Origin of the sequence: Stappia indica, from assembly GCF_020177335.1 — a bacterium.
GTDB lineage: Bacteria > Pseudomonadota > Alphaproteobacteria > Rhizobiales > Stappiaceae > Stappia > Stappia indica_B.
The window spans coordinates 1-57,671 of record NZ_JAIVMG010000001.1 but is presented as its reverse complement, the minus strand read 5'-3'; the positions used below and the strand labels follow the sequence as shown (position 1 = coordinate 57,671).

Here is a 57,671-nt window from a genome sequence, read left to right as displayed (position 1 = left end):
GAAGCCGGTCTTTTCCGCCAGCTTGGCATTGACAAACACATGCGCCCGGTAAAGCCCATAGGGCACGATGTGCTTGCGCCCCATGGTGCGGTTTTCCGTGCGCTCCTCGCCATCGCCCTTGTCCCGGTCCTCCTTTTCCTTGGCGGTGGTGGCCGCCATGCGGGTGATGGAGATTTCCAGCGGCAGGATCGCCTCCTGTGAGCGGGCGAAGGCAACCTGCACCGGGCCACGCACCTGCCCGGCGTTGATCCCGGTGCTCATGACCGCGCCAAAGGCGCGCACGTCGAAGAAATTATCGCACATGAAGCCGGTGATCTTGCGCGCCTCGTCCTCCCCTTGCGGGTTCAGCTTGGCGGCCTTGGCCAGCTTGTCATCCTCACCGCGCACCGCCGTGTAGGCCTCCCGGTGCTTCTCGTTGAGGACCGAGCCTTCCTGCACATAGATCCGCCAGCCGGGCTCCTCGCCCCTGGCCAGTTCGGTGTAGTTGCGGATCTTGCGCTTCAGGCAGACATCGGACACGAGGCCCATGTTGGTTTCCGGGTCCATGCGCGGCAGGTTGCCCGCATCCGGGTCGCCATTGGGGTTGCCATTGACCACATCGAACAGAAAAACAATGTCATAGCGATTGGAAAGTACGGTCATTGGGTGTCCTCTCCGGCCTCATGCCCGGTCTCAGATGAAGTGTGTTTGCGGAAAAAATCATTGCGCTGGTGGTAATAGCCGAGCGCGAACAGCCCCTGTTGCCGGTCCGGCAGATGCGCCGGAAACGGATCGCCCCCCGGCTCCATCAGGTCCATGATGCCGCCGAGCTGCTTTTCCAGGGCGATCCTCTGACCCGGCCGCTGCTTGCCGATCTTCGACAGATGCGGCGCCGCGCCGGCATCCAGATGGCGAAACACCTTGCGCGGCTGGGCCGAGGCAGAGCCGTAGAACTTGTCCTTGATGGTCGCGTTGAGATTGCGGCCAAGCGCCGCCGTCTGGATATGCTCATAAACGGCGAACAACCGCCCCAGCAGATAGCCGGTTTCCTGAAATTCGGTATCGAGCGCCACGGGCACCTCTCCTTTGAAGGTCTTGCCAAAATTTCGGATCAGAACGGATTTGAGAATGGCCACCCGCAGCGCGTTGACATCGCCGTCGGCCCGCAGCCGCATGATCAGGCTGGCCAGCAGCGTCAGCGGATAGGGGGTGTCCGACAGGATCGCCCGCATCCACTCGCCGGCAAGGTTGGGCTGGATGTTCTCGCTCTTGCGCAAGGTGGCGGTCTCGATCAGCATCCGCCACATGGACGGCGCCTCGTCCTTCGGCGGCGGCTCGATCCGCATCCGCTGAAGGTGCCGCAGATAGCGCTCGGCGATCACGCCGAAATCGTCTTCCAGATAGAACCGCACCGACAGCCGCGATGCATTGGGCGCCAGCCCGAGCACGTAGAACCGGACCCCTTGCAGGTCCCCCAGCACCTCGCCGAGCGGCCGGCCCTCGCGGATCAGCGCCAGGATGTCGCCCACCTTGCGCGCCTCGGCCTTCTCGTCGACCCCCATAAAGCTGGCGAACACATCCTCCGCCTCGTCGGCCTCCGAGCCCTCGGCCCAGAACACGGTCGAGGCATCGCCGATCTGGATGCGGTGGGTGCTGCCGGTTTCCAGAAAGTGGTTGAGCGCGGCAGTATAGGCAAAGGCCGCCGCTTCCGACACCGGCGCATTGGCGCCCTGCTCATGGCCATAGGACGTGAAGGCATCCAGATTGAAGGAGACGATCGAACCGCCGGACGACTGGCCGCCCCACACCCCCTTGATCGCCGGATGCAGCCGCGCCACCGCGCCCCGCTCGCCGGTGACGAGGCAGGCCGCCTCGCCGCCCTCCGCCGCGCTCGACAGGTCCGTCCAGAGCGCCCGCGCGGCGGGCCGGTCATGCAGATGGACACCGTCCAGGCGCTCGCTTTCCAGCGCGAAGACGACGTTCTGGTCCACCATCTCCTCCGGCCAGCCAAGCTCGGCGAAGCGTTCCGGCCGCCACCAGGCGAGGAACCGGAGCAGCGCCGTCAGCCCCTCGTCCTGCGTCCCGGCCAGCCACTCCTCATGCCTGGCGATGAAGGCCGCATGCTCCTTCGCCGTGCGCTTGCCCTCGCCCGCCGTCACCCCCAGCACATAGGCGGTCTTGTCCCACAGGAAGTTGGGGGCGATGCCGGAGGTCCGCTTGGTCGGCTGCGGCACGGCGATCAGCCGGGGCCGGGTCTTGCGGCCCTCCTGCTCGCGCAAATCCACCGGCGGACCGGCGGGCTGGCCGTCGGGCAAGAGGGAGATCAGATAGGCGATCTTCTGCTGGCTGTAGCCCTGGACCGGCACCTCGCCCGCCTCGGCCAGCCGGTCATAGGCGCGCGCCAGCGCCGCCAGCGGGCTCATCGCCGGATCTCCGGCGCCCCGGGCCGGGGCACCCGCACAACGCCTTGATCAAGCTCCGCCCGGAAGAACAGCGGCGCCCCGCCCCCGCCATGGTCGATGTCCCACAGCATGAAACCGAGATCGCGGCTTTCGTCGATGGCCTCGGGCACCGATGCGCCCGGTTCGACCAGCTCGAACCGTGCCGGAAACTCCCGGGTGCCAAGGCAGGGGTGATGGAAGCACTGCCCCTTGCGGGCGCGGCGGTTGAAGATATCGAGATGCTTGCCCTCGCTGTCCTCCGCGCCCGCCCGCTCGGTCAGGGTGAAATGCGCGCTGATCACATAGTCCACATCGCGCAACACGGTCGCCGCGCGCTGCTGCCGGTTGTCATCGGCCACCAGCACCAGATCGCCGACCCGGCCGGATTTCATCGCAGAGCGGACCTTGGCGGCGGGCGCCTTGGCGCCCACCTCGTTGCGCCGGATCGACTGGAAGCGAATGGGCTCCAGCACCCGGATTTCGTCGATGACCCAGCGGATCGCCGGCTTCCAGTGAATGGCTTCCAGAATACCCCGCGCCGCCGATGGCGTCATGACATCATAGGAAACCCGCTCCACCTTCATCTCCGGGCGGGTAAAACAGGCGAAATCGCCCGAAACACGCAACTGGATGCCGTAGGGCATACCCCCTCCACTTGTTTCCTGCCGGATCTGCAAGACCGGCTCCGATCACAGTCCTTTACGAACGCTCCACGCTCCATCAGCCGCAATGCCGCCCGGGGCCTATTCCCTTCAGCTTGCGGCCCTTTTCAGGGTCACAAGATCCCGTTCTCGACCCCCAGCTCCCCTGCCTGCTCCCAGGCAAGCCCGGTTTCCATGGTGTAGAGGTGGTCGCTCTTCAGCACCGCGAACTGATCGTCGAAGCCCTCGACAAAGCGGACGTGACCATTGTCCAACAGCTCCTGCCGCTGCTGCGGCGGCACCTGCACCACATGAGGTTGCAGCTTGCGGGCAGCGGCAGCCGGAGACAGCCCGTTCGCCAGCGCCGCAAGCACAGACTGGGCCGCCTTGTCGTGCCCAATGATCACCGCCGCCATGCCGCTTTCGATCATGCGGAACTTCTCCGCCGCCGAGCGGTAGGAAAAGTCGAGGCTGCCCCGGCTCACACGGAACGCCTCGGTGAGGATTTCTTCCCTGTCGAGGCCTGGCCCCTTCTGCCAGTAGACCTCCTCGAAATAGTTCTGGATCGCCGCTGGATCGTCGAGCGCCTTGCCGCTGGCGAGCACCCGCCCGGTGGCGGCGGCAAAGCCGGCAATCTCGCGCGGCGGCTTCATCTCAGCCGGGCGGAACACCGTCACCACGCTGTCGTCCACCGGCCGCCGCCCTTCCCGGTTGCAGCGTCCGGCCGCCTGCATGATCTGATCGAGCCCCGCCTCGGCCCGCCACACCCGGGGAAAATCGAGATCGACACCGGCCTCCACCAGCGACGTGGCGATCACCCGGCAGGGCTGGGGCCGCTCGGGATCGAGCCGGCAGCGAATATCCGCCAGGATCCGCCGCCGGTCCGCCGCCGTCTGCCGGGTGGTCAGATGCACCACGCCCTCAAGCCCGGCGGCCACGGCCTCCCGATAAAGCACCAGCGCATGGGCGCGGCTGTTGACGATCACCAGCCCCTGAGAGACCTCGCCGAGCGCGCCGACCAGATCCGCATCCCCCATGGTCTCCGGCGCCAGGTCGAACCGCACCCGCTTCAGCCTGGCATGCAGGTCCGCCGGATCGGGCGCCAGTTCGCGCGCCGGATCGAGCGCCAGCCCGCCGGCAAAGCGCGGCGCGGCCAGCGCCGGCTGGGTCGCGGTGCACAAGACGATGGTCGCGCCGTAGTTGCGCGCCAACTCATCGAGCGCGGCGACACACGGGCGCAGCACATGCAGCGGAATGGTCTGCGCCTCATCGAGAATGATGACGCTCCGCGCCAGATTGTGCAGCTTGCGGCAGCGCGAGGTGCGCGCGGCAAAAAGGCTTTCGAACAGCTGCACATTGGTGGTCAGAACGAGGGGCGCCGCCCAGTTTTCCATTGCCAGCCGCAGCTTGCTCCGCCCCCAGCGCTGCTCATCGCGGGACGGCACCTCCTCCTCGATCGCCGAATGGTGCTCCAGGATCACCTCATCGCCCAGCACCTCGCGGAACACCGCCGCCGTCTGGTCGATCACCGAGGTGAAGGGAATGGCGTAGACGATCCGCTCCAACCCGTGCCGGCGGGCGTGATCGAGCGCGAAGCCGAGCGAAGCCAGCGTCTTGCCGCCGCCGGTCGGCACGTTGAGCGTGAACAGGCCCGGCGAAAGCTCTGCCTGCGCCCGCGCATGGGCGAGGATATCGGCCCTGAGCCGATTGACCGGCGAGGCCGGCGCGCCAGCCTGCTTGGCCGCCATGAACCCGTCGAACCGGGCGATCAGGCCACCGAGTTCATCCTCCAGCCGGGGCCAGGACCGGTCGACCTCAACGCCTTCGACGGAAGCGTAGAACGCTTCGGTATCGAGGAAATCCGCATCGACCAGGCAGGAAAACAGCATCCGCCCGAGGAAGGCGAGTTGAAACCATTGCCGTTCCTTGTCCCGGCTCCAGTCAAAGCCCGCCGGCACCAGCGGCCCGTCGCCGGGGGATATCTCCCGGCGCCAGACCTCGTCCAACGGCTCGGTCCGCTTGTCCAGCCGGCTGCGCAAGCCGCCATTCGCCCCGAGCCAGTCGGCCAACCCGGCGTGATGCCCGGCGATGACGAAGGACAGGAGATCGGCCATCACCCGGTCCATCTTCTGAAACGGCAATCCCCGCACGCACTGTGCCCCGGCGGTGGAGTGATCGACGCTGACGCCCTGCCCTTGCAGGTAGGCCTGGAACGGGGCGGAGTATTTGCCAAGGTCATGCAACAGCCCGGCCAGCTCGGCCGCGCGCCCAGCCCCGAAGGATGCGGCGAAGGCTCGTGCCAGAGCGGCGACGGCGGTCAGATGATCGGAGAGCGGCTGCCAGTTTCGCCGGTCGGGATCCGGCGTGGAATGGGCGAATTGCACGCGCTGAAAAACCTCAAGAAAAGCACAAAAAGACGAAAAAGAGTGCCGGAGTTGCACGGGAGATTGTCGATATTCGCAAGCCTAGCGCGAGTCTTCACAAACGCGCAAGCACCCGCATCCCGCCCGCCGAAAAGCGCGGGGCAGGTCAGTCGATCCAGACCATTTCCGGATTGGCGCTGGCGCAATAATCGGCGGTGCAGCGCTTGGCCTGCCGCACGATCTGGCGGATGAACTCCTGGCGCAGGCTCGCCTGGTAGGACGCAATGATCGGCATCGGCGGAAAGCGCTTGGTCACCCGGATCGGGTGCAACAGGCCCATCTGCAATTCACGTGCGATGGTCACCGTCGGCACCGCGCCGACACCGAAGCCATCGATCAGAAGGTTGATGATGGCGAACAGCGAATTGCAGCTCGTCAGCTTCGATGCCAGTGCCTGCTCATCGTGAAAATAGGGCGCAACCATTTGATATGGCGGCGAATTCTTCGGGAAGGAGATGATCGGCAGATCCGCCAGCGCAGCCACCGAATAGACCCGCTCCGGGTCGATCAGCTTGGGCGAGCCGGCCCAACTCATCTGGAAGACGCAGGCCGTATAGCTGCGAAATCCCTCATCGAGCACCGGGTGCAGGCAGAAAACCAGGTCGAACTCGCCCTTGCGCATGCCCGCCACCAGCGGCTTGGTGCCATCGACGGTCAGTTCGATCTTCAGCCCCGGAAACTCCCGGTGCAGCGCCTCGATCAGCTGCGGCATCCAGGTGGAGGAAACGGAGTCGATCGCCCCGATCCGCAAGGGTTCATGGCTGTTGTGATCGGCGCCGGACAAGGAATCCTTGAGCGAATCCATCCCCTCCAGCACGGTTTCGAAATGCTGGAGCACGCTCTCCCCGTCGGAAGTCAGAGCAAAGCGCCCCTCGCCCCGGATCACCAGCTTGCAGCCCAACTCGCGCTCGATCGAGGCCAGCCGGCTGGAAATCGCCGGCTGGGTCGTGTTGAGCTCCTCCGCCGTCCGCCCGAAATGGCGGTTCCGGGCGAGCGCGACATAGGTTTTCATGTCCAGCAGGCGCATCAGGAGATCCATGGCAGTTGCCCGCATTCCCTAGCAGATCGCACCGGCTGCCCCCAGGCTTTTCGTGATGTACCGGCCCGAAAACCGCGCCGGCGGGCCGCCCTCAGGAGGCGATCATCACATGGCGGGCCTGGGTGTATTCCAGCAGCGATTGCATTGACAGATCAGAGCCGTAGCCGGAGTTCTTCATGCCGCCATGCGGCATCTCGGTGGCAAAGACGCCATGGGTGTTGACCCAGGTGACGCCGTATTCCAGCGCATTGGCCACCCGCATCGCCGCCGAGGCATCGCGCGACCAGACCGAGGAGGCGAGCCCGTATTCGGACGCATTGGCGAAGGCGGTCGCCTCCTCCGGCGTGTCGAACGGGGTCAGGGTCACCACCGGCCCGAAGATCTCCTTCTGCACGATCTCGCTTTGCAGATCGGCCCGCACCAGCGTCGGCTGGTAGAAGAACCCGGCTCCATCAGGCTGGGCACCGCCCGCGACGATCTCCGCCCCATCGGCACGCGCCCGGTCGACGAACCCGGCGACCCGGGCCTGCTGGCTGGCGCTGATCAGCGGACCGAACTCAACGTCATCACGCTCCGGCTCGCCATAGACGAGACTTTCGACCATATCGCCGAGCCGGCGGGTCAGGGTCTCGGCGATGCTGCGTTCGGCAAACACCCGGCACGCGGCCGTGCAGTCCTGCCCGGCGTTGTAGAAGCTGGCCTCGCGCAGGGTTTCCACCACCGCATCGAGATCGGCATCCTTCAGCACGATCACCGGCGCCTTGCCGCCCAGCTCCAGATGGGTGCGCTTGATGTGCTCGCCCGCCGCCGCCTTGAGAATGGCCCGGCCGGTGCGCACATCGCCGGTGAGCGAAATCATCCGCACCAGCGGATGGGAGATCAGCGGCTGGCCCACATCCGGCCCGTTGCCGCAGACCACGTTGACCACACCGCGCGGCAACACCGTGTCGAGGATCTTGGCGAAGGCCAGAAGGCTGAGCGGCGTGTTCTCCGAAGGCTTGATCACCACGGTGTTGCCAGCCGCCAGCGCCGGCGCCAGCTTCCAGGCGGCCATCAGCAGCGGATAGTTCCACGGCGCGATCGAGGCGATCACCCCGAGTGGATCGCGGCGCAGCATCGAGGTCATGCGGTCGGAACGATAGCCGTTGGCCGCGACGCCGGGAATGTTGCGCACGGCGGTCGCGAAATAGCGGAAGACGTCGGCGACATTGGCGAGCTCGCCGGCGACGACGAACCGCAAGGGCTTGCCCGCATTGAGCGATTCCACCCGCGCCAGCGCATCGGCATTGGCCTCGACCGCGTCGGCGATGGCCCACAGCATCCGGCTGCGCTCCTTCGGCGTCGTCCGCCGCCACTCGGCAAAGGCCTCATGGGCGGTGCGCACCGCCAGATCCACCTGCTCGGCGCTGGCCGACGGCACCTCGGCCAGCACGGTGCCGCGTGCCGGATCGTGCGCCGGTTCGGACGGGCCTTCGCCCGCGACAAAGGCTCCGCCGATGAACAGACGGGTTTCAAACTCGCTCATAATCCGTGTCTCCGTACAATGTCAGCAACCTGCCCGCCCGGATCAGCCGGGCGGCGACAGGCGAAAGTCAGGACTGCGGCAGCGCCCGGATCCGGGCCGGATCGACCTTGAGACCAACACGGCTACCGTCTTCGAAGACCGTCTCCGTGCCGGCGAGCACGCGGATCTCGGTCCCGGCGACATGCACCACATACCGGTTGCGCGCGCCCAGATAGATGCGCGTGCCGATCTCGCCGACGATCTGCCCCTCGCCTTCCGGACACAGGATGACGTCCTCCTGACGCAGGGCCAGCGTGGCCGCGCCGCGCCGGCTCTCCTCAGTGGAAAGGGCCAGCGACTGGCCATCTTCCAGCCGCGCGGACAAGGTGCCACCGGTCTCCGAAATCACCGCCGGCAGCAGATTGGCCGCGCCGAGGAAGTTGGAGACATAGCCGCTCGCCGGGTTGGTGTAGATCTCACTGGGCGCGCCCTGTTGCTCCACGTTGCCGCCATTGAGCAGCACGATACGGTCGGACAGGCTCAGCGCCTCTTCCTGATCGTGGGTGACGAAGATCGTGGTCAGGCCGAGCCGTTTGTGGATCTCGATCAGCTCCACCTGCATGTCCTCGCGCAGCCGCGCATCGAGGTTGGACAGCGGCTCATCGAGAAGCAGCACGCTCGGCCGGGAGACGATGGCCCGCGCCAGCGCCACACGCTGCTGCTGACCGCCGGAAAGCTGGGTCGGCTTGCGGTCGGCGAGGTGGCCAAGCTGCACCGTCTCCAGCGCCTCGCGCACCTTCTCGGCCTGTTCCTCGCGGCTGCCGATGCGGCGCATGCGCAAGGGGAAGCGGACGTTCTCGGACACTGACAGATGGGGCAGCAGTGCATAAGACTGGAACATCATCGCGATGTCGCGCTTTTCGGGCGGCAGCGCGGTGACGTCGCGCCCGGCCAGTTCCACCGTGCCGCTGGTCACGCCTTCGAGGCCGGCGACGATGCGCAGCAAGGTGGTCTTGCCGCACCCCGAAGCACCGAGCAGGCTGATGAACTCGCCGGACGGAATGTCGAGGGTAATGCCATGCAGCACCTCGACCTTGCCGAAAGCCTTCTTGATCTGTGTGAGACGGACATCAGCCATGGGTTAGGAACTCGCGAATTTCTGAACGCCGAGCAGGCGATCGATGATCAGGATCAGGGCGATGGTCAGACCAATCATGATGGTCGAGACGGCGGCCACCGACGGGTCGGGACTGAACTCAAGCTGGCCATAGATCTGGACCGGCAAGGTCGTCAGCCCGGGCTTGCGCAGGAAGAGAGCCAGCACCGCCTCATCGAAGGAGATGTTGAAGGCGAAGAACGCCCCGGCCACCAGCCCCGGCCGGCACTGGGGCACCACCACCAGCCACAGCCGCTGCAGCCGGTTGGCGCCCATGGTCTGCGCCGCTTCCTCAAGGAACGGATTGGATTCGGACAGAACCGCCAGCGTGGTGCGCACCACATAGGGAATGGTGATGACCGTATGGCTGAGCCAGAGAGTGACGATGGAGACCGGCCCGAACACCGCGCTCCACAGCATCAGCATGCCGATGGCATAGATGATGGTCGGCAGCACCAGCGGCGACAGAAAGAAGGTCGCCAGCGCTCCGGAGAACGGCAGCTTGCGCCGATGGATCGCGATCGCCGCCGCGCCGCCGACCAGTGTCGCGGTGAGCGTGACCAGGATCGCCACCCGCAAGCTGATCCAGGCGGCGCTGACGTAGCTGTCCGAGGACAGGACCTGCTCGTACCAGCGCAGCGACAGGCTCGACGGCGGAAAGGCGATGAACTGGCTTTCGGAGAGCGAGACGCCCACCACCACCACCAGCGGGGCCAGGAGGAAGATCGCGGTCAGCACCACGAAGATCACCACGGCGATGCGCAGCGGGGTCGAGATGGCCTTAACCATTGGAGCGTCCTCCGGCCAGACGTGCATAGGGCACGAGAATGAGCAGGATGCCGGCGAACAGGATGACGGCCTGCGCCGCGGCGAAGGGCCAGTCCAGCGTCTGGGTCACCGACCGGTAGATCGAGGCGGCCAGAACCTGGATGCGCGAGCCACCGAGCAGGTTGGGCGTCACGAAGGAGCTGGCGGACAGGGTGAAGACCAAGAGCGACCCGGCGACGATCCCTGGCACGGCCAGCGGAAGCACCACGGTGCGCAGGGTCTGCATGAAGGAACAGCCCATGGTCCGCGCGGCCTCCTCAAGGCGCCGGTCGATGCGGGTGACCACACCCAGGATCGACAGGGTCATGAACGGCAGCAGCACCTGCACCATGCCGATGACGATGGCCAGCTCGGTCTGCATGATGGAGAAATTGCGCTCGGCAAGGCCAAGGTCACGCAGCACCTGCGGCACCAGCCCGGAGCGGCTGAGAAGCACCATCCAGCCGAAGGTGCGCACCACCACGCTGGTCATCAGCGGAAGAATGACGAGAACGATCAGCCAGAGCCGCAGACGCGGGCCGACCCGCGCCATGATATAGGCAAGCGGGAAACCAACGGCCGCGCAGATCACGGTGATGATCAGCGACAGGCGCACGGTCCGCCAGAGCACGTTGAGATAGTAGGGATCACCCAGAAAGCGAGTGAAATGGTCCAGCGTCGGCCCATTCTCCCCGGACACCGACAGCACCAGCATCTGGGTGATCGGCACGAAAAAGGCCAGGGCGAGCAACAATAGGCCTGGTAAGACCAGCAGCGTATTTTCCGCGCGATCGCTCATCGGGGTCCCGTACTCCTTGCTCGGTCTCATTTAAAAAAACCACCGCGCGGCCCGAGCGGCCGCGCGGTGGCAGGTTGGGTATCGATCAGCGCGCGATGGTGCGGTTCCAGGCGTCGACCCACTCGGAGCGCTTGGCCTCGATGACGGTCGGGTCGAAGCGGATCAGACCGGACACGGCCTCCTCGCCATAGGCGACGTCGGCGGCGACCTCACCGTCCAGCACCACCTTGGCGTTGGTCGGCGAATAACGCAGCTGCTCGGCGAAGCAGGCCTGGGCCTTGGCCGAGATCGACATGTCGATGAACTTCAGCGCCAGTTCCTGATTGTCGCGGCCCGCGACCAGGTTGGTGGTGATGAAGCTCGCCGGCGTGCCTTCCTTGCCCTGGACGAATGCCGCCGGCAGACCGGCCTTGCGCAGAGTGTAGGCGTAGTCGGAGGCGTACGGCGCGACCCATGCGTCGTTCTGGGCGAACTCCTGCTGGATCTCCGGCGAGGTCGACACCACGATGGCACCGTTGTCCAGAAGCTCGGTGACCGCGTCGAGGCCCGGCTGGATGTTCTCCAGGCTACCGCCCTTCACCTTGTTGAGCATCAGGAAGCCGAGCATGCCGTAGCCGTTGGAGATGTCGGTCAGCACGATGTGATCGGCATAGGCCTTGTCCAGCAGATCGGACCAGGAGGCCGGCTCCTTCGGCACCGTGACGCTGTTGTAGACGAGGCCGATCGCGGCGATCGAGTAGGCCGGACCTTCACCGCCGGCAAGGTTTGCCTTGGCGAAGTCGTAAAGATCGGCCGCATTCGACAGGCTGGCCGGGTCGATGGGCGACAGCAGCCCTTCCCGCGCGCCAACGATTTCCTGGCCGCCGGAGAAGTGGATGACGTCGAACTGAGGCGCTTCGGCCTGGGCCCGCAACTGGGCGAAGGCGTCCGCCGAATAGGCGGTGACAACCTGAACCTTGGCGCCGGTGGCCTCCTCGAACGGGGTGATCACGCAGGCACGATGCGCGGTTTCATACGCGCCGCCGAAGGAATTGATGGTGATGGTCTCACCCGCCGCGAAGGCAGTGGTGGCCATCAGGGTTGCCAGGCCGGAAACGGCAATCGTCGAAATTACCTTCATCACAGTGCTCCTCTCCTTGATTATCGCAGGTCACAAAGGGCGCGGCCGGAGACCGGCCGCACCCTGAAAATCATCCGAGGCGACCAAGCTCAATGGTCTTGACGCCTTCCTTGCGGATCAACCGGCACTGCTCGGCGATGGCGTCGAGGCCTTCGGTCATCCGGGCGAAATAGGTGCAGGGGATCCAGCCGGTCGGACCGAAGGTACGCCCGCCCACGCCGTAGAACATGCCGATCTCCCAGAACTCGTCCGGATCGATCTTGAAGAAGTTCTTCGGCTGGTAGAACCACAGCATGTCGCCGGGCTCGGGCAGCACGGTCTGGTTTTCCGGCGGCAGGGTGGTCGGGTCGAAATTGCGCGCGCTCTCCGGCAGCCCCATCATGATTTCCGGACCGGAGAAAATCGCATGACTGGCGGGAACCTGGATCGGCGTTTCCAGCGCGCCCCACAGGGCCTTGCAGGTCTCAGGAGCGTTTTCCCAATAAAGGGAAATGATGCCCTGGACGCCGGATTCGATAAATTTCAGATAGAGCTTCTTGTCTGTCATGGTACCTTCACCGCTGTAAGATACAGGCATTTCAAGGCATCCGCGGCATTCTGTCCAATTCGAATGCCGAATTCTGCCGATAGATTTTTTTTATAGAGAAGCGTCCGTACGTAGGGTCATCGCCTTGCGTGCCTGCGTACCGACATATCGCCAGAATGCAAGGTCATGATGCCGCCCTTCCGGCTGCCATTCCGGGTGCCACTGCACCGCCAGCACCGGAGCCTCTCCTTGCGTCGAAGACAGCGCCTCGATGACCCCATCCTCGGCGCGGGCCTCGACCTTCAAGCCCTTTCCGACCGCATCAACGCGCTGAAAGTGCACGCTGTTGATGGGGATCGACCCCCTACCGACCAGATCGGCCAGAACACCGCCGGTCTCCGCCGTTGCCCGGTGGCCATAGGTGAACATTTCCTGCAGGTCCGCCTCCGCCGGCGCGTGGTGCGAAACCGCCACGCCATCGAGGGCGCGTTCGTCCGCCAGCGTACCGCCAAAGGCGACATTGAGTTCCTGCAGACCACGGCAGATGCCGAACAGCGGCTTCTTCGCCGCGATGGCGCCGGCGATCAGATGCAGGGCGGTTTCATCCCGGGGTGGATCGAACGGTGGCGCACCAGCCGCACCACCCCCATAGCGGGAGGGTTCGATGTTGGAGTTGGATCCGGTCAGGAGCACCGCATCGACCCGGGCGAGCAGCGCCGCCGCTTCCGCCGGGCTGGCGGTCGGCGGAACGATGATCGGCAGCGCATCGGCATAGCGCGACACCGCATCGAGATAGCGCTGCTTGACGATGCTCGCGGGCTCGCCTTCCACCTCGCGACTGCAGGCGATCACGGCAATTACGGGCTTGTTCGACATCAGCACTTGGGGCCTCCGGTCAGGACGTCGTTGCAATCGGGCAGCACAAGGAGAAGGGGATCGTGAACGCGCCACCGTCGATCCGACAGCGAATCGCGCCGGTTCGCGTTTTCGGGAAGCCACCGCCGCTCCCGGTCAGATCCTGCCCCTTGCGCGGTGACACGATCTAGCAGTTTCTGCCGGTGCGGAAAGCAGAGATTGTTTCCCCCTCCCCGGTGCACTAGGGTTTCCACCCCATTTCGGACCGACGCCACCATGCCCCTGCCCAATCTCCCCCCGCTCCACCTGATCCGCGCGCTACATGCGGTCGGACGAACCGGCAGCATCCGGCGCGGGGCGACCGCACTCGGGCTCTCGCACACCGTGGTCAGCCGGCACCTGCGCAACCTCGAAGCCTGGGTCGGGACCAAGCTGCTGACGCGCGGCCCCCTCGGCGCAAGCCTGACCCCGCAAGGCCGAGCACTGTTCGAGGCCACCGACCATGCCTTCGCGGCGCTGGAAGCATCGCTGGAAAAGCTGATGCCGCAACGGGATGCGGCCAGCCTGCGCATCTGGGCGATGCCCGGCTTTGCCGGTCGCTGGCTCGGTCCGCGCCTTGCGGAGATCGAGCGACTGTTGCCGAATCTGGAGGTGGCAATCCGGGCCACGGAGACCCTGCCCGATTTCAGCGCCCACGAAGCGGATCTGTTCATCGGCTTCGCGCCCGATGCGGTGATCCCGCAAAGCGCGCAAGTGCTGGTAACACCGCGCATGTTTCCCGTTGCCAGCCCGGGATGGATCGCCCGCAATGGCGTGCCCGCCTCCCTGGCGGCGCTGGCCGAACAATCGCTGATTCACGAGCGTGACCATGGCCAATGGCGCCGATGGCTGGCTGCTGCCGGAGTGGAACCGCACGGCCCGCTCTCCGGCCCCAGATTGTGGACGGCAAGCCTCGGTCTCGATGCCGCCGCCGCCGATCAGGGCATCGCCCTGGCCACCCAGCTCAGCGTCGCCCGGGAGATTGCCGATGGCAATCTGGTGGAGGTTCTGAACACCGACATCACCATCGGCAGCTACTACCTGCTGGCCGCGCCGGAACGAAAGAACAAGTCGCCGGTGGTCGCCTTCCGCGCCTGGCTGCAGGACCAGCTCGCCGCCTCCGACGTTACCAATTAGCCTTCAGGCGGTTCGAATCCCGCAAGCCATTTCACCAGCAGCCTGTCGAGCGCCCGCCGCTCCTCGGCCGTGAGCGGCGCCATCATCCGGTGCTGATTGGCCACATGGTCGCTCACCGCGGCATCGATCAGCGCAAACCCGGCCTCGGTCAGGGCGACGACGAAGCCGCGCCCATCCTCAGGATTGCGGTCGCGCCGCACCAGACCGGCCTTTTCCAGCCGGTCGATCCGGTTGGTCATCGTGCCTGAGGTGACCATGGTCCAGTCAACCAGATCGGAGGGGCTGAGCGCGTAAGGAGGCCCCGCCCGGCGCAGCGTCGCCAGCACGTCGAAGCTCGCCGCATTGAGCCCATGGGCCGCGAACACCCGGTCCATGCCCTTGCCCAGCTGCACCTGCAGCCGCTTCACGCGGCCGATGGTGCCCATATCCGCCACATCGAGATCGGGGCGCTCGGCCCGCCACTGATCGAGAATTCTGTCTACCTGATCCATGGCGACACCATCTGAAGATTTTATCTTGACGTCAAGCTTTCTCGGTTTATCTTGACGTCAAGATATATGAGGAACGCCATGTCCCGCACCGCCGATCTCATCACCACCGCCGCTGCCCCGACGATCTGGGGCAGCACCTACATCGTCACCACCACCCTGCTGCCCGACGGTTTTCCGCTGACGGTCAGCCTGTTGCGCGCCCTGCCCGCCGGCCTGCTGTTGCTGCTTCTGGTCCGGCAATTGCCGCCCATCGACTGGCTCGGGCGCCTTCTGATCCTCGGCGCGGCGAATTTCGCCGTGTTCTGGTCTCTGCTCTTTGTCGCCGCCTACCGGCTGCCCGGCGGGGTCGCCGCCACGCTGGGGGCAACCCAGCCACTGCTGGTCCTGCTGCTGGCGCGCGCCGCCCTCGGCCAGTCGATCCGGCCGGCCGGCGTTCTCGCCGCGCTTTCAGGGATTGCAGGCGTTGGCCTGTTGATCCTGACGCCTGCCAGCGAGCTCGACGCGCTCGGCATCGCCGCAGCCCTCGGCGGCGCGCTCTCCATGGCGGCGGGCACCGTGCTGACCCGCAAATGGCAACCGCCGGTCTCGCCGCTCACCTTCACCGCCTGGCAGCTGACGGCGGGCGGGCTGCTGCTCCTGCCGGTCGCTCTGCTGGCCGAACCGGGCTTTCCCCTGCCGACGGCAACCAACATGGCCGGGTTTCTCTGGCTTGGCCTGATCGGCGCGGCGCTGACCTATTTCTTCTGGTTTCGCGGCATTGCCCGGCTTGGCCCGGCCAGCGCCACCGCCTTCGGTTTTCTCAGCCCCTTGAGCGCCATCCTGCTCGGCTGGCTGCTGCTGGACCAGAGCCTTTCCACCACCCAGGCACTCGGCGCGGTGATCGTCCTCGCCAGCGTCTGGTTCGGCCAACAGGCCGGACGCCTGCCTCACTCTCCCGCTCTCGCAGAAGGAAAAACAGCATGAAACTCATCATCTTTGGAGCCACCGGCGACGTTGGACGTCAAACGGTGCGCGAAGCGCTCGACCGGGGCCACACGGTCACCGCCGTTGCCAGATCCGCCAAGACCCTGGAGGCCTTGCCCGGCCCCCTCACCCGCGTGACGGCCGATCTTCTGGCGGACGACGGCGCCGCCGCTACCCTTGTCAGCGGACAAGATGCGGTGATCGGCGCCCTGCGCCCGCCGGCCGGACACGAACCGGATCTGGTCCGGCTGACCGAAGCGCTGCTTGTGGCGGGCGAGAAGACCGGCGTGCCACTCTTCATCACCGGCGGCGCGGCAACGCTGAAGCTTGCCGACGGCAGCGGCCACACGGTGCTGAGCGCACCGGATTTCCTGCCCGAGAGCGTGCGCCCCATCGCCGAGGCCTGCGCCGCCCAAGATGCGCTGCTGGATCGCGTCAAGACGGCCAACTGGACCTGCCTGCGCCCGCCGGCGATGCTGCTGCACGGGCCGCGCACGGGAAACTATGCCCTCGGCAGCGACACGCTGGTCACCGACGCGCAAGGCCAGTCGCAGATTTCCTATGCGGATTTCGCGGTGGCGATGCTCGATCTGGTCGAGGGGCCGGCGCGCCCGCATCGCAAGGCGACCGCCGGCTGGCGGGCCGTGCCCCAGGCGCTTGCGGGATAGCTTCGTCGCAAGACGTAAAGACATAAAAAGGGCCGCCCCGCCTTTTCGACAGGCGGGACGGCCCCTGACCTTCGCTTCGCAAGCGTCCGGTTACCCGGCCTTCGTCATCGTGATGGCCTTGAACGCCCGGGTCTGCTCGGTCATCGCCACCTCGGTCGGCAGGCGCTCCATCGACGAGGCGCCGTAGAACCCGTGGCAATGGCGGGTGTTGGCCAGAACATATTCCGCATCCGACGGCATGGAGATCGGCCCACCGTGGCACAGAACGATCAGGTCCGGGTTGACGGCAAGCGCCGCTCCCGCCCAGGCGTCGATCAACGGCGGGCAGGCCTCCAGCGTCACGGCGGTATCGGCGCCGATGCTGCCGCCGGTGGTCAGCCCCAGATGGCAGACGATGATATCCGCCCCCGCCCTGGCCATCGCCTCCGCATCGGCTTCGCTGAAGACGTAAGGCGTGGTCAGCATGTCCTTTTCCGCGGCAAGGCGGATCATCTCCACCTCAAGCGCGTAGGACATGCCGGTTTCTTCCAGATTCTGCCGGAACACCCCGTCGATCAGACCGACGGTCGGGAAGTTCTGCACGCCGGAGAAGCCCAGCCGCTTCAGGTCATCAAGGAACATGTCGAAGTTGCAGAACGGATCGGTGCCGTTCACCCCGGCCAGAACCGGGGTGGATTTGGTCACCGGAATGACCTCCGAGGCCATGTCCTTGACGATCTCGTTGGCGTTGCCATAGGCCAGAAGCCCGGAGAGCGAGCCGCGCCCGGCCATGCGATAGCGCCCGGAATTGTAGATCACGATCAGGTCGATCCCGCCCGCTTCCTCGCATTTGGCCGACAGGCCCGTGCCGGCGCCGCCGCCGACGATCGGCACGCCCCGGGCCTTCATGTCCTGAAATTTCGCAAGCAGTGCCTTGCGGTCGAATCTCGGCATGGTCCTGTCCTTCTCAGTCGATGTCACGCAGCGCCGCGATGGCCGCGGCGGCAAACTCGGGCGAATTGATGTGATGCGGCACGCGGATCAGCTTGCGTGTCGCCGAGGGGATGAAGCGGGCGGTGATGGCGTCGAACAGCGCCGCGTCCGCCTCCGGATCCCAGAACGGCAGATCGGGCGCGTCGAGGGCCGACACGCCGCCTTCGGGCAGCAGGAACCGCACCGGGCCTTCCATCTGGTTGAGACGGCCGGCGATCCAGTCGCCCATGCGGGTGTTTTCCTCCGCCGTGGTGCGCATCAAGGTCACCTGCGGATTGTGCTCGTAGAAATTCCGCCCCTTGTAATGGGTCGGGACGGTGGCCGGTCCGCCGAAATTCACCATGTCGAGCGCACCGCAGGACCCGACATAGGGCACCCGGTGGCGGATGATCGCGCCGAACCGATCCTCATCGGCGGCCATCACCCCGCCCATCATCATGTCGCAGATCTCGGTGGTGGTGAGGTCGACCACCGCGCGCATGTAGCCGCTGTCGACCAGCTTTTCCATCGAGCGCCCGCCAACGCCGGTGGCGTGGAAGACGAAGGGCTCGTAAGTGTCCTCCAGCCCGGCGGCGACCGCCTGCACGGCAGCGGTGGTGACGCCGAACATGGTCAGCGCCAGGCCCGGCTTTTCGGCCTCGGACGGCGCGTCAACCGGCGGATGCTGGATCATGCCCGCCATGGCGGCGGCGCCATTGCCCAGCACCTGCCGCGAGATCGCGTTGAGGCCCTGCACATCCGTCACCGAATACATCATCATCATGTCGCAAGGGCCGACATAGGGCGCGACATCACCAGACGCGACGGTGGAGATCATCACCTTGGGCACCCCGACGGGCAGAACGCGCATGGCCGGGGTGGCCAGCGCCGTGCCGCCCGAGCCCGCCGCCGAAATCAGCCCGCCGATCTGGTCCAGACTAGCCGCAACCCAGGCCTCGAAGGCCTGCGACATGGCCGAAACGGCGGTGCCGCGATCGCCGGTGAAGACCGCCTTGGGCCCGCGCGGATGGGCGGCGGCAATCTCGCCCGCTGTGATGTCGGTCCCCGCGTCCCCGCCCGTGGTCGACAAATCGACGGTCTTGCAGGCGACCCCTGCCGCCTTCAGCCGGTCGGCCAGATAAGTCAGCTCGGCGGATTTGGTGTCGAAGGTTCCGGCGACAAGCACGGGTCTGGCGGTCATCTCTCATTCCTCCATGGGCAGTGGTGTCAGCTCACATGCGCGGCGCCCCACCCCCATCTGTTGTTGTTGCAAGCTGGCCTTCACGCGCTCCCCGTGGCACGGACCACAGGGCTGAACCGCAGGCGATGGTCCGCCATCGACTTGACACGCTCAACCGGTCGCGGCACCACACTTGGGTAAAATCGGGTAAGAAACGATGCCAACCGACACAAACCCCGCGTTGCTGCATTGGCAGATCTGGCACCCCCGTGCATCAGCGCCGGTCCCGTCTGGTATCCTGACCTTTGCACCGGGCGGCGCCGATCTGGGGCTCCCGCCAGAGGTCGCCGTGCATTTGCCAACCGCTGCGGGAAATCAGGTACTGCTCGACGCGCTGTCGCAGCCGGCGGGGCACCCGCGCACCACGGCGATCAAAGACAAGGCAGTCAGAGACAAGGCGGCCGGGCTTTTCATGGCCGATTGCTTCCTGCATGTGGAGCGCACGGCAGAGATCCTGCGCGCCGCCGGCATCGAGTGGGTCTGCAATCTGCCGACCGTCGGCCAGCACGACCGCGCTTTTCAGCATGTCCTTTCGCAGGTGAACATGGGCGTGGACCGGGAGCTGGCCGTGTGTGACGCCTTCCGCGCACGTGGCTTTCGCCTGCTGATCGCGGTCAGCGGAGCGGAAGAGGCTGCCCTGTGGGTCAGCCTCAACCCGGAGGCGATTGCCCATGTGCCGGCGCTTGCCGCCTTCCACACCGGCCGCCCCGCACTGTCGCAGCGCCGGGCGGCGGAAGCGGATTTGCGCGCCGCCCTCGCCGCAAAGGGCTGGAACGGGCTGTTTCTCCCCTATGGCGACCCGGCGGAAAGCACCGCGATGGGAGACCAGGCCGCCCCGTGCCTGTGTCCGCCCCGCGCCTGGCCGACATGATGCCCGGCGCCCCGTGCGAATGATCCGCCTCCAGAGACCGCACATGCAAACGGCGGGACGCGCACCATGCACGCATCCCGCCGCCGCAATTCTCAGTCTTGAGGGCCGGAAGGCCCCGGAAGCGCCGTCAGAGCGCGGTGCGCTTTGAGTGTGATAAAGCCCCGCAAGGGGCGTCATCCCGGACGCCGCACGAGCGGCGACCCGGGATGACGCCAAGTGGCACCGTTGTGCTTTGTCAGCCCTCTGAGAGCGCGTAGCGCTTTTCCATTTCGTCGAAATGCGCCTTGTTCACCATGCGCTGACGCTCGGCGAAGCTGGCCACCGGACCGTCTTCATCCAGCATGGTCTTTTCCTTCAGCTGGCCAAGGGCAACCTGCATGCCGTGCAGCGCGCTCTGCAAGGCGACATTGGCGTAGAGCACCAGCGAAAAGCCCATCTCATCCAGCGTCTTCAGATCCATGATCGGGGTGTGTCCACCGACCACCAGATTGACAAGCTGCGGGGTGCCCTTCAGCGCCTGCGGGATGCCTTGCACCTCGTCCAGCGTCTTCGGCGCCTCGACGAAGGTGATGTCCGCCCCGTCCTCGATGAAGGCGGCGGCCCGGTCCAGCGCCGCCTGATAGCCCTCGGTGGCTCGGGCGTCGGTGCGGGCGACGATCAGCGTGTTTTCATCCTGGCGCGCATCGACGGCGGCGCGGATGCGCGAGCGCGCCTCGGCGAGCGGCACCACGTCCTTGCCGGCGAAATGGCCGCAGCGCTTCGGCGTCACCTGATCCTCAAGCTGGATGGCGCTGGCGCCGGCCCGCTCCAGCACCCGCACCGTATGCGCCACGTTCAGCGCGTTGCCGAACCCGTTGTCCGCATCCACCACGATGGGCAGATCGGTCACGCCCCGGATCGCCGAGGTGTGCTGGGCAATTTCCGACAGGTTGATGAATCCCATGTCCGGCATGCCGAGATAGGTGTTGGTCAGCCCCGCGCCCGTCAGATAGACCCCTTCAAACCCCAGATCCGCGATCACCCGCGCCGCCAGCGCGTTCGGGGCTCCGGGCAGCAGCATGGCGCCGCCTTGGGCCAGACGCTGCTTGAAGGACTTGCTGATTTCATGATTGAGCACGAACGGTCTCTCTTTTCTTTCTCATGGTAATGGGGGCGGCGCGGATCAGGCGTCGTCGGATTTGAGCTGCGCCTCAAGGGAGGCCCAGCTGTTCTGGATGTGGCGGCGCATCAGCAGGCCCGCCACTTCGCTGTCGCCGGCGGCAATCGCTTCCACGATCCGCTCATGCTCCCGCAGGGCGGAAACGCCCCGCCCGGTCACATGGGTATGCCGGACCCGGAGCAGCGCGAGCTGCGGATAGAGCTCCTTCGTCAGATAGCGCTGAATGATCGCGTTGCCGGCCATGCGGGCAATGATGTTGTGAAAGTCGCGGTCGGTGCCCCCTTGCAGATAGGCGCCGGTCGGATGGGCGGCGACGTCCCGGGAGTGACCCGCCAGCACCGCGCGCAACTGCGCCACCGCTTCGGGAGAGGCGGATGCGGCGGCAAGGGACGCGGCCTGCGCCTCCAGCGCCTCGCGCACCTGGTAGAGCGCGCGGGCGTCGTCATAACTCATTTCGCGGACACGGGCACCGCTGTGCGGCACCACGGTCACCACCCCGGTCTCGGCGAGCATCTTCAGCGCCGCGCGAATCGGACCACGGCTGACATCGAAGCGCTTGGCCAGCGCCACCTCACCCAGGCGGGTTCCGGGCGCGAGCTCCCCGGCCAGGATTTCCTCGCACAGGCAGTCATGGATTCGCTGCGCCGCCAGCCCTGCCGGGCTCTCGTCTTTTGTAAACAATTCCGCAGCCATAGCGTTCCTTCACCCGCTCTCCACCGACCTCCATCCCGCATCAAAAAGCCCATTATTTGCGGACTTGTCAAGGAAATGCGCTGACCCCCATGCGTCTTGACAGAACCCGATCTTTGCTATTTTGTCCTACAATGTTGCAGTTTCACGACAGATCGTGGATGGGAGGAACCTGAGAAATCTCATGAAAATCGCAGCTCTGAAATATTGTGTCGCCGGCCTGCTCCTGGCCTCCACCGCCGCTCTTGCGGATGTCACCGCTCCGGAGTGCATCGCTCCGGCGAAGCCCGGTGGTGGCTTCGACCTGACCTGCCGCGTGGCCCAGACCGGCCTTGCCGCGCAGTTCGACAAGCCGATCCAGGTGACCTTCATGCCGGGCGGCATCGGCGCCGTGGCGTTCAGCCAGTTCAACACCACCCGCACCGACGACCCGAACGCGATTGTCGCCTTCTCGTCGGGCTCGCTGCTCAACATCGCCACCGGCAAGTTCGGTGAATTCACCGAGAACGACATCCGCTTCCTCGCCACCGTGGGCGCGGATTTCGGCGCCGTCGTCGTGCGGGCGGACAGCAAGTTCGAAACCCTCGATGACCTGATGGCGGTCTTCAAGGAGACCCCGGCCGAGGTGGTCGTCGGTGCCGGCGGCTCCGTCGGTTCGCAGGACTGGATGAAAGGCGCCCTGCTGCTCAAGTCCGTGGAAAGCAGCCCGCGCGACATGCGCTACGTGTCCTTTGAAGGTGGCGGCGAGGCCCTGGCGGCTCTTTTGGGCGGTTCCATCGACATGGTCACCGCCGATGTGGGCGAGGTGATTTCCCACCTGGAAGCCGGCAACATCCGCGTGCTGGCCGTGCTCTCCCCCGAGCGGCTCGACGCGCCGTTCGACCAGATCCCCACGGCGATCGAGCAGGGCTATGACGTCGAATGGACGATCATGCGCGGCTTCTACATGGGCAACAACGTGCCGGATGCGGACTACCAGGCCTGGGCAGATGCCTTCGCCAAGGCCTATGAGACCGAGGAGTTCCGCAAGATCCGCGAAGAAAAGGGGCTTTTGCCGCTGAACCTCTCCGGCGCCGAGCTTGACACCAAGGTCAAGCAGCGCATCGGCGAGCTGCGCCAGATCGCCCGCGACGCCGGTCTGATCAAGTAACCGTCAAGCCCGGCAGAAGCGCAATCTGCCGGGCTTTTTCGCTCTCACGACCCCGTGGACGGACACATGATCGACCGCATTTTCGCCGGCACATTACTCCTGATCACCCTGGCCTATGGCTTCATCGCCTTCACGCTCATCAAGGCGCCGTTCCAGTACGACCCGATCGGACCGGAAGGCTGGCCGCAGATCCTCGCCATCGTCGCGGTGATCTGCCTGATCATGCTGCTGATCCGGCCGGACGTGGACAGCCTCGACACCGACCGGCCAACCTGGATCAAGCTCGCCAGCGCTTCCGCGATGCTGCTCGCCTATGCGGAGCTTTACGAGCCGCTCGGCTTCATCATCGCCACAGCCCTGTTCGCCACGTTGATGGCGCGCCTTCTGGGCGCGGCCTGGGGGCGCTCGGCGGCGTTCGGCATCACCATCGGCGTTGCCGGATATCTCGTCTGCGCCGGCCTGATGGGCCTCAACCTTCCCGCCGGGCCGCTGCCCAAGATTTAAGGACGCCAAGAGATGCAAGAAGTTTTCGCCAGCCTGGGCACAGGCTTCGGCGTCGCGCTGGCGCCGTTCAACATCATGCTGGTGCTGATCGGCTGCTTCGCCGGCACACTCATCGGCGCCCTTCCCGGTATCGGCCCGATCAACGGCGTCGCCATTCTCCTGCCCATCGCCTATGGGCTGGGGCTGCCGCCCGAAAGCGCCCTGATCCTGCTCGCCGGCATCTACTACGGCGCCGAATACGGCGGCCGGATTTCGTCCATCCTGCTCAACGTGCCGGGGGACGCCGGCGCGGTGATGACCACGCTCGACGGCAACCCCATGGCCAAGCGCGGCGAAGCGGGGCGTGCCCTGTCGCTGTCGGCCATCGCCTCGTTCGTCGGCGGCACCTTCGCCGTCATCCTGATGTCCCTGTTCGGTCCGGCGCTGGCCCGCTTCGCGGTCACCTTCTCGCCGTCCGATTATGTGGCGCTGATGGTCTTCGCCTTCGCCTCGCTGGCCTCGCTGGTCGGCAAGAACCCGTGGAAGACCCTGATGGGCGCCTTGATCGGCCTGATGCTCGCCACCATGGGCATCGATGGCAACACCGGCGTGCCGCGCTTCACCTTCGGTGTGCCCGACCTTCTCGCCGGCATCGACTTCCTGATCGTGGTGATCGGCCTGTTCGGCATGGCCGAGCTGTTCCACCTGGTCGAGCAGCAGGTGACCGGCAAGCTCCAGACCCTGCCGGTCGACAACTCCTTCGTTCGCATGGCCGATCTGGCCAGAACGAAATGGACGATCCTGCGCGCTTCGATCATCGGCTTCTTCATCGGCATCCTGCCGGGAACCGGCGCCTCGGTGGCCTCGGCTGTCGCCTATGGCGCGGAAAAACGGGCGGCCGGCGCGGACACGAGCGAATTCGGCAAGGGCGACATGCGCGGCCTCGCCGCCCCGGAAGCGGCCAACAACGCAGCGGCCAGCGGCGCGATGGTGCCGATGCTGACGCTCGGCATCCCCGGCTCGGGCACCACCGCCATCCTGCTGGGCGCCCTGATGCTGTTCAACGTCCAGCCCGGCCCGCTGCTGTTCACCCAGCATCCGGAAATCGCCTGGGGTCTGATCGCCTCCATGTATGTGGGCAACGTGGCGCTCCTGATCATCAACCTGCCGCTGGTGGGCCTGTTCGCCCGGATGCTGACCATCCCGCAGCACTACCTGACACCGCTGATCGCCATCCTGGCCTTCATCGGGGTGTATTCGATTGTCGGCAATCCCTTCGATCTGTTCCTGATCATCCTGCTGGGCATGTTCGGCTGGCTGCTGCGCAAGATGGAATTCCCGCTCGCACCGGTCATTCTCGGCTTCGTGCTCGGTGGGCTGTTCGAGGACAACCTGCGCCGCGCCCTGTCGATCTCGGCCGGTGATTGGGAGATCCTGGTGGAGAGCTGGAAGAGCCTGGCGCTCTACGGGCTTGCCGTGCTCGCGGTGGTGCTGCCGGCAACCCTGTCCTACCTCAACAAACGCCGAGCGCGTGACCGCGCCCCAACTTGAGACAGGCGGCGATCCGCCACCCTTTCTCGCACGGCCCCTTGAGGAGAAATCTTCAAGGGGCTTTTTTTTCGCATTACCCCCTGAGGCACACCTAGCCGGTAACGCCGTACCGGCGCATCCGATTGTAGAGCGTCTTGCGCGAGATCCCCAGCGCTGCGGCGGTCTTGCCCCGGTGGAAGCCGTTGCGCCACAGCGCGTCGATCAGGCGCGTCTTCGCATCCAGAACAGTGGCCCCAGCCAGTGCGCCCGCAGCATTGCCAATAATCCCGCGCACATCCTCAGGGTTGAGTTCGCCGTCATGGCCCAGGGAGGTCATCACCCCGACCACCCGGTCGATCTCCAGATCGTTGGCGGCCCACAGATGGCCGCGCAGCACCTGCACCGCCGCCGCCGAAAACCGGGGGACCTGCCGAGGGGGCCGCCCAACGCCGGCCATCCGCGCCGCGATCAGTCCGACGATGTCCGGGGAGCGCGCACGCACCGGCGGATAGGTCAGCGTCCAGCCCTCCAACAGGGCGGACAGCTCCGGCACCAGTGCCGCCGCATCTGCCCCGCCCTCGTCGATCACCACCAACCGTGCGGTGAGCTTCAGCGGCGCCCGGGTCTTCGGATGCGCCACGGTTTCGCGCCTGAGCCGCATGGCAAGCCGCCGCTGCCCGCCCCTGGGGATCAGATGGGCATTGCGCAAGACAACGACCCGGGTGGTCGGGTCGGTGAGAAGCCCCAGTGTCGTCAGGTCGCCGCGCTGGTGCCCGAGCAAGCGCCGAACCGCATGAGAGGCAAGGCTTTCCTGCGCCGCATCGACGATCCGCACCGCCTCCCCCGCCCCCTTCGACAGAGCGCCGATCACCGGGCCGTCATCGAGCCCGCTTTCGCAGACAACCCTGAGCGGATGGGCGCTGGCGCACATCTTCCGCAAGGTCTTGAGAAAGGCGATCAGGCAAGGGGCCCGCCCGACGAAGCCGAGCGGCCGCGACCAGTCCAGCACCTCCTGATCGGCCGCCACGATCTGCCGGCGCGCCTCGCCCGCCTGCTTGTAGCCGGCGATCCGGTTGGCCACCGCCGCCTCGAAGGGCAGCCGGTCAAGGGTGGAGCCGCCAACATAGCCATCGATGGGCGCATGCAGCGCCACATGGGCAAGATCATCCGAGGTATCGATCGGGCCGCCTTCGAGGAAGAAGCGGATGGTCGGGTCGACCCGCTTGATCAAACGGCCGATGCTGTGGGCAATCGCACCGGCCTCTTCCAGCGACATGCGGGCCTCATGCCCCAGCCGCCCACCGACGTTCCAGCCGAAATTATAGAGAATGTTGCGCAGGCCCGCCTCGGCCGCCCGCCGCGCTTCCTCCGCCGAGCCGCAATAGTAAAGGCTCTCCAGCCCCAGATCCTGCGCCGCCCGGAGAATTTCGATTTCCCTGTCGGCATCGATTCCGACAGTGGCCAGCACCTCTCGCAGGCTCGCGGAGAGCAGCATCACCGGCGGGAAGTTGACCACACCGGCGAACCCCATCTCCCGGGCCCGGCGCCCCGGCGCCACTGGGTCCCCCGCCCGCGCCCAGCAATTGACCCCGAGAAAGACCGGCACCTGAGCCCGCGGCAGGATCTCCCGCATCGCCACGTCGATGCTGATCGTGTCCGCGTCATGGGTGGGAAGGGTGGAGGCTATCGACGGCGCGCCCATGTTGCGCAGGCGTCCGGCATTGATCGCCAGCAGGAAGTCGGCGCCGCCGACCTCCGCCGCATGCGCGGCAATGCCACTGCCGACAACCGCGCCCACCACCAGATCCATGGGTCTTCTCTCCGCACCCCAGCCCCGTCTGCACATGCCACAGGAGCGCGGGGAACGGAAGCCAATGCACGCAGGCGCCACGCGACGACGCGCCTTTTCGATGGGCGAAACCTGAACCGCGCGGATCGTTGCCGGCGTCAGTCGCGCACCACCTCCCAGCTCTCATCCGGGTTGAAGCGCTCCATCTCGCGCGCCAGTGTGTCCGTCTGAGGTCCGAGATCCGCCTGATACAGCGTGCCGTGGTGACTGATGGCGAAGGTGTAGACCCCGGTCTCGCCATAACGCACCGGCCAGGCGACAAGGGCGAAGCCGGCGATCATGTTGCCATTGATGATGTAGTCGTAGTGCCCACCGGCAATGTTTTCGCCCTGCCCGGTCAGCACCCGGAAGCGATAGCCGAAATAGCCCTCGCCCTCGGCCGCGCGGTCAAGCGCGGCCTGGTCGGTGAAGGCCCCGGCCGGGCTCGGCTCGACGGTATCGGTTTCCGGCCAGTAGAGCCCGTCCTGCGCGCCATCGGAGCTGACAAGTTTCTGGGCGAATTCCAGCACGCCATCGTCATCCCAATCGCCTGCGGCGTAGCTTTCCTGCGCCTCCACATAGGCCCGCGCGGTGGCAATGGCTTCCAATTCGTTCTCGCCAATGCGCCGGTTCACGATTTCCTGGAGCCCCGCATAAGTATCAAAGGACCACCGGCCATCCTCTCCCTTGACCACAGGGAATGGCAGGGGCCAGAGGATCCGTCCGATCCGGATCAGCACCCGGTCGCCCAGCTCGCTGACGCTGACCCGCCGGGCCGCGCCTTCGCGAATGACGGCGAAGGTCTCCAGCGTTGCCTCCGAGCCCTTCACCGCATCCGGATCGAGACCGAGAAGCTCCACCGTCGCGGCGAGATCCCCCGCCGCAAGACGGTCCTTGAACGCCTGAACGGCTTCCTCCGACGAGGCAAAGGTGGGCGGTTCCTCCTCGGACACGAAGGCGGCAATGCCGGCGGGCTCCTGCGCCTGCTTCTGCTCTTGCTCCTGCGCCCGCGCATCGCCCACACCCGGGCCAGAAGGTGCGAGCAAGAAGCCGCCCCCCAGGGCAAGCAGGATCAGCAGCCGAAACATACCCGTTTTCATGATCCGTCCTTCCAGTGAAGACTTGAATGCACGCGGCCGGACACCGTCCATCCGCGAGTTGCCCGGCCTCGGCTCAACGCCGGCGCCCGCCGCCGCCGCGCTGGACTGTCCTGTGTGCCCGGTTGCCGCCGCGCTGGCCACCGCCCATCGACTGCCGCCCCCGGTTGGAATGCACACCGGCGGCACGCCCACTGCGCACCTGCCCCAGCCCGGACGGGTTTTTCGGCCGCCGGTCCACCCGCCCCGCGGGACGCGCCTTCCCCGGTGCCCGGTTCTGGGCCTTGCTTCGGGCCTTGGTGTTCGCCGCCTTGGAGCGCGCGCCCTGCCCGCCCTTGCGGGCGACATTGCCCTGGGCCGGCTTCGCCGCCGGCCGGGTCCGTGCGGTCGGCGTTCCGGGCTTGGCCTTCAGCCCCTCCAGCGTCGATTTGCGTACATCCTGACCGGTGCGGTTGCCGCCGCCCGTGCCGGGCCGCTTGTCCCTGGCCAGCGACGACGCCCGGTTGCCGATGTTGTTGCCCTTGTTCGCCTCGATGTTGTTGCGCAAGTTGGTCCGGTCGATCTTGCCGAGCTGGGTCTTGTCGAAGGAGATCTTCGACCGGTCGACGTTGCGCCAGTCCACATCGCCGATATTGATCTTGCCGTTGAAGTCGACGTTGTTGAGACACCTGTTGCAATTGATGTTGACATTGCCGCCGTTCCAGCGCCCGCCCCAGACGCCCCACCGGTTCCAGTCGATCACCGCGCCCCAGATCACGCCCGTCACGACGCCAGCGAAGAAGGTGGCGCCGGGGGAGTAATAGATCGGATAGGGGTCGGGGTAGTAGCTGATCGGCACGGGTTGATAGTCCGGCACATACAGCATCTCCGGCGGGTATTGCGGAATGTAGACCACATCCGGCTTGGCCGGCTTGATGACGATGCTGTCATTTTCCTCCACCACCTGGATCTTGTCATCGGATTTGATGATGCCCGCGGCCTGCGCCTCGGCCCGCAGCTGCTGGATGGCGACCAGCACATCCTTTTGCTGCGCGCCCAGAGCCGCCGCCAGCGACTGGGTCCAGTCCAGATCGTCGCTCATCATCTTGACGATCTGCGGATAGTTCAGCAGCGAGATGACGCTGCCGTCCCAACTGCTTTTCGGCTCCAGCTTGTCGTTCTTCGCCCGCTCGTCGAGAAACCGCGACGCCTCGACGATCTGCAAGGGATAGAGCGACGCGGCGGAGATCAGCGCCACCAGTTCGTCCGGATAAAGGGCGATCCGCGCCACCAGAACCTCAAGCTCATCCTCGCTGAGCAGGTCCGACGCCGTGTCGGTTGCCGGGCTCTGGGCGGCAGTGGAGGCTGGCGACGGCTGCGGCACGGGGATCTGTTGCTGTGCCTGCGCGCGCACGGCGGCGCCGGGGGGCAAGGCCGTGCCCGTGATCAGAAGCCCCATGGACGTCAGCGCAACCAGCGCATGATGTCGCAGCATTGAACCCTCCTCCCTCGAACGGCGGTGCGCACGGTGCCGGTTCGTTTCCTGTTCATGCGTACAGGTGGAGCGGGGATATGACACCCGCTCCACGCTTGAGCCCGGTTGCAGGCGCGGGCGATGGCCCTCCTGCCGGCTTCAGCCCATGCATGGTACAACGTCAGGCCGCAGGAGGCGAGCCATACCAGCCGGGCGGCTCACGGGAGCCGCCCGGCCGATCGTGCGTGCAAGACCGCCCCCTTCAGGGAGACAATCGTGTCTCGTCAGTTCGCCAGGCCTTCGCTCAGCTTTTTCTCAATGCTGCTGAGGTTGAACGAACCGGGCGTCTGGCTCGGCGGATACTCCGTCATGGTCTTGAGGAACTGAGCGGCCAGTGCCTGGATCGGCACCAGAATGAACGCACGGTCGAGGAACCAGTCATTGTAGGTGTTCGAATTGTGCTGGGCCCGCTCGAACGGATCGCGGCGCAGGTTGAACAGCAGCGGCGTCCGCAGTTCGATGAACGGTTCGCGCCAGACCCCGAACGCCTGCCCCCGGTTCTCCAGAAACACCACCTTCCAGTCGTCGTAGCGCGCGGCAACCACGTTGCCATCGTCGTTGACGTACCAGAACTCATGACGCGGCGCTTCACCCTTGCCTTCCAGATACGCAAGCTGGTTGTAGCCATCGATATAGTTGCGATAGCTCCGCCCGTTCAGCTCTACCCCTTCGCGCAGTTGTGCCTTGATATCGGCATTGCCGGCGATGGCTGCGAAGGTCGGCAGCCAGTCCTCATGGGCGACGATGCCGTTCAGGGTCTTGCCCGCCGGGAAGCGCCCCGGCCAGCGCACGAAGGCCGGCACCCGGTAGGCGCCTTCCCAGTTCGAGTTCTTCTCGCTGCGGAACGGGGTGGTGCCCGCGTCGGGCCAGGTGTTGTAGTGGGGGCCGTTATCGGTCCCGTACATCACCACCGTGTTGTCGGCGATGCCCAGATCGTCGAGCTGCTTCAGCAACTCGCCCACCAGCATGTCATGCTCGACCATACCGTCGTGGTAGTTGTTGCCGCTTGGGCCGGCGATCCCCTTGTGCTCCTCCTTCACATGGGTGCGGAAATGCATCCGGGTCGCATTCCACCACACGAAGAACGGCTTGCCCGCCTCGTGCTGACGCTTGATGAAATCCATGGCGGCGGCGACCGTTTCCTCGTCCACCGTTTCCATGCGCTTCCGGGTGAGCGGCCCGGTATCCTCGATGCGCTGGGTGCCGTCCTCGTTGGCCCAGGAGTGAATGACCCCGCGCGGGCCGAACTGTTCGCGGAAGGTCTTGCCGTTGGCCAGCACCATATCGCCCGGGTAATCACGGTTTTCCGGCTCTTCCTCCGCATTCAGGTGATAGAGATTGCCCAGGAACTCGTCGAAACCATGCATCGTCGGCAGGTGCTCGTCCCGGTCACCCTGATGGTTCTTGCCGAACTGGCCGGTGGCATAGCCCTCCGACTTCAGCACCGTCGCCATGGTCACATCGGTTTTCTGCCAGCCCTGCTCGGCGCCGGGCAATCCCACCTTGGTCATGCCGGTGCGCACCGGCACGTTGCCGCCGATGAAGGCCGCACGTCCGGCGGTGCAGCTCTGCTGCGCATAGTAATCGGTAAAGCTGAGACCTTCCTTGGCGATCCGGTCGATGTTCGGCGTCTCGTAGCCCATCATGCCCCGGTTGTTGAAGCTGATGTTCCAGGTGCCGATATCATCGCCCCAGATCACCAGGATGTTCGGCTTGGCGTCCTCCTGTGCCTGCGCGGCGGAAAGCGTTGCCAGCGCGGCAATCCCGCAGGCCAGAACGCCTGTCCCCAGGACCACCGCGGATACTCTCAGGAATTTCGGAAATTCACGATGCCTCGTTCTCCCAAGCATTGTCCTCTCCCTTTTCCAACGCATTGAAACAAATAAGAGATCAAATTCCCCGCATCCATTGGGACACGCCAAAAGCATTTAAGCGTCGCGGGCGCACGGCAGAAGCGCCGCTCCCCTTCCCGCTACTCGGGGAAAATCCGCGTCCAGCCGTCCTTCATGCTGACGATGCCCCCAATGCAAGGCATGCCCAGCGCCGGACAAAAGCCGCCCCCGCTGGAACCATCAGCGGTGTATCGGCGATCGGATCATCAAGTACAAATCATGAATGCAGGATTCATTATTTTCAATCCATGAAATACATGCTTTCATACAAAATGCATTTTCCGCCCGCGATCTGGAATGCGCCGAAACGAGCCCCGAAGACATCCAACCGGAATTTCGAGACAACAAAGACGACGTCGGGAACGGTAGGGTCTTTTCAGAATCCACCTCTACGTCATTGAAAAACAAGTCTTGAAGGCAGGAGGCCAAGGTGAGCAGCAAAACAACAATAGCCACTGTGCGCAGGTTCTCTTCAACACTGACGACGCTTGCGGTTATCGCCGGAACCTGTGGAAGCGCAGCCGCCATCGAAGTGACAGGAACATTGGGCTCGCCTAGCGCCACCAGCACCATCGAGGGCACGCGGTTGCCGGCGCCGGACCCGACATTCGGCGGTGAGATCAAGGAAGATGCACTTTCCTCCGAGCCGTGGTGGCCACCGCGCATCGTGCCACCGCCGCAGGCTCCCAATGTTCTGCTGATCATCACCGATGATGCCGGCTTTGGCGTCCCGAGCACATTTGGCGGCGTGATCCCGACCCCGACCATGGACCGGCTGGCGCAGGAAGGCCTGCGCTACACCAACATTCATTCCACGGCACTGTGCTCACCGACACGCGCCGCGCTCATCACCGGGCGGAACCATCACTCCGCGGGCTTTGGCGTGATCTCCGAACAGTCGACGGGTTTCCCTGGCTACAACAGCATCATCCCGGAGGACAAGGCCACCATCGGCAAGATCCTGCGCGACAATGGCTATGCCACCTCCTGGTTCGGCAAGAACCATAACACGCCGGCCTTCGCCGCCAGCCAGGCCGGGCCGTTCGATCAATGGCCGGCAGGCATGGGGTTTGAATATTTCTACGGCTTCGTCGGCGGCGACGCCAATCAGTGGCAACCGAACCTCTTCCGCAACACCACCCAGATCTACCCGTTCACGGGCCAGCCAGAGTGGAACCTTGTAACCGGCATGGCCGATGATGCGATCGCCTACCTCGGCCGTCTCAATCAAACCGTCCCGGACAAGCCGTTCTTCGTGAAATACGCGCCGGGCGCGACCCACGCTCCCCACCACCCGACGAAGGAATGGGTCGAGAAAATCCGGGCCATGCACCTGTTCGACGATGGCTGGAACAAGCTCCAGGCGCGGATCTTCGAGAACCAGAAGCGGCTTGGCGTGATCCCCGCGGACACCGAGCTTGCCCCCTGGCCGGAGAAGGTCCTCAAGAACTGGGAAGACCTCAGCGCCGAGGAACAGAAGCTCTACATCCGCCAGGTGGAGGTCTTCGCCGCCTATGCCGCCTACAGCGACCATGAAATCGGCCGTGTCATTCAGGCCATCGAGGACATGGGCAAGCTGGAAAACACGCTGATCATCTATATCAATGGCGACAACGGCACCAGCGCCGAGGGCGGACCGTTTGGCACGCCCAACGAAGTGGCGTTTTTCAATGGCGTCTCCGTTCCGGTCGAAGCCCAGATGAAGTGGTACGACACCTGGGGCACCGAGCAGACCTACAACCATATGTCGGCGGGCTGGTCCTGGGCCTTTGATGCGCCCTTCACCTGGTTCAAGCAGAACGCCTCCAAGCTTGGCGGCATTCGCCAGAACATGGCCATCTCCTGGCCGGCCCGCATCACGGACAAGGGCGGCCTGCGCACCCAGTTCATGCATGTGATCGACGTGGTGCCGACCCTTCTCGAAGTCTCCGGCATCCCCGCCCCCGAGTATGTGGACGGCATCAAGCAGGCGCCGATCGAGGGGACGAGTTTCGCCTATACCTTCGACAAGGAAAACGCCGACGAACCGTCACGGCACAAGACGCAGTACTTCGAGATGATGGGTCAATGGGCGCTCTATCACGAAGGCTGGCTGCTCAGCACAGAGGTGAACCGCGCGCCCTGGGAGGCCTATGGTCCGGCGAACACCGATCCTCTGAACAATCAGGTGCTTGAACTTTATGACCTGACCAAGGACTACAGCCAGTCGCGCAACATCGCCGACCAGCACCCGGACAAGGTGAAGGAGCTGAAGGCGATGTTCATCGCGGAGGCGAAGAAGTATCAGGTCTTCCCGATGGACGCCTCGGTTGCCGCCCGGCTCGGCGCGCCGCGCCCGAATATCACCGCGGGCCGCAGCGAGTTCGTCTACACTCAGCCGATGACCGGACTGCCGCAGGGGGATTCCCCCGTGCTCCTCAACAGCTCCTATACGATCACAGCGGAAATCACCGTCCCGGAGGGCGGCGCGGAAGGCATGATCCTGACCTCAGGCGGCCGGTTCGCCGGCTACGGCTTCTACCTGTTGAAGGGCAAGCCGGTCTTCCTGTGGAACCTCATCGATCTGGAGCGCATCAAATGGGAAGGACCGGACGTGCTGACGCCTGGCCGGCATACGGTCGAGTTTGCGTTCGACTATGACGGAATTGGCGCCGGCACCCTGCGCTACAACAGCTTCAGTGGTCTAGGCCGCTCCGGCACCGGAACACTGAAGGTGGATGGCAAGACGGTCGACACCCGCAAGATGGAGAAGACCCTGCCGATGATCCTGCAATGGGACGAGGCGTTCGACATCGGCTCCGACACCCTGACCGGCGTCAATGACGCCGACTACCAGCCGCCCTTCCCCCTGACCGCCAAGCTGGAAAAGTTGACGATCAAGGTGGACCGGCCGCAACTGTCGGAAGCCGATATCGAAAAGCTCAAATCCGCCATGCGCAACAACAGCTCAAGCGAATAGGCCCCGGCCTGCCCCCCGCAATCACTGATGCCTTGCGGGGGGCCTCGCCTCTCAGTCCCAGCTCAGCGCGCCGCCGTTCTGGTACTCGATGACGCGGGTTTCGAAGAAGTTCTTCTCCTTCTTCAGGTCCATCGCCTCGCTCATCCACGGGAAGGGATTTTCCGTCTCCGCATAGACCGGCTGAAGGCCAAGCTGCGCGCAGCGCCGGTTGGCGATGAAATGCATGTATTGCTCGCAGAGCGCTGCATTGAGCCCGAGGAAGCCGCGCGGAATGGTGTCGCGCCCGTATGCGGCCTCCAGTTCCGCCGCCTCGGCGATCATCCCCCGCACCTCCTCCTGGAACGCCGCGCTCCACAGATGCGGGTTCTCCAGTTTGATCTGGTTGATGACGTCGATGCCGAAGTTCAGATGGATCGATTCATCTCGCAGGATGTACTGATACTGCTCGGCGATCCCGACCATCTTGTTGCGCCGTCCCAGCGACAGGATCTGCGCGAAGCCAGTGTAGAACCACATACCTTCGAAGATGACATAGAACGCCACCAGATCGCGCAGGAACGCCTGATCGGCCTCCGGCGTTCCCGTCCGGAACTCCGGATCGTCCAGGTTCTGCGTGTGTTTCAGCGCCCAGGCCGCCTTGTCGGTGATCGAGGGCACCTCGCGATACATGTTGAACAACTCCCCCTCGTCGAGCGCCAGGCTTTCCACGATGTACTGGAACGTATGGGTATGGATGGCCTCCTCGAAGGCTTGGCGCAGCAGGTACTGGCGGCACTCCGGATTGGTGAGATGGCGGTAGATCGCCAGCACGATGTTGTTGGCGACCAGGCTTTCCGAGGCGGCGAAGAAGCCGAGGTTACGCTTCAGCATCCGCCGTTCGTCGTCGGTCAGACCATCGCGCGACTTCCACAGCGCGATGTCCGCCTGCATCGACACTTCCGTCGGCATCCAGTGGTTGTTGCAGCCGGACAGGTATTTCTCCCAGGCCCAGCGGTATTTGAGCGGCAGGAGCTGGTTCACGTCGGCACGGGCGTTGATCATGCGCTTGTCATCGACGGACACGCGCGCGCCGCCGCGTTCGATTTCGCCAAGGCCGGTGGCATCGGTGGGGGCAGCGTCATCGGCGGGCGCCGGCCTGGGGGTGGGGACGGATGAGGGATCGGACCAATCGAGCATCGGAATTTCCTTGAAAACGGTCTGGGGATCCGGCGCGCGCACTCACGCGCCGGCGTCTTTGGTGTCTTCTCTCGTCGCGTCTTACTGACACGCCTCGCAGTCCGGATCGTCGATGGCGCAGGCCCCGCCCCAGGCGCTTCCCGGCTCGGCCGTAGCAGCCACAGAAGACACCGCGTTCAGCTTGCCGTCCGTGCCCTTCAGCGTCGACTTCTCCACATGGGTGGCGGAGCGCGAGCGCAGGTAATAGGTGGTCTTCAGACCCTTCTTCCAGGCCAGCCGGTAAAGCGCGTCGAGCTTCCGCCCGCTCGGATTGGCGATGTAAAGGTTCAGCGACTGGGCCTGATCGATCCATTTCTGACGGCGTGAGGCCGCTTCGATCAGCCAGGCGGAATCGATTTCGAAGGCTGTCGCATAAAGCGCCTTGAGATCGTCCGGCACCCGGTCGATCTGCCCGACGGACCCGTCGAAATACTTCAGGTCCGACATCATCACCTCGTCCCACAATCCCCGCGCCTTCAGGTCATGGACAAGCCGGGCATTCACCACGGTAAAGTCGCCCGACATGTTCGATTTGACGAAAAGGTTCTGGTAGCTGGGCTCGATCGACTGCGACACGCCGCAGATGTTGGAGATCGTCGCGGTCGGGGCAATCGCCATCACGTTGGAATTGCGCATGCCGGTGGTCCTCACCTGCTGGCGCAAGGCCTCCCAGTCCAGTGTTGCCGAGCGGTCCATCTCCACACCGGGCCGCGCCTCCTGCAACAGCCCGATGCTGTCGATGGGCAGCACGCCTCTGGACCACAGCGAACCGTCAAAGCTGGCGTAGCGACCACGCTCCGCGCTGAGGTCGACCGAGGCGGCAATCGCATGGTAGCTGATCGCCTCCATGCTCCGGTCGGCAAACTCCACCGCCTCCTCCGAGGCATAGGCGATGCCCAGCTTCTGAAGCGCATCCTGGAAGCCCATCAGGCCGAGCCCCACGGGGCGGTGGCGAAGGTTGGAGCGGCGCGCTTCGGGGATGGTGTAGAAGTTGATGTCGACCACATTGTCGAGCATCCGCATGGCGGTGCCGACGGTTCGCGCGAGCCGTTCCATGTCGAGCCGACCGTCGATGATGTGATTGGCGAGATTGACCGAGCCGAGATTGCAGACGGCGACCTCGTCCTTCGCCGTGTTGAGGGTGATTTCCGTGCACAGGTTGGACGAATGCACCACACCCACATGGCCTTGCGGCGAGCGGATGTTGCAGGGGTCCTTGAAGGTGATCCAGGGATGCCCGGTCTCGAACAGCATGGTCAGCATCCGCCGCCACAGATCGACCGCGCGCACCGTCTTGAAGACGCGCACATCGCCCGCCGCCGCCCGGGCTTCATGGGCCTCATAGGCCGCCTTGAACGCCGCGCCGTAAAGGTCGTGCAGATCCGGCGTCTCATTGGGCGAGAACAGCGTCCAGGTGCCATCCGCCTCGACCCGCTCCATGAACAGATCCGGCACCCAGTTGGCGGTGTTCATGTCATGGGTGCGGCGGCGGTCGTCACCGGTGTTCTTGCGCAGATCGAGGAACTCCTCGATGTCGATATGCCAGGTCTCCAGATAGGCGCAGACCGCCCCTTTTCGCTTGCCCCCCTGATTGACGGCAATCGCCGTGTCATTGGCCACCTTCAGGAAGGGAACCACCCCCTGGCTTTCCCCATTGGTGCCCTTGATATGCGCGCCGAGCCCACGCACCGGTGTCCAGTCGTTGCCAAGACCACCAGAGTATTTCGCGAGCAGCGCATTGTCCTTCACCGCCTTGAAGATCCCCTCCAGATCATCGGAGACCGTGGTCAGGAAGCAGGAGGAGAGCTGCGGCCGCAGCGTGCCGGAATTGAAGAGGGTCGGCGTCGAGGCCATGAAGTCAAAGGAGGACAAAAGGTCGTAGAATTCGATGGCGCGGGCCTCGCGGTCGATCTCGCGCACCGCAAGCCCCATGGCGACCCGCATGAAGAACGCTTGCGGCAACTCGAAGCGCTTTCCCCCCGCATGCAGGAAATAACGGTCGTAGAGCGTCTGCAGCCCCAGATACTGGAAGGTCAGGTCCCGTTCGGGCCTCAAGGCGGCCCCGAGCCGTTCCAGGTCGAAGCGGCCAAGCTCCGGGTCGATCAGTTCGGCATTGATGCCCGCCTCAACGAACTGGTGGAAGTAGCCGGGGTAGCGCTCCTTCATCTCCGCCTGCGTCGCCTCTTCCGCCCTGCCGGTGACGAAACTCAGTGCCTCGCGGCGCAGCCGGTCGAGCAAAAGCCGCGCGGACACGAAGGCATAGTCGGGCTCCTGCTCCACCAGGGTGCGTGCCGCCAGGATCGGCGCCAGCGACAGCTCGTCCTGACGAATTCCATCATAGAGATTGCGGCGGGTCTCGGTCAGGATCGGCTCCGCCGTCACCGCCTCCAGCCCGGCGCAGGCTTCCGCGACAACCGCGACAAGCCGCGCCTCATCGAGCGGCACCTGCCGGCCGTCCTCAAGGGTCATCCGCAGCGCCGGCGCCCCCTTGTCCGCCGGAGTGGCCTCCGCCGCCGCGCGCTCGCGGGCGCGCTCTTCCCGATAGAGCACATAGGCGCGGGCAACGCGGTGATGCTCGCCGCGCATCATCGCCAGTTCCACCTGATCCTGAATGTCCTCGATATGGAAGGTGCGGCCGCTGTCGACACGCCGGGTCAATGCGGACACGACGTTGCCGGTCAGTTCCTCGACACAATCGTGAACCCGGCGCGATCCGGCCGCAGAGGCCCCCTCCACGGCCAGAAAGGCCTTGGTGAGCGCAACCGTGATCTTGCCCGGATCGAACGGCGTCACCGCGCCATTGCGGCGGATGACGCGATACTCCGGCTCTGGCGTTGCGGAGCTGTGCGTGTCGGTCGGAAAAGGGGCCTTGATGGCCCCGGTGGTCTGCAAATCTGCGGTCGCCGGCATGATGATCCCCGTGGCGGTCTGGCGGCGGGACGGCACGGAGGCAGGCGGCACCACGGGGAAAGACCGGCGGCAGCACGCGCACCACCGGGACACCCCGCCCGTGGACGTTCATTTCATCGTGGCAGGTCTCCTGGCTCGCAGGTCATCGCCGCTGTCTGGCCTTCCCGGCGCCCGCTCGGCGCCAGTGACACGATGTGACAGCAGCTCACTGCTTACAGTTGCGGGGGCAGCGCCGGACTTGCGTTTCGCGCACCGGCTTCCCTCTTAGCTTCCGATCGATGAGGAATCGAAAGAACCACGACCACCGCATTTCGTAGTCAAGCACCCCACCATGTCAACATATTGTTGACATGGCATATGGACGGCCCATCAGCCAACACGGCTGCGGGCACCGCCTTGCTCTGGAAAATGGGGAGATCGAACCGGAAACCGGCGTTTATCGCGCGGCGAAAAACGTGAGGAAAAAACGCCGGCGGTGAGCCTCGCGCCCGAAGGCGCGCCCCGCAGCATAGGCCGATGTTGCTCCCCAGCGCACTAGGGGGATTACTTTCGGCGTGCGGCGATGAAGGGACGGTGGTCGTTGCCACGACTGGCGTGGGTCTCCACCGCCAGGATCTCGAACCCCGCATCGGCAATGTGCTGGCTGAGCTCCTCCGCCCCCAGCGACCGCACATAAGGCGCCACGCCGACAGCGCGCATCACGGGCAGCACCAACCAGCGGATGAGTGGGGTCATGTCCGTAAGGCACGGGGTCTTGGAGATGAACAGCCCCTCTTCGGCAAGCATGCCGTGAATGCTGCGCAAGGTGCCGGGCAGATCGCGCAAGAGGTGGAGGTAGTTGAACGCAAGAACCGCATTCACCCGGGGCACGTCGCCCGCCAGATCCTCCGCTGTTGTCACCTGGAAAGTAAGCCCGTCCACCGGAGCGGCGGCCTGTTTGTCCCGCGCCAGCGCGATCATTTCGGCGGAGAAATCCGTCGCCAGATAGCTCTCCACGGCCCCGGAGAGCACCAGCGCCGTGGAGCCGGTGCCGCAGCCGAGTTCGACGACCCGGTCGTCCGGCCGCAGCAAGGCGCGGCAGCGCTCCAGCGTGCGGGCATACCCGGCCTCATCGGTGATCGCCCGGGCCGCATATTTCCCGGCCACCCGATCCCAAAACCCCGCGTCACGTTCCGTGCTCATGATCTCGCCTCCTTCACGCCTCGCGGCCGGGGAGTATCATATGCAGGCTTCAGGTAAATTGCCGAAATTCTCATGATTGATATACGTATATGCATGAGAAGCCTCGACTGGAACCACCTTCGCGCCTTTCACGCCACCGCCACCGCCGGCTCCCTGTCGGCCGCGGCCCGCCAGCTTGGCCTGACGCAACCCACCTTGTCGCGTCAGGTCCAGTCTCTGGAAGAGCAACTGGGCGTCGCGCTGTTCGAGCGGCCGGGCCGCAAGCTGGTGCTGACGCCGACGGGCCACGAGATGCTTAAACATATCCGCACCATGGCGGATGCGGCGCAGGCCGCAGCCCTGACCGCCGGCGGCGAGATGCAGGAACTTCGCGGCCGGGTGTGCATCTCGGCAAGCGACAGCGTGGCCGCCTATCTGCTGCCCGGGATCGTCGCACGCCTGCGGGCAGAAGCGCCCCGGCTGACCATCGAGATCCTTGCCGCGAACGAGCTTAGCGACCTGCACCAGAGGGAAGCGGATATCGCGATCCGGCACCAGCCCCCGGACCGGCCCGGGTTGGCGGGGCAGCACCTGCGCGACACGGAGGCCGGCTTCTATGCCTCCGAAAACTGGATCGCCCGCAACGGGATGCCGGCAACCCTCACCGAGCTCGCCGGGGACGACCTGCTTGGCTTTGACGACACGGCTCGCTTTTCCGCCTATCTGCGCGGGACCGGCATTCCCATGGAGGCGGACGACTTCCGCCTGGTCTCCAGTTCCTCGGTCACCGTCTGGGAGATGGTCAAACGCGGGCTGGGCGTGGCGCCGATGCTGTGCGACATCGCCGAGCGCACCCCCGGGGTGGTGCGACTCCTGCCGGACCTGGCGACAACCCCGGTGCCGATCTGGCTGGTGACCCATGACGCGTTGCAGGCCAGCCCGCGCATCCGGCTGGTGCTGAAGGTTCTCGCCGAGGAATTGGGCGCCCGAACGGGCGAAGCTGGCAACCGCAACGCCGAATGCTGAGCGCCCTGCCCCATCACCCCGCCAGGCGCTCTACCGTGCGAAATAGGGTTTGAGCGCCGTCAGGTTCGGATCGCCCGGATTGGCGGCAAGCCCCTTCTGCAAAGCCACTTGCGCGGCCGCCATATCCCTGACCGCAAGCAGAATCCGGACCTGCATGATCCAGGCATCGACCATCTGCGGATCGAGCCGGGTCACTTCCCCAAACGCGGCAACCGCGGCCTTCGGATTGCGCATCGCCAGCGCCGCGCCGCCAAGGACGAGATGCGTTTCCGGGAAATCGAGCTTGGCGGCATTTGCCGCCTGCCATTCCTTCGACGCGGAGCGCGCCGCCCGGTCGATCTGCGGCGGCAGGTGGGCGACGGGCAGACCGAGCATTTCCCGCGCGGCGGCGATCCGCACCGCCTTCACCGGATCTTCCAACGCTTCGGCGATCCGATGCAATCGGTCAGGGGGCTGAGCCGCCCGCTGAACGGAGACGGCAGCGGCGCGAACCAGCGGGTCGGCATCGCGGATCAGCGGCGCCGCGCGCGCGGCCATCTGCGGTGTCGCCCGCTCCGCCAACAGGTTGAGCGCGGTGGCACGCACGATGCCCGGTAACCCGTCGTGCCCGGCAAGCTCAAGCAATTCCGCATCGAAACCGCTCGGGTTCTGCTGCGCGCCCGCCAACACCTCCCCGTAATGCGGGCCGCGATGGGTGCTCTCCGGGAAGCGCTTTTTCAACGCCGCCGCCGCCCAGCTTGCCGGCTTGTCAGCGTGACAATCGGTACAGGCATTGGGCGTACCGAGCGTCTCGGTCAGATCGGGTCGCGGCACGCGAAAGGAATGATCCCGGCGGCCATCGATCCCCATGTAGACCCGCTCGATCATGTGACAGGAAACGCATTGGGCACCGGCAGTTCCCGACTCATGAAAATGATGGGAGGGATCGTCATAGCGCCGCGCCGTCAGGGACGGGAACGCCGCATTGCCGGTGGGCGAATGGCATTGGGTGCAGACCGCGTTGCCTTCGGCCCGCAAGTCCCCGCCATGCGGCTCATGACAGTTCGAGCAGCGCACGCCCTTGTTGTACATTTTCGACTGAAGGAACGAGCCATAGACATAGACTTCGTCCAGGATCTGCCCATCCGGGTGGTAGAGCCCCGGGGTCAGGAGCGCCAGCCGATAGCTGTCGTGAAAGGGCGTGCCGGGCAGCGGATTGCCATCCGCGAAAGGCTCCCGGCGCGCATGACACCCGGCGCATTGCTGAATTTCCACCTCCGGAAGGCCCTTGGCGAAGCTGACCGGCAAGCCGGTGTCCCCCGAGCCGGGAAACGGGCTGCTCTGACCGCCCTTGCCGGCCCGCGCCCATGCGACATGCGCCGCGCCGGGCCCGTGGCAGGCTTCGCAGCCGACGCCGATTTCCGCCTGGGTGCTGGAATAGCTTCTGCTGCGAAGATCGTAGGCCTTCGAAAACCCGGTTGCGTGACATTCCGCGCAGCGGGCATTCCAGGTCTTGTACGGTCCGGACCAGTGCAGCCCGTCCTTCGGCGTCAGCTTCTGGTCCGGATAAAGGTGATACCAGCGCTTCTTCTGCTGATCCCAGACGACATCGAACGACTGCAACCGGCCGGGCTCGGTCTCAAGGAGATACTGTTGCAAGGGCGCGATGCCGCCGACGCCCTCAACCTTGAAGGCTCTCCGCCCACCTGGAAAATCCTCGGTTTCGATGACGTAGTCGCCATCCTGCCTGAAGAACCGGGTGGTCCGCCCATCCTTGCTGAAGGTGGCCCCGCTGAAATCGCCGTCGACCGTCTCTTCGCTCGGCGCCATCCAGGCGCGGGCATGATGGGAGGACCGCCAAGCCTTGGCTTCCGCTTCATGGCAGCCGGCGCAAACGGTGGAGCCGACATAGACAGGATGAGGAGTGGAGCCGGCGGCCGGGTCGCCGCCCTCCGCGCGGGCTGCGCTCGCGCCAAGCCCAAGCGCCAGAAACAACAGCGGAACGAGGAAATCGACAAATTTCTTCAAGGCGTAATTCCTTGTTTATCTTAAGAAATCCGCGAATTCCTCACCTGGCGGCTCCTCACCCGGAACCCGAAACGACAACGGTGCCGCGCCTTGCCGCGACAGCAGCGGCGCGGCCGAAACGCGCCTAGAAACTGAAGGCCACGCCCAGCAACGGCCCATGGGTGATCGTGTCATAGGAAAAGGCCGACCTGCCGCTCTTGCCATTGTCGTAGTTCACGCCGACGGCCTTGTACTGCAGGTGAAGAGCCCAGTTCTCGTTGAAGTGATAGCCAACCCCGGCCTGCGCGCCCCAGGTGAACTCCGAAACAAGGCCGAAGCCACCGATGTTGCCGCTGCCGTAAAGGGACCATGTGTCGGAGAGAAAATACTGGCCGCGCACGCCGATGACCGGATCGACCCATTGTTCGGTAATCGTTCGGGAGAAGGTATTGCCCGGCACATTCGCGTCCACACCGAGCTGATTGTACCACCAGCGCCCGCCCGCATAGGCCTCGGCCCAGTTTCGGTCCTCGGACCAGAACCGGTAGCCGAAGAACCCTTCCGTCACCAACTGCTTGACGCTGGCCTTGACCGATCCGCCAATGGCGGGAAACGTCCGGCCGCTGCCCAGATCCATGTAGGCCACATCGAGCGAGGCGCCGAAGCGGTTGTCGTAGAGCACCTCCACATGGCCCATGGCGCCGAACTGAAGGTTCTCGAAGATCGTTCCCGGCGAAACGTTCAGATCGGTCGTCGGCAATCGGCCGATCCTCGACGTGCCCGTGATGGTCGGCCCGAGCATGTATGGCGCGATGACGAATTTCCATGCGCCCTCTTCCCGGGGCGCCGGTTGCTCCGCGGGTGGCGGCGCCGAGGGAAAATCGGCGGCAAGGGCCGAACCGCAGGCCAGGCAAAGTATTAGAACACTGTAAGCTGGCACGCGCATGGTCGTCCCCTTTCGATCACAAAAATCAGGCTCCGGCTATCGTGACGTAATATTCGCCTATCTTTTCGAATCGGTCAGCCATTATTTTGCGAACGGGATTACGCCCTCACCCGCAACTTCTGATCGAGTCTGGCTGAATCTCCGCTGAAAGCGCAAGCTCTACCGCCAAAGCCCGGCGTTCCCTCCGTTGTCGCCTCTCCGGCGCAGCAGGTCATGGCGCGGAATTCGGCACCCTTTGGGAAATCTGTTGCGAAATCCTGTGAAATTTCCTCAAATGCGCCCAAAATCACGCCCGCAAAGGGCTCGCTTCCGGGGAGGGGCAGGATGGGCTCGCAGTCCATGGCTGAGGCGACTGATACGCGAAACGATTCAGAGTTCAGCCCCAGGCTGGGACATGCGTCCATCCTCATCGTCGATGACGAACCGGGCATGCGCAACTTCCTTGTCCGGATTCTGCAGCCCCACTGTGCCCGCATCGACGAGGCCGCCGATACGGTTGAGGCCTCCAAACGGCTCGATGCCCAGCAGTATGATGTGGTCATCATGGACAACATCATGCCCGGCAAGACCGGCGTGGAGTGGCTGGCGGAACAGCGCGGCATCGGCTTCTTCGCCGATGCCATCCTGATGACCGCCTATGCGGATCTGGAAACCGCCATTCAGGCGCTGCGGGCGGGCGCGGTCGATTTCATCCTCAAGCCGTTCCGCTCCAACCAGTTGCTCAACGCCGTCGCCCGCTGCCTCGACCGCTCGACCCTGGCACGGGAAAACCAGCTCCTGCGGCATCAGCTACATGCCACCTCCGACCACCTGCTGTTGCGCGACAAGCTGATCGGCCATTCGCACCAGATCGGCGAGGTGCGCCAGACCATCGCCCGCGTCGCGCCGCTTCCCACCTCGATCCTGATCACCGGAGAATCGGGAACCGGCAAGGAGGTGGTCGCCCGCTCGATCCATGACCTGTCGGATCGCCGCGACAAGCCCTTCGTGCCGATCAACTGCGCGGCGATCCCCAGCGACATGATCGAGGCGGAGCTGTTCGGCCATCTGAAGGGCGCCTTCACCGGCGCCGGCACGGATCGCGACGGGCTGTTCATGCATGCCCAGGGCGGCACGCTGTTTCTCGATGAGATCGGCGAGTTGCCGCTGGCGCTGCAAAGCAAGCTGCTGCGGGCACTCGAGGACCGGCGCATCCGCCCGGTCGGCTCGGAACGGGAGGTGCGGGTCGACCTGCGCTTCGTCTTCGCCACCAACGCCAACCTTGAGGACGAGATCGCCGCCGGACGGTTTCGCGCCGATCTCTTCTACCGGATCAATGTGATGCAGATCGAGATGCCGCCCTTGCGCGAGCGCGGCACGGACATTCAGGAACTGGCCGACCTGTTCATGCAGAAGCTGGCGCGGCAGCTCGGCATGCCGCCAGTGCCGATGGACGATGAGGTCATCGCCGGGCTGCTGGCCTATGACTGGCCGGGCAACGTGCGCGAGCTGCGCAACCTCGTCGAACGCTCGCTCATTCTCGGCCGCTTCCCGGAAGAGTTTCACCGCCGGGGGGCCTCGGCTCCGAAGCCGGATGACACGCTGGAGGCGGTCGAACGCCGCCATATCCTGACAGTGCTCGATCAGGCTGGCGGCAACCGCGCCGAGGCCGCCCGCCGGCTGGGCATCGCCCGCAAGACCATCGACCGAAAGCTCGCCGACTGGAATGCCTGAGACCACGCCCGCACAAGGGCCGCGCCGGCGGCGCCTGTCCGTCCGTGTACGGCTGCTGGCGCTTGCCCTGCTGCCGACGCTGGTGGTGCTGCCGATCTTTCTCGGCGTCGCCATGGTGCGCTGGAACGCCAAGTTCGATGCGCTGCTGAAGAGCAAGGTCAATGGCGACCTGACCATCGCTCATCAGTATGTCGCCCGGATCCTGGAAAACAGCGGCGAGAAGATCGACGCCCTGGGCTCCTCCGCCGCGTTCCGTGATGTGATCGACAGCCGCGACCCCGCCGCGCTCGCCGCCCTCTTGGAGCGGCAACGCCAGAAGTTGGGCCTCGATTTTCTCTATCTGGCCAGCGGCGCGGGAACGGTGCTCGCGGCCTCGCCCGCCACCGCCCGTCCACGCCTTTCCCCGGATTGGCCGGTGATCAGGAAGGCCCTGGCCGGCACACCGGCAACCGGTATCGACATCTTCGAGCACGCGGACCTCGCGGCGATCTCCCTCGACCTTGCCGAACGGGCGAAACTGGAGTTGGTGCCCACAGTCAATGCGCTGCCAAGCCCGCGACAGGTGGAGGATCGCGGCATGATGGTGCATTCGGCGAGCCCGGTCTCCTTGCCCGGACAGCCCGCCTCCGCTCTGGTCGGCGGACTGTTGCTCAATCAGAATCTCGTCTTCATCGATACCATCAACGATCTCGTCTACCGGGAGGCCAGCCTGCCGGAAGGCAGCCAGGGCACCGCCACCCTGTTTCTGGACGATGTGCGCATCAGCACCAATGTCCGTCTGTTCGAAGGCCGCCGGGCGCTCGGCACGCGGGTTTCGGCGGTGGTGCGGGAACGGGTGCTCGATGAGGGCCGGACCTGGCTCGACAGCGCCTTTGTCGTCAACGACTGGTACATCTCCGCCTATGAGCCGATCACCGACAGCCGAGGCCGGAATGTCGGCATGCTCTATGTCGGCTTTCTCGAAGCCCCCTTCTATCAGGCCAAGCTCGCCACCCTCCTGGCGCTCGGCCTTGGCTTTCTGGTCGTCACCGCCGGCAGCGTGCCGCTGTTCCTGCGCTGGGCGCGCGGCGTCTTCAAGCCGCTGGAGCGGATGAACCAGACCATTGCCCGGGTCGAACGGGGGGATCTGGGCGCGCGCACGGGCACGGGTGCGAGCAGCGCCAGCGACGAAATCGCCCGGGTCGCCCGGCAGCTCGACGACCTCCTGGAACAGGTGCAGGAGCGCGACCGGCAGCTACGGCGCTGGAACGAGGAGCTGAACAGCCGGGTGGAGGCGCGCACCCGCGATCTGAAGATGGCCAACCGGCGGCTGGAGGACACCACCAAACAACTGATCCTGTCGGAAAAGCTCGCCGCCATCGGCGAGATCACCGCCGGCGTCGCCCATGAGATCAACAATCCGATTGCCGTCATTCAGGGCAACATGGAGGTGCTGCGGATGCTGCTCGGCCGTCATGCGGAGCTGGCGAGCACGGAAATCCGGCTGATCGACGAGCAGGTCGACCGCATCAACCAGATCGTGATGAAGCTGCTGCAATTCGCCAAGCCGGACGAATACGCCGGCCAGGCAGACCGGCACGCGCCGGCGGATGTGATCTCGGACTGTCTGCCTCTGGTGCGCCATCTGCTACGCCAGGCGGACATCGCAGTTCTCCGCGACAACAGCGCCACCCGGCAGGTCTTGATGAACCGGACCGAGCTGCAACAGGTGCTGGTCAACCTCTTGGTCAATGCCATTCACGCCATGCCACATGGAGGAACGCTGACCCTGCGCTCCCGCGATGCGGAGAACGACGGCCGGCCGGGGGTGGCGATCGAGGTCGCCGACACCGGCGCCGGCATCCCCGCAGCCGTCGCCGCGCGCATCTTCGATCCGTTCTACACCACCAAATCCCGCGAGGGCACTGGCCTCGGCCTGTCGATCACCCGCACGCTGGTGACCCGCCATGGCGGCACCATCGACTTCCGGACCGATCCCAACACCGGCACCTGTTTCAGGGTGTGGTTGCCGCAGGCAATGTAGCGCCCAGCGCGGGCGTCAGCCCCTTCTGGACAAAATGTCCACTTCACCCGCACCCATCCCGGACCAGGTGTGGTCGAAATGTCCCCTCCCGATTGGCGATTAGAATTACCCGATTGAAAATCCAGATGAATTCAAATTGGCGCCGAACTTGCTTCGCTGGAACCGCTGCCCGGGGGAGGACGGGTTGCGGCGACAGTCCGCCGGCATGATACGGCGTGGCCACAAGATTGCCGCGCGCCCTGCCCTCCCCCGCTGGCTGCACGGCATTCCGGCTCACCGCGAGCCGAACCGGGAAAAGACCGGACGGAATGCCAGCCAAACAGCGCATGGGAGGAAAGTAAGTGCATGTTTGACCGGCTGAAAAAGGAACACATCGTCGCCGACGACGATTTCAACCGCTGGAAGGTTCCGCCAGCATCCATCGCCATTCACCTTTGTATCGGCTCCGTCTACGCCTGGAGCATCTTCAATCCGCCGCTGACCAAGCAGTTCGGCGTGGTGGCGGCCTCCTCCGGTGACTGGAGCCTGTCCTCCGTCGTCTGGATCTTCTCCGTGGCGATTGTCTTCCTCGGCCTTGCGGCGGCCTTCGGCGGCAAGTGGCTGGAGGAAGTCGGCCCGCGCATGGTCGGCGTCGTCGCCGGACTATGCTGGGGCGGCGGCTTCATCATCGGCGGGCTGGGCATCATGACCCACCAGCTCTGGCTGGTGTATCTCGGCTATGGTGTCATCGGCGGCTGCGGTCTCGGCCTTGGCTATGTCTCGCCGGTCTCGACGCTGATCCGCTGGTTCCCGGACCGGCGCGGCATGGCGACCGGCATGGCCATCATGGGCTTTGGCGGCGGCGCGATGATCGCCACGCCGATCAAGGAATATCTGCTCGGCCTGTTCTACAAGGCGCCGGAGTATCTCGGCCCCCAGGCGGCGGTGGAGATGGTGACGGAGGCCGGCAAGCGCATGGCCGAGGTCAACGGCCAGCTCGTCGAGGTGGTGATCGCCGGCGCCAAACAGGTGGCCGCGGCCCCGATTCCGCTGGAGGAAGGCGTCTATGTGGTCGGCACCGGCAACACCGGCGCGGCCGGCACCTTCTTCACCCTCGGAATTGCCTATTTCGTGGTGATGATGATCGCCTCCTTCTCCTACCGGGTGCCGCGCGAAGGCTGGCTGCCCAAGGGCTGGACGCCGCCGACCGCCGATGCGGCCTCGCGCAAGATGATCACCCACAACAACGTTCACATCGACCAGGCCCTGCGCACGCCGCAGTTCTACCTGCTGTGGATCGTCCTGTGCTTCAACGTCACCGCCGGCATCGGTGTGATCGGCGTTGCCAAGACGATGATGACGGAGATCTTCGGCACGACCCTGCCGCTGATCGTCAACTCCGCCTTCGCCGCGACCTATGTGTTCATGATCTCGGTCTTCAACATGGTCGGCCGGTTCTTCTGGGCCTCCGCCTCCGACTATATCGGGCGCAAGAACACCTATTACTGCTTCTTCATCATCGGTATCGCACTCTACCTGTCGATCCCCTTCGCGGCGGCTCAGGTGAGCGTCAATCCGGCGGTGACCTGGCTGGTGATGTTCTATGCGGCGACCATGGTGATCTTCACCATGTACGGCGGCGGCTTCGCCACCATCCCGGCCTATCTGGCGGATATCTTCGGCACCAAGTATGTCGGCGGCATCCATGGCCGGCTCTTGACTGCCTGGAGCACCGCCGGCGTGCTCGGGCCCCTGGCCATCACCCAGTTGCGCAACCTGTCGCTGAACAGCTCGATCAAGGAGCTGGCCGCCAAGGTCGATCCGGCGACCTTCACCGAGAAGTTCGGCGCCGGGCTCGATCAGCTCGATCAACTCGTCGCGGCAAAAACGGTGACGATCGCCCAGTTGATGGAGATCGCTCCGGCGGGTACGGTCGATCCGACCTCAAGCCTTTACAACACCACCATGTATGCGATGGCCGGCTTGCTCGTCATCGCATTGATCTGCAATGCGCTGGTTCGCCCGGTGCATGAAAAACATCACATGGAAGCCGGTGAAGGCGCAGAGCCGGCACGCGCCTGACCCATCGCTGAAGGCGCCCGGGAACCTTGCGTTTCCGGGCGCCTTTCCCCCCTTCCCGGTTCACCGGCACCCGAAACGGACCTTCAATGATCGACAAGCTGGAAATGTTCATCGCCCTGGCGCGGGAACAGCATTTCGGACGCGCGGCGGAGGAATGCGGCGTGACCCAGCCGACCCTTTCGGCTGCGATCAAGCAGCTTGAAGAGCAACTGGGAGCCCTGCTGGTGCTGCGCGGCTCTCGCTTTCAGGGACTGACGCCCGAGGGGCAACGGGTGCTGGAATGGGCACGGCGGCTGGTGGCCGATGCCCGGACCATGCAGCAGGAGATCCGAAGCGGCCGCCACGCCCTGTCCGGCCATCTGCGCCTTGCGGTCATTCCGACCGCGCTCGCCTATCTGCCGGAGCTGACCATGCCCTTCAGCAAGGAACACGCCGGCGTGACCTTCTCGATCCTGTCGCGCTCCTCGGTGGAAATCCTGTCGCTGCTGGAGAACCTGGAGGTGGACGCCGGCATCACCTACCTGGACAACGAGCCAATGCGGCGCGTCCTGCAGGTGCCGCTCTATCGGGAGCGCTACTGCCTCGTCACCGCCGCCGGCGCCCGCCTTTCGGACCGCAGCCACGTCACCTGGTGCGATGTCAGCACGGTTCCGCTTTGCCTTCTGACCCCGGACATGCAGAACCGCCGGATCGTCGACAGCATCCTCGCCGGCGTCGGCATGACCGCCGACCCGACGCTGGAAACCGATTCCGTCGTCTCGCTGTTCGCCCATGTGCGCACCGGATGCTGGGCAAGCATTGTCCCCGAAAGCCTGGCGGCGGCCTTCTCCTCAGACGCGCTGAAGGTCATCCCGATCACCGAGCCGGATGCCGGCACCCTCGTCGGGCTGGTCACCACACACCGCGAGCCGCATGCGCCGTTGATCGCCGCCCTGTTGCGGCTGACCCGGCGGATTGCCGCCGCCGATCCCAGACTGCAATAGGTCGGCCGGACCGTCGATAGAAATGTGCTATCGCACAACGGAACTGCGATATTGATCTTGCCGATGGTTGCCCTGCATCTTCTCCCGATATGCGCGAATGAGGGAGAAAACGCATGGGTTTGCAGGATTCTGCGCAGAATATAACGGAGCGCACGGCGGAAATCGTCTCCAGGAATGCGCAGCTTGAAGGGCCACTGCTGCCCATCCTCCATGACGTTCATCATGCGTTCGGCTGTGTGCCGGAAGCCGCGATCCAGCCGATTGCCGATGGGCTGAACCTCAGCCGCGCCGAAGTCCATGGCGTCGTCAGCTTCTATCACGATTTCCGCAAGTCCCCGGCCGGCCGGCACACCCTCAAGCTCTGCCGCGCCGAGGCCTGTCAGTCCGTGGGCGGCGACCAGCTCGCGGAAGACGTCATGCGGGCGCTTGGCATCGATTGGCACGAAACGACGCCGGACGGCCGGATCACCCTGGAGCCGGTCTATTGCCTCGGCCTGTGTTCCTGCGCGCCCGCCGCCATGATGGATGACACGCTCCACGGGCGGCTCGATGCGACCTCCGTCAAGGACATCGTCGCGGAGGCAAGCCGATGACCCCGACCATCTTCATCCCCTGCGACGCCGCCGCGCTTGCCGTGGGCGCCGACAAGGTCGCCGCCGCCATCGCCAATGAGCTTTCCGCACGCGGACTGGAAGCCACCATCGTCCGCAACGGCTCGCGCGGGCTTCATTGGCTGGAACCGCTCGTTGAGGTGCGCACGGGCCATGGCCGGATCGCCTACGGGCCGGTCCGGCCTGCCGATGTCCCCGGTCTCTTCGATGCCGGGTTCCTTTCCGGCGGCGACCACCCGCTGTGCCACGGCCGTACGAAGGAGATGCCCTACCTGAAGGGCCAGACCCGCCTCACCTTTGCCCGCTGCGGCGTCACCGATCCGCTGTCGCTGGAGGATTATCGCCACTACCAGGGCCTGAAGGGGCTGGAGAAGGCGGTGACCATGACCCCGGCCGACATCGTGCGCGAGGTCACCGACAGCGGACTGCGCGGACGCGGCGGCGCCGGCTTCCCCACCGGCATCAAGTGGAACACCGTGCTGGGCGCGCCCGGCGCGCAGAAATACATCGTCTGCAATGCGGATGAAGGCGACAGCGGCACCTTCGCCGACCGGATGATCATGGAGGGCGACCCCTTCGTCCTGATCGAGGGCATGGCGATTGCCGGCATCGCCACCGGCGCGACCAGGGGTTACATCTACACCCGCTCCGAATACCCGCATGCGGTCGCCATCATGCGCAAGGCGATCGAGATCGCCCGCCGCGCCGGGATCCTCGGACCTTCCGTGCTCGGCTCGGCCCATGCCTTCGACATGGAGGTGCGGGTCGGCGCCGGCGCCTATGTCTGCGGCGAGGAAACCTCGCTGCTCAACAGCCTTGAGGGCAAGCGCGGCGTCGTGCGCGCCAAGCCGCCACTGCCGGCGCTCGAAGGCCTGTTCGGCTGCCCGACCGTGGTCAACAACGTGATGTCGCTCGCCTCCGTGCCGGTGATCCTCGATCGGGGCGCGGCGTTCTACCGCGACTTTGGCGTCGGCCGGTCCCATGGCACCATCCCGATCCAGCTTGCCGGCAACATCAAGCATGGCGGGCTCTACGAGACCGCCTTCGGCCTGACCCTTGGCGAGCTGATCCATGACATCGGCGGCGGCACCGCAAGCGGGCGCCCGGTCAAGGCGGTGCAGGTCGGCGGACCGCTCGGCGCCTATTTCCCGCCGGCACTGTTCGACACCGTGTTCGACTACGAGGCCTTCGCCGCGCGCGGCGGACTGATCGGCCATGCAGGCATCGTCGTCTTCGACGACACCGCCGACATGCTGAAGCAGGCCCGCTTTGCCATGGAGTTCTGCGCGGTCGAAAGCTGCGGCAAGTGCACCCCCTGCCGCCTCGGCGCGGTGCGCGGCACCGAGGTGCTGGACAAGATCGCGAAGGGCGAGAGCCCGGAGGCGAATATCGCGCTGCTGGAAGACCTCTGCAACACCATGAAGCTCGGCTCGCTCTGCGCGCTCGGCGGCTTCGCGCCCTATCCGGTGGAAAGCGCCCTCACCCATTTCCCGGATGATTTCGACAAAAATCCCTTTCTCCAGGCGGCGGAGTAACAGCCATGTCCCTGATCAAGGAAACCGACTACGGCACGCCGGCCTCCCGGTCGCAGGAGACCGTGACCCTGACCGTCGATGGCTTTGACGTCACCGTCCCGGCGGGCACCTCCGTCATGCGCGCCTCGATGGAAGCGGGCATTCAGATCCCCAAGCTGTGCGCCACCGACATGGTCGACGCCTTCGGCTCCTGCCGCCTGTGCCTGGTGGAGATCGAGGGACGGCGCGGCACGCCCGCCTCCTGCACCACGCCGGTGGAAGAGGGCATGGTGGTGCGCACCCAGACCGGCCGTCTGAAGGACCTGCGCCGGGGCGTGATGGAGCTTTACATCTCCGACCACCCGCTGGACTGCCTGACCTGCGCGGCCAATGGCGACTGCGAATTGCAGGACATGGCCGGCGCGGTCGGTCTGCGCGATGTTCGCTACGGCTATGAGGGTGCCGGCCACGTCACCGCCCGGCAGAATGGCGAGGACAATCCCCGCTACATGCCCAAGGACGAGACCAACCCCTATTTCACCTACGATCCGTCCAAATGCATCGTCTGCTCGCGCTGCGTGCGGGCCTGCGAGGAGGTGCAGGGCACCTTCGCGCTGACCATCGAGGGGCGCGGCTTCGACTCCCGCGTCTCCCCGGGCATGTCCGAGACCTTCCTCGCCTCCGAGTGCGTGTCCTGCGGCGCCTGCGTCCAGGCCTGCCCGACGGCGACCTTGCAGGAAAAATCGGTGATCGAGATCGGCCAGCCGGAACATTCGGTGGTCACCACTTGCGCCTATTGCGGTGTCGGCTGCTCCTTCAAGGCGGAAATGCGCGGTGATGAACTGGTGCGCATGGTGCCCTACAAGGATGGCAAGGCAAATGCCGGTCATTCCTGCGTCAAGGGGCGCTTTGCCTATGGCTACGCCAACCACAGGGACCGGATCCTCAACCCGATGATCCGCGAGACAATCGACCAGCCCTGGCGCGAAGTATCCTGGGACGAGGCGCTGGGGTTCGCGGCATCGCGGCTGCGCGGCATTCAGGAAGCCCATGGCAAGGAGGCCATCGGCGTCATCACCTCCTCCCGCTGCACCAACGAAGAGACCTATCTGGTCCAGAAACTGACCCGCGCGGTGTTCGGCAACAACAACACCGACACCTGCGCCCGTGTCTGCCATTCGCCGACCGGCTACGGCCTGGGCCAGACCTTCGGCACCTCGGCCGGAACCCAGGATTTCGAGAGCGTCGAACAGGCGGATGTGGTGGTAGTGATCGGCGCCAATCCGACCGACGGCCATCCGGTGTTCGGCTCGCGCCTGAAGAAGCGGCTGCGCCAGGGCGCGCGGCTGATCGTCATCGACCCGCGCCGCATCGACCTCGTCAAGTCGCCGCATATCGCCGCCGCCCATCATCTCGCCCTGCGTCCGGGCACCAATGTGGCGGTGGTGACGGCCCTCGCCCATGTGATCGTCACCGAGGGACTGCACGACGAGACCTTCATCCGCGAGCGCTGCGACTGGGAGGAATTCCAGGACTACGCCGAATTCGTCGCCGACCCGGCGCACAGCCCGGAAGCGGTCGAGGCGCTGACCGGCGTCCCGGCGGCGGAGATGCGCGCCGCGGCCCGGCTTTACGCTCAGGGCGGCAACGGCGCCATCTACTACGGGCTTGGCGTCACCGAACACAGCCAGGGCTCGACCACGGTGATCGGCATCGCGAACCTCGCCATGATGACCGGCAACATCGGCCGGCCCGGTGTCGGCGTGAACCCGCTGCGCGGCCAGAACAACGTGCAAGGGTCCTGCGACATGGGCTCCTTCCCGCACGAGCTGCCCGGCTATCGCCACGTGAAGAACGCCGATGTGCGGGCGATCTACGAAGCCGCCTGGGGCGTCGACATCTCGCCCGAGCCGGGTTTGCGCATCCCCAACATGCTCGACGCGGCCGTCGATGGCAGTTTCCGGGGGCTCTACGTCCAGGGCGAGGATATCCTTCAGTCCGATCCGGACACCAAGCACGTCTCCGCCGGCCTGGCGGCGATGGACTGCGTCATCGTCCATGATCTCTTCCTGAACGAAACCGCCAACTACGCCCATGTGTTCCTGCCGGGCTCGACCTTCCTGGAAAAGGACGGCACCTTCACCAACGCCGAACGGCGGATCAACCGGGTGCGCAAGGTGATGGCGCCGCGCAATGGCTATGCCGACTGGGAGGTCACCCAGTTGCTGGCCAATGCCATGGGCGCCAACTGGAATTACACCCATCCGCGCGAGATCATGGCCGAGATCGCGGCAACCACGCCGAGCTTCGCCAATGTCACCTACAAGCTGCTGGAGGAGATGGGCTCGGTGCAGTGGCCCTGCAACGACGCCAGTCCCGAAGGCGCGCCGGTGATGCATGTGGACCGCTTCGTGCGCGGTCGCGGCCGTTTCATCCGCACCGATTACGTGGCGACCGACGAGCGGGCCGGCCCGCGCTTCCCCCTGCTCCTGACCACCGGCCGGATCCTCAGCCAGTACAATGTCGGCGCCCAGACCCGGCGAACCGACAATGTGGTCTGGCACAGCGAGGATGTGCTGGAGATCAATGCCCACGACGCGGAGCTGCGCGGCGTCAAGGAGGGCGACTGGGTGAAGCTCGCCAGCCGCTCCGGCGAGACGTCGCTGAGGGCACAGATCACCGACCGGGTGTCGCCGGGCGTCGTCTACACCACCTTCCACCACCCCGGCACCCAGGCCAATGTCATCACCACCGACTATTCCGACTGGGCGACCAACTGCCCGGAATACAAGGTCACGGCGGTTCAGGTGTCGCGCTCGAACGGTCCGACGGACTGGCAGGAAGAGTATGAACGCCTGTCGGCCCGCTCCCGGCGGATCGAGGCGGCGGAGTAGCCATGAAGCCGCATCGCGAACTTTCGGCAATCTCGCATCACGGGGGACGGTTCACCGCCTCCGCGCGGGCGCTGGCCAATGAGGTCGCGGTGGCCATCAGCTACAACGGCACCTCGCAGGCGGTGCTGATGGCAACCCCGTCGGACCTCGCCGATCTTGCCATCGGCTTCTCCCTGACCGAGGGCATCGTCGCCGCAGCCGACGAGATCGAGCGCATCGAGACGGTCGATTGCGGGCGTGGTCTCGACGTTCAGCTCTGGCTGGCGGAGGATGCCGCCGGTCGGCTGGCAGCGCGTCGCCGGTCGATGGCCGGACCGGTCGGTTGCGGGCTGTGCGGCATCGAAAGCCTTGAGGAAGCGATGCGGGCAACGCCGCAGGTCACGGCGGACGCGCGGTTCTCCGCGGCCGATGTCGCCAGCGCGGTCGAGGCGATCACCGAGGCGCAGGCCCTGCACCGGCGCACCCGTTCGGTGCACGCCGCCGGCTGTTTTTGCCCGCAAAACGGGCTGGTCGCGCTGCGTGAGGATGTGGGTCGGCACAATGCGCTCGACAAGCTGATCGGCGCCCTCACCGCGACCGGGCAGCAAGCAGCCTTCGCCGGCGGGGCGCTGGTGCTGACCAGCCGCCTGTCGGTCGAGCTGATCCAGAAGGCCGCCATCGCCGGTTGCGGCATCCTGATTGCCATGTCGGCGCCAACGGCCCTTGCGGTGGAAACGGCGGATCACGCACGGATTACCCTGGTCGGGTCGGTACGCGAGACCGGTTTTGAGATTTACACGCATCCGGAACGGATTATCGGAGGAGCTCTTCTACATGTCGCCTGACAAGCTCGCCTATATGGCGAACCAGATCGCCACCTTCTTCCGGCATGCTCCCCGCGAAGAGGCGGTTTCCAGCATTGCCGAGCACATCAGCAATTTCTGGGAACCGCGTATGCGCAGCCAGTTCTTCGATCTTCTGGCGCGGGAGAAGGAGCGCTTCGACCCGCTGGTTCAGGACGCCGGGCAGCAGGTCCGCCCGATCGCCGAGGCCTGACGGCGCGCAACGAACCGCCCCCCTGCACAGAACACCTGTTCACAGTGCGAAAACCAGAAAGCCCCGGGCATTGCCCGGGGCTTTTTCAAAACTCGCCACATCCAGCCTCAGCCGCAAAGCCGCATGAAGGTGGCGTAGGTGTAGACGAACACGGGATCGAGATACGCGAGGAACCCGTAGATCGACACCGCCAGCAGTGCCGCAACCAGCAGCGCCTTCACGGCAAGGGAGGCCGACGACCGTTCATCGCTCATGCCGGCACCGCCTCGGCAGCCTTCGGCCTTGCGACTTCCCGATCATTGATCGGCATGTGCAACAGGGCCGCCAGAACGCCAATCCCGATCGAGAACCACCAGATGTAGCTGTAGGACCCGGTGGTATCGAAGACATAGCCAGCCATCCAGATACCGAAAAACGCGCCGAGCTGGTGGCCGAAGAAGACAAACCCGAAGAGGGTCGTCAGATATCGGGTGCCGAAGATCTGCCCGACCAGCCCGCTCGTCAGCGGCACGGTCCCCAGCCACAGAAAGCCCATCACCGCCGCGAACAGATAGGTGCTGATCGGCGTCAGCGGCAGGGAGATGAAGGCGATCATCGCGACCACACGGCAGACGTAGAGGAAGGTCAGCGTGTATTTGCGCCGGAAGATCGACCCGCCGACATAGCCGAACACAAAGGTTCCGGCGACATTGGTCAGCGAGATCAGGGCAATCGCCGTGCCGCCGACGGACAGCGGCAGCCCCTGATCGACAAGATACGGCGGGATATGCCCGGCCAGGAACGCAAGCTGGAAGCCGCAGGCCATGAAGCCAAGGTTGAGGTACCAGAAGCCGCTGTGCCGGAACGCTTCGGAGATCGCCGCCCACATGGAAAGCTCGCCGTGGCCGGCAACTTCATCCGAGCCTTTCGCCCGCAGAAACCAGGCCAGCGGGCACATCGCGGCAAACAGAACGGCAAGAACAAGGAACGTCCCATCCCAGTTCTGCGAATTCAAAAGCTGATGAACGAAGGGCACGACGAGGAACTGGACCAGACCGCCAATCGCGCCAACCGCGCCGATGGCCCAGGCCCGATCCCCTGGAGGAACGATCTTGCTCACCGCGCCGTAGATGACACCGAAGGCCGTGCCGGCAAGTCCGATCCCGACGAGAACGCCGGCATTGAAGCTGAAGATCAGGAAGTCAGGCGCGTAGGCCATGGCGAAGAGACCGGCAGCATAGATCAGCACGCCGAAGATGATGACCTTCGCCGGACCGAACCGATCCGCCGCCATCCCCGTCACCGGCTGCGTCAATCCCCAGACCAGATTCTGCAGCGCAAAGGCAAAGCCGACATCCTCGATCGACCAATCCATGCTCATGGTCACGGGCAGCATGAACAGCCCCTGCGACTGACGGATGCCAAGCGACAACCCCATGATACTGCCGCCAGCGAGGACGAGCAGGCCCCAGCGGCCCAAGACTCCATTCATAAGGTTCATCGGCATTCCCTCCATAGATCAATCGATAAACAAAACATGAACTTCAAGCGGGACGGCGCCCTGCCCGGCTGTCCCTCCTGCCGGAAGGTGCTCCACGGGCCGCCATCGTCTCAAAAGGGCGATGGCACCACCTTCCCGGGCCATGGGTTGACGCCGTCGCGC

General features: G+C 65.2%; 46 protein-coding genes, 1 pseudogene and 1 riboswitch (1 of these 48 running past the window's edge). Of the genes and pseudogenes, 18 read left to right on the top strand and 29 right to left on the bottom strand.

Features of this window, described 5'->3' with window-relative positions:
• The 12 genes from cas7c to LC062_RS00180 form a co-directional block, all read right to left on the bottom strand.
• A protein-coding gene (cas7c, locus tag LC062_RS00235; protein ID WP_224909037.1) for a type I-C CRISPR-associated protein Cas7/Csd2 crosses the window boundary here: on the bottom strand, positions 1–642 show its 5' portion. 309 nt of this gene lie to the left of the window's left edge; only the first 642 of its 951 coding nucleotides appear in the window; its start codon is at positions 640–642; the stop codon falls past the left edge of the window.
• Positions 639–2,402 (bottom strand): type I-C CRISPR-associated protein Cas8c/Csd1, encoded by a 1,764-nt coding sequence (gene cas8c / locus LC062_RS00230; RefSeq protein ID WP_224909036.1) that lies wholly within the window; start codon positions 2,400–2,402, stop codon positions 639–641. The genes cas7c and cas8c overlap by 4 nt, the downstream gene beginning before the upstream one ends.
• Positions 2,399–3,064, bottom strand: a complete 666-nt coding sequence (gene cas5c / locus LC062_RS00225) for a type I-C CRISPR-associated protein Cas5c (RefSeq protein WP_224909035.1) — start codon at positions 3,062–3,064, stop codon at positions 2,399–2,401. Before cas5c ends, cas8c begins: the two co-directional genes overlap by 4 nt.
• Before the next feature lie 131 nt (positions 3,065–3,195).
• Positions 3,196–5,445 carry a CRISPR-associated endonuclease Cas3'' gene (locus LC062_RS00220; RefSeq protein ID WP_224909034.1) on the bottom strand — a complete coding sequence of 750 codons (2,250 nt, stop codon included), beginning with the start codon at positions 5,443–5,445 and terminating at the stop codon, positions 3,196–3,198.
• A 145-nt stretch (positions 5,446–5,590) separates the two neighbouring features.
• Positions 5,591–6,523, bottom strand: a complete 933-nt coding sequence (locus LC062_RS00215; RefSeq protein WP_224909033.1) for a LysR family transcriptional regulator — start codon at positions 6,521–6,523, stop codon at positions 5,591–5,593.
• Positions 6,524–6,614: 91 nt separating this feature from the next.
• Positions 6,615–8,048 carry a gamma-aminobutyraldehyde dehydrogenase gene (locus LC062_RS00210; protein ID WP_181761566.1) on the bottom strand — a complete coding sequence of 478 codons (1,434 nt, stop codon included), beginning with the start codon at positions 8,046–8,048 and terminating at the stop codon, positions 6,615–6,617.
• Between the two features lie 67 nt (positions 8,049–8,115).
• Positions 8,116–9,165 carry an ABC transporter ATP-binding protein gene (locus LC062_RS00205; protein ID WP_224909032.1) on the bottom strand — a complete coding sequence of 350 codons (1,050 nt, stop codon included), beginning with the start codon at positions 9,163–9,165 and terminating at the stop codon, positions 8,116–8,118.
• Positions 9,166–9,168: 3 nt separating this feature from the next.
• Positions 9,169–9,972 carry an ABC transporter permease gene (locus LC062_RS00200; protein WP_224909031.1) on the bottom strand — a complete coding sequence of 268 codons (804 nt, stop codon included), beginning with the start codon at positions 9,970–9,972 and terminating at the stop codon, positions 9,169–9,171.
• A complete protein-coding gene (locus tag LC062_RS00195) occupies positions 9,965–10,789 on the bottom strand; it encodes an ABC transporter permease (RefSeq protein ID WP_224909030.1) in 825 nt (274 codons plus the stop codon). Before LC062_RS00195 ends, LC062_RS00200 begins: the two co-directional genes overlap by 8 nt.
• 85 nt (positions 10,790–10,874) lie before the next feature.
• Positions 10,875–11,909 carry an ABC transporter substrate-binding protein gene (locus tag LC062_RS00190; RefSeq protein ID WP_224909029.1) on the bottom strand — a complete coding sequence of 345 codons (1,035 nt, stop codon included), beginning with the start codon at positions 11,907–11,909 and terminating at the stop codon, positions 10,875–10,877.
• A gap of 70 nt (positions 11,910–11,979) precedes the next feature.
• Positions 11,980–12,456, bottom strand: a complete 477-nt coding sequence (locus LC062_RS00185; protein ID WP_224909028.1) for a DUF3830 family protein — start codon at positions 12,454–12,456, stop codon at positions 11,980–11,982.
• 90 nt (positions 12,457–12,546) lie between these two features.
• The gene (locus LC062_RS00180) at positions 12,547–13,311 is read right to left on the bottom strand and encodes a gamma-glutamyl-gamma-aminobutyrate hydrolase family protein (RefSeq protein WP_224909027.1); all 765 of its coding nucleotides are present in this window, start codon (positions 13,309–13,311) and stop codon (positions 12,547–12,549) included.
• 255 nt (positions 13,312–13,566) lie between these two features.
• Between LC062_RS00180 and LC062_RS00175 the strand changes: the two genes are divergently transcribed.
• On the top strand, positions 13,567–14,466 hold the full coding sequence (locus LC062_RS00175) for a LysR substrate-binding domain-containing protein (RefSeq protein WP_224909026.1): 900 nt from the start codon (positions 13,567–13,569) through the stop codon (positions 14,464–14,466).
• Here the strand turns inward: LC062_RS00175 and LC062_RS00170 are convergent.
• Entirely contained in the window at positions 14,463–14,957 is a 495-nt protein-coding gene (locus LC062_RS00170; protein ID WP_224909025.1) for a MarR family winged helix-turn-helix transcriptional regulator, read from the bottom strand. The genes LC062_RS00175 and LC062_RS00170 overlap by 4 nt on opposite strands.
• Before the next feature lie 78 nt (positions 14,958–15,035).
• Between LC062_RS00170 and LC062_RS00165 the strand changes: the two genes are divergently transcribed.
• Complete coding sequence (locus LC062_RS00165; RefSeq protein ID WP_224909024.1) at positions 15,036–15,920, top strand: EamA family transporter; 885 nt, start codon at positions 15,036–15,038, stop codon at positions 15,918–15,920.
• Positions 15,917–16,588 carry an NAD(P)-dependent oxidoreductase gene (locus LC062_RS00160; protein ID WP_224909023.1) on the top strand — a complete coding sequence of 224 codons (672 nt, stop codon included), beginning with the start codon at positions 15,917–15,919 and terminating at the stop codon, positions 16,586–16,588. Before LC062_RS00165 ends, LC062_RS00160 begins: the two co-directional genes overlap by 4 nt.
• Positions 16,589–16,678: 90 nt before the next feature.
• Here the strand turns inward: LC062_RS00160 and LC062_RS00155 are convergent, their stop codons facing one another.
• Together LC062_RS00155 and LC062_RS00150 are read right to left on the bottom strand one after the other, a co-directional pair.
• Complete coding sequence (locus LC062_RS00155; protein WP_224909022.1) at positions 16,679–17,521, bottom strand: phosphoenolpyruvate hydrolase family protein; 843 nt, start codon at positions 17,519–17,521, stop codon at positions 16,679–16,681.
• Positions 17,522–17,534: 13 nt separating this feature from the next.
• Positions 17,535–18,725 (bottom strand): annotated as a pseudogene (locus LC062_RS00150) (Tm-1-like ATP-binding domain-containing protein); the annotation flags it as partial.
• 211 nt (positions 18,726–18,936) lie between these two features.
• On the opposite strand from LC062_RS00150, the gene LC062_RS00145 reads away from it, so the two are divergent.
• Positions 18,937–19,650, top strand: a complete 714-nt coding sequence (locus LC062_RS00145) for a hypothetical protein (RefSeq protein ID WP_224909021.1) — start codon at positions 18,937–18,939, stop codon at positions 19,648–19,650.
• A 235-nt stretch (positions 19,651–19,885) separates the two neighbouring features.
• Here LC062_RS00145 and LC062_RS00140 read toward each other — a convergent pair whose 3' ends face one another.
• Together LC062_RS00140 and LC062_RS00135 are read right to left on the bottom strand one after the other, a co-directional pair.
• A complete protein-coding gene (locus LC062_RS00140) occupies positions 19,886–20,767 on the bottom strand; it encodes an isocitrate lyase/PEP mutase family protein (RefSeq protein WP_224909020.1) in 882 nt (293 codons plus the stop codon).
• A 45-nt stretch (positions 20,768–20,812) separates the two neighbouring features.
• Positions 20,813–21,502 carry a GntR family transcriptional regulator gene (locus tag LC062_RS00135; RefSeq protein WP_224909019.1) on the bottom strand — a complete coding sequence of 230 codons (690 nt, stop codon included), beginning with the start codon at positions 21,500–21,502 and terminating at the stop codon, positions 20,813–20,815.
• 181 nt (positions 21,503–21,683) lie between these two features.
• Here LC062_RS00135 and LC062_RS00130 point away from each other — a divergent pair, with 181 nt between their 5' ends.
• From LC062_RS00130 to LC062_RS00120, 3 genes are all read left to right on the top strand, one after another.
• Complete coding sequence (locus LC062_RS00130; protein ID WP_224909018.1) at positions 21,684–22,649, top strand: Bug family tripartite tricarboxylate transporter substrate binding protein; 966 nt, start codon at positions 21,684–21,686, stop codon at positions 22,647–22,649.
• 66 nt (positions 22,650–22,715) lie between these two features.
• Complete coding sequence (locus tag LC062_RS00125; RefSeq protein ID WP_224909017.1) at positions 22,716–23,153, top strand: tripartite tricarboxylate transporter TctB family protein; 438 nt, start codon at positions 22,716–22,718, stop codon at positions 23,151–23,153.
• Positions 23,154–23,165: 12 nt separating this feature from the next.
• Positions 23,166–24,683, top strand: coding sequence for a tripartite tricarboxylate transporter permease (locus LC062_RS00120; protein WP_224909016.1), 1,518 nt, complete (start codon positions 23,166–23,168; stop codon positions 24,681–24,683).
• Between the two features lie 91 nt (positions 24,684–24,774).
• Here the strand turns inward: LC062_RS00120 and LC062_RS00115 are convergent, their stop codons facing one another.
• The 5 genes from LC062_RS00115 to LC062_RS00095 all read right to left on the bottom strand — a co-directional run bounded on the left by LC062_RS00115 (position 24,775) and on the right by LC062_RS00095 (position 31,520).
• Positions 24,775–26,472 carry a phosphoenolpyruvate hydrolase family protein gene (locus LC062_RS00115; protein WP_224909015.1) on the bottom strand — a complete coding sequence of 566 codons (1,698 nt, stop codon included), beginning with the start codon at positions 26,470–26,472 and terminating at the stop codon, positions 24,775–24,777.
• Between the two features lie 137 nt (positions 26,473–26,609).
• Positions 26,610–27,578: a DUF2950 family protein gene (locus LC062_RS00110; RefSeq protein ID WP_224909756.1), complete on the bottom strand. Its 969-nt coding sequence runs from the start codon at positions 27,576–27,578 to the stop codon at positions 26,610–26,612.
• Positions 27,579–27,663: 85 nt separating this feature from the next.
• A complete protein-coding gene (locus LC062_RS00105; protein ID WP_224909014.1) occupies positions 27,664–29,061 on the bottom strand; it encodes a DUF3300 domain-containing protein in 1,398 nt (465 codons plus the stop codon).
• Positions 29,062–29,324: 263 nt separating this feature from the next.
• On the bottom strand, positions 29,325–30,950 hold the full coding sequence (locus LC062_RS00100; RefSeq protein ID WP_404829663.1) for an arylsulfatase: 1,626 nt from the start codon (positions 30,948–30,950) through the stop codon (positions 29,325–29,327).
• A gap of 222 nt (positions 30,951–31,172) precedes the next feature.
• Positions 31,173–31,520 (bottom strand): hypothetical protein, encoded by a 348-nt coding sequence (locus LC062_RS00095; RefSeq protein WP_224909013.1) that lies wholly within the window; start codon positions 31,518–31,520, stop codon positions 31,173–31,175.
• Here LC062_RS00095 and LC062_RS00090 point away from each other — a divergent pair.
• Positions 31,519–33,951, top strand: coding sequence for an arylsulfatase (locus tag LC062_RS00090; RefSeq protein WP_404829670.1), 2,433 nt, complete (start codon positions 31,519–31,521; stop codon positions 33,949–33,951). The genes LC062_RS00095 and LC062_RS00090 overlap by 2 nt on opposite strands.
• A gap of 51 nt (positions 33,952–34,002) precedes the next feature.
• Here LC062_RS00090 and LC062_RS00085 read toward each other — a convergent pair whose 3' ends face one another.
• The 3 genes from LC062_RS00085 to LC062_RS00075 form a co-directional block, all read right to left on the bottom strand.
• Entirely contained in the window at positions 34,003–35,127 is a 1,125-nt protein-coding gene (locus tag LC062_RS00085) for a ribonucleotide-diphosphate reductase subunit beta (RefSeq protein ID WP_224909011.1), read from the bottom strand.
• 81 nt (positions 35,128–35,208) lie between these two features.
• The gene (locus LC062_RS00080; RefSeq protein WP_224909010.1) at positions 35,209–38,076 is read right to left on the bottom strand and encodes a ribonucleoside-diphosphate reductase subunit alpha; all 2,868 of its coding nucleotides are present in this window, start codon (positions 38,074–38,076) and stop codon (positions 35,209–35,211) included.
• Positions 38,077–38,179: 103 nt separating this feature from the next.
• Positions 38,180–38,391, bottom strand: a riboswitch (cobalamin riboswitch).
• A gap of 228 nt (positions 38,392–38,619) precedes the next feature.
• Positions 38,620–39,258, bottom strand: a complete 639-nt coding sequence (locus LC062_RS00075) for a class I SAM-dependent methyltransferase (RefSeq protein ID WP_224909009.1) — start codon at positions 39,256–39,258, stop codon at positions 38,620–38,622.
• A 93-nt stretch (positions 39,259–39,351) separates the two neighbouring features.
• Between LC062_RS00075 and LC062_RS00070 the strand changes: the two genes are divergently transcribed.
• Entirely contained in the window at positions 39,352–40,263 is a 912-nt protein-coding gene (locus LC062_RS00070; RefSeq protein ID WP_224909008.1) for a LysR family transcriptional regulator, read from the top strand.
• Between the two features lie 30 nt (positions 40,264–40,293).
• Here the strand turns inward: LC062_RS00070 and LC062_RS00065 are convergent, their stop codons facing one another.
• Both LC062_RS00065 and LC062_RS00060 read right to left on the bottom strand, forming a co-directional pair.
• Positions 40,294–42,270, bottom strand: coding sequence for a multiheme c-type cytochrome (locus LC062_RS00065; protein WP_224909007.1), 1,977 nt, complete (start codon positions 42,268–42,270; stop codon positions 40,294–40,296).
• A 124-nt stretch (positions 42,271–42,394) separates the two neighbouring features.
• A complete protein-coding gene (locus LC062_RS00060; RefSeq protein WP_224909006.1) occupies positions 42,395–43,009 on the bottom strand; it encodes an outer membrane protein in 615 nt (204 codons plus the stop codon).
• Positions 43,010–43,534: 525 nt separating this feature from the next.
• On the opposite strand from LC062_RS00060, the gene LC062_RS00055 reads away from it, so the two are divergent.
• From LC062_RS00055 to LC062_RS00015, 9 genes are all read left to right on the top strand, one after another.
• On the top strand, positions 43,535–44,908 hold the full coding sequence (locus LC062_RS00055; RefSeq protein WP_224909005.1) for a sigma-54-dependent transcriptional regulator: 1,374 nt from the start codon (positions 43,535–43,537) through the stop codon (positions 44,906–44,908).
• Positions 44,901–46,931 (top strand): sensor histidine kinase, encoded by a 2,031-nt coding sequence (locus LC062_RS00050; RefSeq protein ID WP_224909004.1) that lies wholly within the window; start codon positions 44,901–44,903, stop codon positions 46,929–46,931. Before LC062_RS00055 ends, LC062_RS00050 begins: the two co-directional genes overlap by 8 nt.
• Before the next feature lie 345 nt (positions 46,932–47,276).
• Complete coding sequence (locus LC062_RS00045) at positions 47,277–48,992, top strand: OFA family MFS transporter (RefSeq protein WP_224909003.1); 1,716 nt, start codon at positions 47,277–47,279, stop codon at positions 48,990–48,992.
• A gap of 86 nt (positions 48,993–49,078) precedes the next feature.
• Positions 49,079–49,975, top strand: a complete 897-nt coding sequence (locus LC062_RS00040) for a LysR family transcriptional regulator (protein WP_224909002.1) — start codon at positions 49,079–49,081, stop codon at positions 49,973–49,975.
• Positions 49,976–50,088: 113 nt separating this feature from the next.
• Positions 50,089–50,568: a formate dehydrogenase subunit gamma gene (locus LC062_RS00035; protein WP_224909001.1), complete on the top strand. Its 480-nt coding sequence runs from the start codon at positions 50,089–50,091 to the stop codon at positions 50,566–50,568.
• A complete protein-coding gene (locus LC062_RS00030; RefSeq protein ID WP_224909000.1) occupies positions 50,565–52,121 on the top strand; it encodes a formate dehydrogenase beta subunit in 1,557 nt (518 codons plus the stop codon). The genes LC062_RS00035 and LC062_RS00030 overlap by 4 nt, the downstream gene beginning before the upstream one ends.
• A gap of 5 nt (positions 52,122–52,126) precedes the next feature.
• Positions 52,127–54,994 carry a formate dehydrogenase subunit alpha gene (fdhF, locus tag LC062_RS00025; protein WP_224908999.1) on the top strand — a complete coding sequence of 956 codons (2,868 nt, stop codon included), beginning with the start codon at positions 52,127–52,129 and terminating at the stop codon, positions 54,992–54,994.
• 2 nt (positions 54,995–54,996) lie between these two features.
• Positions 54,997–55,818 (top strand): formate dehydrogenase accessory sulfurtransferase FdhD, encoded by an 822-nt coding sequence (gene fdhD / locus LC062_RS00020; protein ID WP_224908998.1) that lies wholly within the window; start codon positions 54,997–54,999, stop codon positions 55,816–55,818.
• Positions 55,808–56,029, top strand: coding sequence for a formate dehydrogenase subunit delta (locus tag LC062_RS00015; protein ID WP_224908997.1), 222 nt, complete (start codon positions 55,808–55,810; stop codon positions 56,027–56,029). The genes fdhD and LC062_RS00015 overlap by 11 nt, the downstream gene beginning before the upstream one ends.
• A gap of 107 nt (positions 56,030–56,136) precedes the next feature.
• Here LC062_RS00015 and LC062_RS00010 read toward each other — a convergent pair whose 3' ends face one another.
• Together LC062_RS00010 and LC062_RS00005 are read right to left on the bottom strand one after the other, a co-directional pair.
• A complete protein-coding gene (locus LC062_RS00010; protein ID WP_224908996.1) occupies positions 56,137–56,283 on the bottom strand; it encodes a hypothetical protein in 147 nt (48 codons plus the stop codon).
• Entirely contained in the window at positions 56,280–57,509 is a 1,230-nt protein-coding gene (locus LC062_RS00005; protein ID WP_224908995.1) for an MFS transporter, read from the bottom strand. The genes LC062_RS00010 and LC062_RS00005 overlap by 4 nt, the downstream gene beginning before the upstream one ends.
• Positions 57,510–57,671: the final 162 nt, after the last annotated feature.

Excerpts from the sequence above, each read along its gene's own strand:
- LC062_RS00135 (WP_224909019.1), bottom strand. The coding sequence starts at position 21,502 with ATGGCTGCGGAATTGTTTACAAAAGACGAGAGCCCGGCAGGGCTGGCG.
- LC062_RS00165 (WP_224909024.1), top strand. The coding sequence starts at position 15,036 with ATGTCCCGCACCGCCGATCTCATCACCACCGCCGCTGCCCCGACGATC.
- LC062_RS00205 (WP_224909032.1), bottom strand. The coding sequence starts at position 9,165 with ATGGCTGATGTCCGTCTCACACAGATCAAGAAGGCTTTCGGCAAGGTC.
- fdhF (WP_224908999.1), top strand. The coding sequence starts at position 52,127 with ATGTCCCTGATCAAGGAAACCGACTACGGCACGCCGGCCTCCCGGTCG.
- LC062_RS00175 (WP_224909026.1), top strand. The coding sequence starts at position 13,567 with ATGCCCCTGCCCAATCTCCCCCCGCTCCACCTGATCCGCGCGCTACAT.
- cas5c (WP_224909035.1), bottom strand. The coding sequence starts at position 3,064 with ATGCCCTACGGCATCCAGTTGCGTGTTTCGGGCGATTTCGCCTGTTTT.
- LC062_RS00085 (WP_224909011.1), bottom strand. The coding sequence starts at position 35,127 with ATGCTCGATTGGTCCGATCCCTCATCCGTCCCCACCCCCAGGCCGGCG.
- LC062_RS00130 (WP_224909018.1), top strand. The coding sequence starts at position 21,684 with ATGAAAATCGCAGCTCTGAAATATTGTGTCGCCGGCCTGCTCCTGGCC.
- LC062_RS00010 (WP_224908996.1), bottom strand. The coding sequence starts at position 56,283 with ATGAGCGATGAACGGTCGTCGGCCTCCCTTGCCGTGAAGGCGCTGCTG.
- LC062_RS00005 (WP_224908995.1), bottom strand. The coding sequence starts at position 57,509 with ATGAACCTTATGAATGGAGTCTTGGGCCGCTGGGGCCTGCTCGTCCTC.
- LC062_RS00200 (WP_224909031.1), bottom strand. The coding sequence starts at position 9,972 with ATGGTTAAGGCCATCTCGACCCCGCTGCGCATCGCCGTGGTGATCTTC.
- LC062_RS00070 (WP_224909008.1), top strand. The coding sequence starts at position 39,352 with ATGAGAAGCCTCGACTGGAACCACCTTCGCGCCTTTCACGCCACCGCC.
- LC062_RS00160 (WP_224909023.1), top strand. The coding sequence starts at position 15,917 with ATGAAACTCATCATCTTTGGAGCCACCGGCGACGTTGGACGTCAAACG.
- cas8c (WP_224909036.1), bottom strand. The coding sequence starts at position 2,402 with ATGAGCCCGCTGGCGGCGCTGGCGCGCGCCTATGACCGGCTGGCCGAG.
- LC062_RS00120 (WP_224909016.1), top strand. The coding sequence starts at position 23,166 with ATGCAAGAAGTTTTCGCCAGCCTGGGCACAGGCTTCGGCGTCGCGCTG.
- LC062_RS00040 (WP_224909002.1), top strand. The coding sequence starts at position 49,079 with ATGATCGACAAGCTGGAAATGTTCATCGCCCTGGCGCGGGAACAGCAT.
- LC062_RS00075 (WP_224909009.1), bottom strand. The coding sequence starts at position 39,258 with ATGAGCACGGAACGTGACGCGGGGTTTTGGGATCGGGTGGCCGGGAAA.
- LC062_RS00125 (WP_224909017.1), top strand. The coding sequence starts at position 22,716 with ATGATCGACCGCATTTTCGCCGGCACATTACTCCTGATCACCCTGGCC.
- LC062_RS00195 (WP_224909030.1), bottom strand. The coding sequence starts at position 10,789 with ATGAGCGATCGCGCGGAAAATACGCTGCTGGTCTTACCAGGCCTATTG.
- LC062_RS00100 (WP_404829663.1), bottom strand. The coding sequence starts at position 30,950 with ATGCTTGGGAGAACGAGGCATCGTGAATTTCCGAAATTCCTGAGAGTA.
- LC062_RS00050 (WP_224909004.1), top strand. The coding sequence starts at position 44,901 with ATGCCTGAGACCACGCCCGCACAAGGGCCGCGCCGGCGGCGCCTGTCC.
- LC062_RS00110 (WP_224909756.1), bottom strand. The coding sequence starts at position 27,578 with ATGTTTCGGCTGCTGATCCTGCTTGCCCTGGGGGGCGGCTTCTTGCTC.
- LC062_RS00210 (WP_181761566.1), bottom strand. The coding sequence starts at position 8,048 with ATGAGCGAGTTTGAAACCCGTCTGTTCATCGGCGGAGCCTTTGTCGCG.
- LC062_RS00180 (WP_224909027.1), bottom strand. The coding sequence starts at position 13,311 with ATGTCGAACAAGCCCGTAATTGCCGTGATCGCCTGCAGTCGCGAGGTG.
- LC062_RS00170 (WP_224909025.1), bottom strand. The coding sequence starts at position 14,957 with ATGGATCAGGTAGACAGAATTCTCGATCAGTGGCGGGCCGAGCGCCCC.
- LC062_RS00045 (WP_224909003.1), top strand. The coding sequence starts at position 47,277 with ATGTTTGACCGGCTGAAAAAGGAACACATCGTCGCCGACGACGATTTC.
- LC062_RS00115 (WP_224909015.1), bottom strand. The coding sequence starts at position 26,472 with ATGGATCTGGTGGTGGGCGCGGTTGTCGGCAGTGGCATTGCCGCGCAT.
- LC062_RS00145 (WP_224909021.1), top strand. The coding sequence starts at position 18,937 with ATGCCAACCGACACAAACCCCGCGTTGCTGCATTGGCAGATCTGGCAC.
- LC062_RS00080 (WP_224909010.1), bottom strand. The coding sequence starts at position 38,076 with ATGCCGGCGACCGCAGATTTGCAGACCACCGGGGCCATCAAGGCCCCT.
- LC062_RS00215 (WP_224909033.1), bottom strand. The coding sequence starts at position 6,523 with ATGGATCTCCTGATGCGCCTGCTGGACATGAAAACCTATGTCGCGCTC.
- LC062_RS00015 (WP_224908997.1), top strand. The coding sequence starts at position 55,808 with ATGTCGCCTGACAAGCTCGCCTATATGGCGAACCAGATCGCCACCTTC.
- LC062_RS00030 (WP_224909000.1), top strand. The coding sequence starts at position 50,565 with ATGACCCCGACCATCTTCATCCCCTGCGACGCCGCCGCGCTTGCCGTG.
- LC062_RS00105 (WP_224909014.1), bottom strand. The coding sequence starts at position 29,061 with ATGCTGCGACATCATGCGCTGGTTGCGCTGACGTCCATGGGGCTTCTG.
- LC062_RS00185 (WP_224909028.1), bottom strand. The coding sequence starts at position 12,456 with ATGACAGACAAGAAGCTCTATCTGAAATTTATCGAATCCGGCGTCCAG.
- LC062_RS00155 (WP_224909022.1), bottom strand. The coding sequence starts at position 17,521 with ATGCCGAGATTCGACCGCAAGGCACTGCTTGCGAAATTTCAGGACATG.
- fdhD (WP_224908998.1), top strand. The coding sequence starts at position 54,997 with ATGAAGCCGCATCGCGAACTTTCGGCAATCTCGCATCACGGGGGACGG.
- LC062_RS00035 (WP_224909001.1), top strand. The coding sequence starts at position 50,089 with ATGGGTTTGCAGGATTCTGCGCAGAATATAACGGAGCGCACGGCGGAA.
- LC062_RS00190 (WP_224909029.1), bottom strand. The coding sequence starts at position 11,909 with ATGAAGGTAATTTCGACGATTGCCGTTTCCGGCCTGGCAACCCTGATG.
- LC062_RS00095 (WP_224909013.1), bottom strand. The coding sequence starts at position 31,520 with ATGGCGGCTGCGCTTCCACAGGTTCCGGCGATAACCGCAAGCGTCGTC.
- LC062_RS00055 (WP_224909005.1), top strand. The coding sequence starts at position 43,535 with ATGGCTGAGGCGACTGATACGCGAAACGATTCAGAGTTCAGCCCCAGG.